Origin of the sequence: Kitasatospora sp. NPDC058048 (assembly GCF_042885555.1) — a bacterium.
Classification (GTDB): Bacteria; Actinomycetota; Actinomycetes; order Streptomycetales; family Streptomycetaceae; genus Kitasatospora; species Kitasatospora lactacystinica.
Window position 1 is genome coordinate 11,889 of sequence record NZ_JBHVRT010000038.1, and the last position, 57,671, is coordinate 69,559.

The following is a 57,671-nucleotide window of genomic DNA, read 5'->3' on the forward strand; positions in this document are numbered from 1 at the left end:
TCCTCACCCCCTGACGCCGCGGCGGGGGCCCGCCCCCCCCCCCGGGGGCCCCCCCGGGGGGGGGGGGACCCGCGCCCCCCGCCGTTCCCCCCCCCCCGGGCGAGCGGCCGGGGGCCGCGGCGTTCTCGGACACGGGTGTCGCCCGGGCGTTGGCCCGAGGGGTGCGGGGTGCGAGCCCGGTTGCGGACCGCGCCGCCCGGGCTGCGCTGACCAGTGCGCCCTCGGGCGGTGCGGTCCCGGTTGCGGACGCGGGGCGCGGAAAGGGGTCCTGGTTGCTTCCCGCACCGGCCGGTCCGCCGGCAGTTGGCCGCGGGGCGACCTCGGTGGCCGGGCTCCGGGGTCTCGTCCCGACTCCTCCCCAGCGGACCGCATCCGAAACCGGATGGAACCTTGCGTTTTGTCCGGTTCGTCGGCATGGGAGGTTCGAGTCGAACGGGCCCGCGGCCGGACTGGCCGCGCCCTCGCCGGGTAGCGTCATCCCTGACGGCCGCGGCGGGACCCGCGGCGTACCGCCGGGCACGGCGGGTTCGGCAGTGGAGCGGTGGTAGCGAGGATGGCGCGGGGCGGAAAGGCCTTCAAGGCCGTGGCCAAGGGCATGGCCGTGGTGGCGAGCGCGGCCGCCGTGATCGAACGGCGCCGGCGGGCCGCGATGGCGGCCGACCCGCACGAGCCGGCCCTTCCGGGGCCGGCCGCCGGGAACGTTCCGGCGCTCGTGGACGGGCACGTCCCGGCACTTGTCCCGGCACTCGCCGAGGTGCCCGGACCGGTCCCGGTCCCGCGGGCCGACCCGGCCCCGGCGGCCGAGGCGGTCCCGCCGTCCGCCGCGGCGGCCCCGGTCACCGCGCCCGCGCCGGTCGCGCACACCGGGTTCGGGCGGGAGTACCACCCCGGCCGCCCGGCCACCCCCGCCGAGGCGGTGCCGTGGGGGCTGCGGGTGGCCGCGGAGTCGACCTGGCGGCTGCTGCTGCTCGGAGCCGCGCTCTACGTCGTCTTCTACGTGGTCGACATGCTGCGGCTGGTCGCCTTCTCGGTGCTGGCCTCGCTGCTGATCACCGCGCTGCTGGAGCCCTCGGTCTCCTGGCTGCGCCGGCGCGGGGTGCCGCGCTCGCTGGCGGCGGGCGGGGTGTTCCTCAGCGGTCTCGCCGGCATCGGACTGGTCGGCTGGTTCGTGGTCTGGCAGGTGTCGACCAACCTCTCGGACGTCACCACCCAGGTGAAGACCGGCGTCAACCAGATGCGGGACTGGCTGGTCACCGGGCCGCTGCACCTGACCCAGCAGCAGATCACCGACTTCGCCAACCAGATCACCAAGGCCATCACCACCAACACCGATCAGCTCACCTCGGCCTCGATCACCGGCGCGCAGATCGCCGTCGAGGTGCTGACCGCACTGCTGATGACCTTCTTCACCACCTTCTTCTTCCTCTACGACGGGGCGAAGATCTGGAACTGGGCGCTGCGCGGGCTGCCGCGGCACTCCCGCTTCGCGATGGCCGGGGCCGGCCCGAAGGCGTGGGCGACGCTCACCGCCTATGTGCGCGGCACGGTCTGCGTGGCCTTCATCGACGCGCTCTGCATCGGCATCGGCGTCGATCTGCTGGGCGTGCCGCTGGCCCTGCCGCTGGCCGTGATCATCTTCCTGGGCGCCTTCGTCCCGCTGGTCGGCGCACTGGTCACCGGCACCGTCGCGGTGCTGATCGCGCTGGTCACCCAGGGGCCGTGGACGGCGCTGATGGTGCTGGTGGTGCTGGTGGTGGTGATGCAGGTGGAGAGTCACATCCTCCAGCCGCTGATCCTCGGCCGGGCCGTGAGGGTCCACCCGCTCGGCGTGGTGCTCGGCGTCGCGGCCGGCGGCATCATCGGGGGCATCGGCGGCGCGGTGGTCGCCGTCCCGCTGATCGCCGTCACCAACACCGTGGTCACCCACCTGCGTCGGCGCAACGAGGCCGGCCAGGCCGTCTTCACCGCGCTCGAAGCCGCTCGCGAGGCCGCCGAACGGACGGCCGGACAGGCCGCCGGGCGCAGCGCCGGGCGCACCGGCGAGCGCACCGCGGCCACCGGTTCCGCCGCGCCGGCCGCACCCGCCGCCGACTGACCCTCCGCCGTGCCGGACTTCCGGTGCGGAGAACGACGACGGGCCCTCCCGGACATGGTGTCCGGGAGGGCCCGTCGGGGTGCCGGGTGCGTCAGGCGGTGACGGCGGCGAGGGCGGCCTCGGAGTCGAGGACGCCGGCCACGGCCTGGAGGACGGCGGCGATCTTCATCGAGGCCTGGACGACCTCGCGCTCGACGCCGGCCTTGCGCAGCACGGCCTCGTGCGAGTCGAGGCACTGGCCGCAGCCGTTGATGGCGGAGACCGCGAAGCACCAGAGCTCGAAGTCGACCTTCTCGACGCCCGGGGTGCCGATGATGTTCATCCGCAGACCGGCCCGCATCGTGCTGTACTCCTTGTCGGAGAGCAGGTGCAGCGTCCGGTAGTAGACGTTGTTCATCCCCATGATCGCGGCCGCGCCCTTGGCGGCGTTGTACGCCTCCGGGGACAGGTTGGCCTTGGCCTCGGGCTCCAGCTCGCGCAGCAGGCCGGGGCTGCGGGTGGCCATCGCGCAGGACAGCACGGTGCCCCAGAGCTGCTGGGCGGGGAGGTCGGAGTTGCCGATGACCGAGCCCAGGTTGAGCTTGAGGTCCTTGGCGTAGTCCGGGAGGGCGGCCTTCAGGTCGTCGAGAGCCATGGGTCAGCCCGCCAGCAGGGCCTGGGCGTCGAGGGTGTCCTCGCCCTTGTTCCAGTTGCACGGGCACAGCTCGTCGGTCTGCAGGGCGTCCAGCACCCGCAGGACCTCCTTGGGGTTACGGCCGACGGAGCCGGCGGTGACCATGACGAACTGGATCTCGTTGTTCGGGTCGACGATGAAGACGGCGCGCTGGGCGGTGCCGTCCTCGCCCTCGACGCCGCAGGCGCGCATCAGGTCGTGCTTGATGTCGGCCAGCATCGGGAAGGGCAGGTCGCGCAGGTCCTTGTGGTCCTTGCGCCAGGCGTGGTGCACGAACTCGGAGTCGCCGGAGACGCCGAGAACCTGGGCGTCGCGGTCGGCGAACTCGTCGTTCAGCTTGCCGAACGCGGCGATCTCGGTCGGGCAGACGAAGGTGAAGTCCATCGGCCAGAAGAAGACGATCTTCCACTTGCCCTCGTAGGACTTGTGGTTGATATCGGCGAAGGCGCTCGCGGCGTCCAGGTCGACACAGGCCTTGAGGTCGAACTCGGGGAACTTGTCACCGATCGTGAGCACGTTCGCTTCTCCTGAAGTGAGATGAGGGGAGCTTGTCCGGAATCCGGACACCACTCACAGTTCCACATCGTGGACTGATCAGGGAAATAGCTACACTGGATGTGTCTGATCGGAGATTGTTATCAGTACTGAATCCCCCACGTCGCGGCCGGGTTCCCGCCGCAGCGGCGGCACCAAGGGCGACCCGACTGTGGCGAGCGCCACAGCCCGGAGCCCGCGCACCCCGACCGTCGCCCAGTTGCGCGCCTTCGTCGCGGTGGCCGAGCACCGGCACTTCCGGGAGGCCGCCGCCGCCACCGGGACCAGCCAGCCCGCGCTGTCCGGGGCGGTCGCGGCGCTGGAGGAGTCGCTGGGCGCACAGCTGGTCGAGCGTACGACGCGCAAGGTGATCGTCACCCCACTGGGGGAGCGTGTGCACCAGCACGCGCGCCGGGTGCTCGCCTCGCTGCAGGCCCTCACCGAGGAGGTCGAGGCCGCCCGCCGTCCGTTCACCGGGCCGCTGCACCTGGGCGTCATCCCGACCGTCGCGCCCTATCTGCTGCCCACCGTGCTGCGGCTGGTCCGCGACGGCTTCCCGGACCTGGAACTGCACGTCCACGAGGAGCGCACCCCCTCGCTGCTGGAGGGCCTGGCCGCCGGGCGGCTGGACGTCCTGCTGCTCGCGCTGCCGGCCGGCGGGGCCTCGCCGACCAAGGACATCCCGCTGTTCGACGAGGACTTCGTCCTGCTCACCCCGCCCGGCCACCCGCTCGCCGGGCGGATCGACGTCCCGCGCGACGTGCTGCTCGACCTGGACGTGCTGCTCCTGGAGGAGGGCCACTGCCTGCGCGACCAGGCGCTGGACATCTGCCGCGAGGTCGGCGCCGACCCGGCGGGCTCGACCACCCGCGCGGCCGGCCTGTCCACCCTGGTCCAGCTGGTCGCCGGCGGCCTCGGGGTGACCCTGCTGCCCGCCACCGCGCTGGACGTCGAGGCCGGGCGCACCGACCGGCTGGCCGCCGTCCGCTTCGCCGCACCGCAGCCCGGCCGCAGGATCGGGCTGGCCGTCCGGCCGGGCTCGGCCCGCAACGCCGAGTACGAGCGCTTCGCGGCCGCGCTGCGCGAGGTGCTGGTCGAGCTGCCGGTCCGGATCGTGTCCTAGGGCCTGTCTTCAAACCCCCGCCTGCGGGGGTTTGAAGACAGGCCCTAGCCCAGGGTGTCCCGGCCCCCGTGCCGGCCCGGCTCGGGGCGGGCGGCCGGGGTGCCCAGGCAGAGTCCGACCGTCGTCGCGACGAGGAGCTCCAGCGCCTCCAGGGTGTCCTGGTCGGGCCGGTCGCCGGGCCGGCGCAGGGTGAGGTGGCGGGCCGTCAGGCCGTCGAAGCCGCCGAGGAAGTGGACGGCGATCCGGCGGGCGGGCAGCGCCAGGCTCAGGCCGTGGGCGGCCGCGAGGGCGTCGAGCATCTCGGTGGCGGTGCCCTCGATGTCGTGCTGGAGCCCGAGCATGATCTCCTGCATGTCCGGGTCGCGCATGGCCAGCGCCCCGAACTCGCTCAGCAGCACGCAGCGTCCGTGCTCGCCGGTGGCGGCCTCCCAGAGCGCGAGCACCAGGGTGCGGACCTGCTCGCCGAACGCGCCGTCGCCGGGGGAGGCGGCGCGCACCTCGCCGACGAAGTCGGACTTCAGCTGCTGGACGACCGCTCGGTAGAGGTCCTTCTTGGTGCCGAAGGTGTAGTGCACCGTCGCCTGTGCCACGCCCAGCTCGGCCGCGATCGCGCGGGTGCTGCCGGCGGCGATTCCCTCCCTGGTCATCAGGTCGATCGCGGCCTGGACCAGTTGCGGTCGGCGTTCGGAGGCGGGGACGTGGGCCATCCAGTCAGGGTAGCGCCACGGGCGGGCAACTGTGTCGTGCGATCTTGTCGTCCAACTTTGTCACCCGACAAAGTTCGGTCTACGGTGGGACGCGACCTGCCCTGACCGACCCGAGGGACCGCCGATGGCCACGTACCTGTACCGACTGGGCCGATACTGCTTCCGGCGGCGACGGGCCGTCGCCGCCGTCTGGATCGCCCTGCTCCTCGCCGTCGGCGGGGTCGCGGGCGCCTTCGCCGGCAAGACCACCGACGAGTTCAAGGTCCCGGGCACCGAGGCGCAGGCCACCCTGGACCGGATCAAGGACACCTTCCCGGCGCAGGGCCACGGCTCCGCGCAGGTCGTCTTCGCCGCCGGCGCGCCCGGCGGCATCGGGACGCCCGAGGCGGTCAGGGCGGTCGGCGAGTCCGTCGCCCGGATCGCCCAGGTGCCGGGCGTGGCCGCGGTGCCGGACCCGTACGCCACCGGCGCGCTCTCGCCGGACGGGAAGGTCGCGCTCGCGCTGGTCTCCTTCGACCACAAGCTCGCCGACGTCACCGACCAGCAGCGCGACGCGGTGAAGGCCGCCGCCGAGCCGGCCCGCGCGGCCGGGCTGGACGTGGCCTTCGGCGGCGACGCGTACAACACGATGGCCCGGATCGAGGGCGGCAGCGAGGCGATCGGCCTGGTGGTGGCCGGGCTGGTGCTGGTGGTCACCCTCGGCACGCTGGTCGCCGCCGGGCTGCCGCTGCTGACCGCGCTGGTCGGCGTCGGCGTGACGATGGCCGGCCTGCTGGCGCTCACCGGCTCCTTCGAGATCATCACCACCGCGCCGGTGCTGGCCCTGATGGTCGGCCTCGCGGTCGGCATCGACTACGCGCTGTTCATCCTCTTCCGGTACCGCCGCCACCTGGACGAGGGCCTGGAGCCGGAGGAGGCCGCCGCCCGGGCCACCGCGACCGCCGGCAGCGCCGTCGTCTTCGCCGGCCTGACCGTGGTCGTCGCGCTCGCCGGACTCGCCGTCGCGGGCGTGCCCTTCCTCACCGTGATGGGTCTGGCCGCCTCCGGGGCCGTCGTGGTGGCCGTCCTGGTCGCGATCACGCTGCTGCCCGCCGTGCTCGGTTTCACCGGCCGGGCCATCGACCGGCTGCCGATCTGGAAGCGGGCCCTGACCGCCAACGGCCGCACCACCATGGGCGAGCGCTGGGGCCGCTTCGTGGTCCGCCGCCCACTGCCCGTCCTGCTGGTCGCCCTGGCCGGGCTGGGCGCCCTGGCGGTGCCCGCCGCGAGCCTGAACCTCGGTTTGCCGAGCGGCGGTTCGCAGGCCGCCGGGACGGACGCGCGCAAGGCGTACGACCTGGTCGGCGAGAGCTTCGGGCCGGGCTTCAACGCTCCGCTGGTGGTCGTGGTGGACGCCCACGGCGCCCCGCAGCCCGAGCAGGCGGTGCGGGAGGTGGCCGCGAAGCTCCAGACCCTCAAGGGCGTCGGGACGCTGCTGCCGCCGACCGTCGACCAGGAGAGCCGCACCGCGCTGGTGACCGTCATCCCGCAGACCGGTCCGGACCACGCGGACACCGAGGCGCTGGTCAACGAGATCCGCGACCGGAAGGCGGAGTTGAAGGCGGAGACCGGCGCGGACATCGCCGTCACCGGCACCACGGCCGCCAACATCGACGTCTCCACCAAGCTCGGCCAGGCGCTGCCGCCCTTCCTCGCGGTGATCGTCGGGATCGCGGTGGTGCTGCTGGCGCTGGCGTTCCGCTCGGTGCTCGTCCCGCTCAAGGCGGTGGCCGGCTTCCTGCTCAGCGTCACCGCCTCGCTCGGCGCGGTGGTCGCGGTCTACCAGTGGGGCTGGCTGGACGGGCTGATCGACGTGCCCAAGGTCGGGCCGGTGGTGAGCTTCGTGCCGATCCTGCTGATCGGCGTGCTGTTCGGGCTGGCGATGGACTACGAGCTGTTCCTGGTCTCCGGGATGAAGGAGCAGCACGTCCACGGCGCGGCGCCGCGCGAGGCCGTGGTGGCCGGGGTGCGGAACGGGGCCCGGGTGGTCACGGCGGCCGCGCTGATCATGGTGGCGGTGTTCGGCTCGTTCGTCTTCGGCCACGACCCGGTCGTCCAGCCGATCGGCTTCGCCCTCGCGGTGGGCGTGCTGGTGGACGCCTTCGTGGTGCGGATGGCGCTGGTGCCGGCCGCGATGGCGCTGTTCGGCAAGGCCGCCTGGTGGTTCCCGAAGCGGCTGGAGAAGGTCGTGCCGCGGGTGGACATGGAGGGCGAGCAGCTGATGGCCCGGCTCGCGCGACGGCCGGCCGGGGACGGGACGCGGGAGCCGGCCGAGCAGCCGGCCGTGGAGCCGACCCGGATCTGACGGCCCCGGCCCCGGAAGCCCCGGCGCCCGGTGGGATCCGTTCCCGCCGGGCGCCCCCGCGTTCGCGCCCCCGCGTTGGAGGGGGCGCGGTCACATCCCCGCGGGCAGCCGCTGCTCGAACCAGACCACCTTGCCGGTGCCCAGCCTGGTCGCACCCCAGCGGTCCGCGCACCGGGCCACTATCTGCAGCCCGCGCCCGCGTTCGTCCTCCGGCCCGGTGCGGCGCGGGCGCGGCAGCAGCGGGCTGTCGTCACCGACCTCGCAGCGCAGCCGGGCGGTGCGCACCAGGCTCAGGGTGACCGGCCGGGTCGCGTGCTGGACGGCGTTGGTGACCAGCTCGCTGACCATCAGCTCGGTCGCCTCGCTCAGCTCGTCCAGCCCCCAGCGGCGCAGCGTGTGCGCGGCCAGTCGGCGGGCCCGGCCCGGAGTCTCGTTGCGCGGCTGGAGGTACCAGTGCGCGACGTCCCCGGCCGGGATGCCGTCGAAGCAGGCGCCGAGCAGGGCGATGTCGTCGCCGCGGTCGCCGGGCGGCAGGATCCGCAGCGCCTCCTGGCACAGCTGCTCCGGGGACTGCCAGCGGGCGGCGGCGATCCGGGCGCGCAGCATCTCCAGGCCGTCGCTGATCGGGCGGGTGCGGGTCTCCACCAGGCCGTCGGTGAACAGCAGCAGGGCCGAGCCGGGCGGTGCGGGCAGTTCGACGGAGTTGAAGTCCACTCCGCCGACGCCGATCGGTGCTCCGGAGTCCAGTTCGACCAGTTCGGCGATGCCGTCCGGGCGGACCAGCACCGGTGGGACGTGTCCGGCGTTGGCCATCACCACCCGGTTGGCGATCGGGTCGTACACCGCGTAGACGCAGGTGGCCAGGTGCTGTTCCCGGCCGAGCCGCTGGGCCTGTTCGTCCAGGTGGTAGAGCACCTCGTGCGGCGGCAGGTCGAGGGCGGCCAGGGTCTGGGCGCTGGTGCGCAGCTGGCCCATGATGGCGGCCGAGGTGAGCGAGTGGCCCATCACGTCGCCGACGATCAGGGCGACCCGGTTGCCGGGCAGCGGGACGGCGTCGTACCAGTCCCCGCCGACCTGTGCGCCGCGCTCGCCGGGCAGGTAGCGCTGGGCGATCCGGACACCGTGCGACTGCGGCAGGCGCAGCGGCAGCATGCTGCGCTGGAGTTCGTTGGCGATCTCCCACTCGCGGGCGTAGCGCAGTGCGGTGTCCACGGCCAGCCCGGCCTGGGTGGCGAGGTGCGCCGCGGTCGCGGTGTCCGCGGCGTCGAAGACCGGGCGGCCGGTGCGTTCGGGAGGGCGGCGGATCAGTATCAGCAGCCCGAGCACGGCCTTGCGCCCGCGCAGCGGCAGGGCGAGGACGGAGGTCCCGGCGGCCAGCCGGGCCACCCCGCGGGTGCCGTACAGCTCGCGCAGCAGCGTCTCGGCGCGTTCGGCGGCGGGGGTGCCGAGGACGGCGGCCTCGGCGGGGCGGCGGCTCAGCAGGGCGTGGGCGAGCGCCCCGCCGCGGGTCACCGGGGTGGCCGGGCCGCCGTCGGCGGTCGAGCGGGCGCCGTAGCGGGAGCGGCGCCGGTCGTCCAGACCGCTCGGGCGGCCGCGGCGGCCGATCCGGGTGCCGGTGCTGTGGTGTATCCGCAGCTCCTCCGGGAAGCCGGGTTCGCGTTCGACGTTGGGCAGCGGGTCGCGCAGGTGGACGACGGCGGCGTCGGCGAGCGTCGGGACCAGCACCCGGCCGATGTTGCGCAGAGTCGCGGCGAGGTCGAGGGCGCTGTTGATCCGCCGGGTCGCCGAGTCGAGGTACGCCAGGCGGTCCGCCATCTCGGTGCGTTCCGGCCGTGCGCCCGCCCGTCGTACCGGGGCTGCCGGCGGGGCCGTCGCCGGGGCCGGTGTCGCGGCCGGGACCTGGCGGCGCTGGCCCGGGACGGCGGGCGGCTGCTCCGCCTCGGTCTTGAGCTGGTCGCGCACGGCTGCCTGTCCTGGATTCGGTGTGGTCGGTGAGCTGTTCTGTTGCACCGGCCGCGGGTGCGGCCGGGCCTGTCCCGGTTCGATCAGCCGACGCGTCGACAGCGCAGGAACAGCTGTTCCTCCGGCGGCAGCGAGGTACTGGCCGGCGCGTACGGATGCCCCGAGCACTCCTCGACGGCGAAGCCGGCCGTGACCAGAACCCGCTCCAGATCCTCCCTCAGATACCCACTGATCCGCAGCTCTCTGCCAAGGAACGGAAGCGGAACGTGATCCAGGTCCGCCTCGACCATACCGAGCGCCAGCAGTCCGCCCGGCCGCAGGAGTTCGCGCAGCTGCCGCAGCACGGTCGGGATCTCGTCCTGCGGCAGCAGGATCAGCGAGAAGAACGCGGTGACGGCGGCGAAGCGGCCCCGGCCGTCCGGCCCCAGTTCGGGGGCGTTCCAGACCCGGTCCGCACGCTCGGTGGCCAGATCGTACAGGTCGATCCGATGGAACACCGGCGCGAAAACGCCTGGGAAGGCGGTCCGCCGGGCCAGCGTGAGCATGCCGTCGGAGAGGTCCGCGCCGGTCACCCGCAGGCCGTCGGCGACCAGCTGGCGGACGGTCGGTTCGCCGGTGCCGCAGCCCACGTCCAGCACCCGGGCGCCGGGTTCGAGCTCGGCGAGCAGCCGCCGGCCGCAGGCCAGCTGTCCGTCCTTGGCGGGGAACGCCTCGCCGTACTCCGTGCCGATGGTGTCGAAGGCGACCGCCTGCAGTGCCCGGGCCGCCCGCCGCCGCCGTACCTCGGGTTCGTCGTCGCCGGCGTCCTCGTCGACGGGGAACGGGTCCGATATCTGTCCGGTCGTCACGTTGCGAGGCACCCTTCCACCCGTGGCCTCCGGTGGCTCCTCCGCGGCCCCGCGGGCCGCTGCCGGTGGCGGTACGTCACGCTCTGCGCACCACGCGGACGGACTGCACCCCGATGCGTTTCCGAGCAGACACTCGTGTGCGTACTGGCATCTGAGAATATGCGTGATCACTGTGCCGTGGGGTCCCTTTCCGGCCAACTCGCCGCGCTTGGGTGGTTGTGGCCGGGGTTGCGGAAGCACGGGGGTGCGGGCGGGGTTGTGCGCGCGGCCGCGCACGCCGGACAGCGCGCCAGGGGAACGTCGATGACCTGCGGTTTTGCCGATCCGCAGGCTGACTATCGGACGTTTATCGAACGTCAATCGGTCCGGTGCACAGTGGAGTCCAGCGCCGGGGAAGCGTTGAGGGCGCTCCCGCAGCCGGGGGGCTGCGGGGGCGCCGACGCGCGGAACGGGGGAGGTTCTCCGCGGGGGAGCGGAAGCCTTACGGCGCGGGGGGAGAGAGGGGCTCGGTGTGCTGCTGGGAGATGAGGTCCGCCACGGGGGAGGCCTCAGGCACACCGAGCCGCGTGAAGATCGCATGGGCCTCCTGGAGGCAGGCGAGTCCGCGAGCCGGCTGGGCGAGCGCCAACAGGGCCTCGCCCAGTGCGGCGTTCGCCAGGCCCTGGCAGTACGCGGAGCCCAGCTCCTGGCCGATCGCAAGCGACTCGCCGGCCGCCGAGGCCGCCTCGGCGGGCTGCTCGGCGACCAGCAGGGCCGAGGCGAGCCTGGCCAGGGTGTAGCCCTCCCACAGGGGGTTCTGCTGCGACTGGTAGAGCCGGTGCGCCTCCCGCAGGTGCGGAACGGCGTCGCCGCCGGAGAGCACCACACCCAGCTGGTAGAGAGTCTGGGCGAGCAGCGGGCCGTTCTTGGACTCCCGGGCGGCGGCGACACCGTCACCGGCGGACCGGACCGCCGTCTCGGTCATCCCGAGCCGGTGCTGTGCCCGGGCCATGTTGCTGACGATGCGGGCCTCGGCGGTCGGCGCGCCCACCGCCTGGCTGGTGGCCCGGGCCTGTTCCATGAACGGCAGGGCCTCGGCCGGGCGGTTGCCCAGGCTCAGGATCACTCCCAGGATGTTGGCGGTGGCCAGCAGCTGGACGGTCGGGACGTCCGGTGACTGGTGGTCCAGACTGCGGCGCAGCGAGTGCTCGGCGCCCTGGAAGTCACTGGTGACGTAGTTCAGGGCCCCGAGGACGAAGTGCACCCGGGCGAGTGCGGCGGAGTCGTCGCGGAGCTCCGCCTCGCGTCCGAGGGCTTCCAGGACCGGCCGTACCTGGGGGCCGTGGGTCGGGTCCGGATCGAGGCCGTACAGCAGGATCAACAGGTCGATCGCCGCGTGCTGCGAGGAGCGGGGCCCGTTCGCCGCCGCCGCCGTGGAGTTGAGCAGGAGGGCGCTCTCGCTCCGGAGCCAGGACTGGGCGGAACCGCTGGTCGGCAGGCCGATCCCGGGCGAGGACGGCGTGGTGAGCAGCTCGGGCTCGGGGTCGTCCGGTTCGAGGGTCCGGGCCGCGTTGCGGACGGTCGGGATCAGCAGGTCGAGCAGCCGCAGGACGGCCCGTTCCTGCTCCCCGCCGTCGCCCGACCGGTCGTTCTGCCGCTGGGCGTAGAGGCGGAGCAGATCGTGGTAGCGGTAGCGGCCGGGGGTGAAGCACTCCAGCATGTTCGCTTCCACCAGGGCCTCGACGAGCTCCTCGGCGGTGTCCTCGTCCACGCCGAGGAGTGCCGCGGCGGCCGCGAGCGGGATGTCGGGGGAGTCGATCAGCGCGAGCAGTCGAAAGGCGCGGGCCTCGGCGGTGGACAGCTGTCCGTAGCCGAGCCCGATGGTGGTCTCCACGGCGAGGTTGCCGAGTTGGAGCTCGTCCAGGCGGTGACGTTGGTCGGCTAACCGACGGGCCAGGTCGGAGACGCTCCACCGCGGCCGGCTGGCCAGCCGGGCGGCGGCGATGCGGACCGCCAGCGGCAGGAAGCCGCACGCGGTGACCACCGCCATGGCCGCCTCCGGCTCCGCGGCGACCCGCTGCTCCCCGACGATGGCCGAGAACAGCGCCAGGGCCTCCCGCGGAGTCAGCTCCTCGACGTCGAACAGCTGCGCGCCGGGGATGCCGGCGAGCCGGGAACGGCTGGTGGCGAGCACCGCGCAGCCGGAGACGCCCGGGATCAGCGGCCGGATCTGGTCGGCGTCCCGTGCGTTGTCCAGCAGGATGAGCATCCGCCGGTTGGCGAGCAGCGAGCGGTAGAGCGCCGCGCGCTGCTCCATCGACTCCGGGTTCTCGGTGACACCGAGGGCGTGGAGGAAGTCGCCGAGGACGACGACCGGGTCGGCCGGCGAGGCGCCGGCGCCGCGCAGGTCGACGTACAGCTGTCCGTCCGGGAACTCGGCCCGGACCCGGTGGGCGACGTGGACCGCGAGGGTGGTCTTCCCGACGCCGCCGATGCCGGCCAGCGAAGTGACCACCACGGCCTGGCCGGTGGCGTTCATCAGGACCGTCGAGAGGTCGCTCACCAGCTCGGTGCGGCCGCTGAAGTCCAGGACATCGGCCGGGAGTTGGGCCGGTGCCGGGGCGGTGGGCCGGTCCTTCGCCGCCGCTTCGGGCACGGCCGGGAGGGCGAGCGCGGGGTCGGCCGCGAGGATGCGGGTGTGCATCGTGGACAGGCCGACGCCCGGTTCCACCCCGAGTTCCTCGATGAGCAGTTTGCGGGTGTCGGTGTAGACGCCGAGGGCCTCGGCCTGGCGGCCGCAGCGGTACAGCGCCAGCATCAGGAGTTCGCGCAGCCGTTCGCGCAGCGGATGTTCCGTCGTCAGGTTGTTGAGCTCTCCGACGATTTCCGCGTGCTGCCCGATGGTGAGGGCGGCGGCGCACAGGTCCTCGGCGGCGGCCACCTGGCGCTCGGCCAGTCGGAGCCGCTGGGTGTCGGCGTAGGGGCCGGGGATGCCGGTGAGCGGGCGGCCGCTGAACAGGCCCAGTGCCTCGGTGAGCAGCCGGTGCGCGTCCTGCTTGTCGCCGTTCGTCCGGGCGGCCGCGGCCTCGGCGCAGAGCCGTTCGAAGACCGTCAGGTCGAGGGCCTCGCCCGGGATGCGCAGGGCGTAGCCGTCGGCGACCGAGACCAGCAGTTCGGCGGGTGCGCGGACCTCGCGGCGCGGCTCGATGACCGAGCGCAGCCGGGAGACGTAGGTCCGCAGGGCGGCGACCGCCTGGGCCGGCGGGCGATCGCCCCACAGGGCGTCGACCAGGTCCTGGGTGGTGACCGGGCGGCCGGCGTGCAGCAGGAGGGCGCTCAGGACCGCCTGTTGCTGGGGGGAGCCGAGGGAGACGGGCTTCCCGTCGAGCCAGGCCTGGACCGGGCCGAGGACCTGGAAGCGCAGCGCGGGCGAGGGCGGCGTCTCCTGAAACTCCATGAAGTCCCCCGATGGCCTGTGGTGTCGATTTCGTGAAAGGGCGCTCGGCGGTCCGCCGCGGTGCTTCAGCTTAGGCGGACGCCCGACTCTGCCGGACGGTCCCGCAAGTCGCACGATGTTTATCGGACATTTAATCAACCCTACGATACTGTGCCCGCGCCCGCGCCAAGCCGGTCGGGCCGACGACATTTGATGACCGAAAGGCGGCCGCCAATGGCCAACGACCAGAGCGAGACCCCGGTGCCGTCGACGCCCGAGAACCAGGCGCAGACCCCGGCCCCGGACTCCGCTGTGGAGGCCGGCCAGGCTGTCGAGGGCGCGGTCGCCGCGACCTCGAACCCGACCGAGTACACCGAGCCGAGTGCCGACCGGAAGAACGCGATCGAGAACGGGATCTTCGGCGACGAGGCCGACCACCTGCTGGAGCCGGCCAAGCCGGACACCGGCAAGCCGGGCGAGAAGTACGAGCCGGAGAGCATCGTCTTCGGCCACGCGTGAGCCGTGCCGGTCGAGTGCCCCCGTCGCCCCCGTCCGGGCGCGGGGGCACCGGTGGTTATGGGCACGCCAATTCCCCATAGGTGTCAACCGGGTGGCCGAAACATGCCCGCGGTGCACTCATGGTGACCGGCGATATCCGTAACGTGCCCGACGGCGGGTGCGGGACGTTCCGGAATTCCGGATTCACCCGGGGGTATTGCGGTGGTCGGAATGCCGCCGTTTGCCCGCGTTCTGCCGAAATTGCCGAGGAAGATCGTATTCGGCTGAATCGCCCGCCCCGGGGGCGGGGGCGACCTGGTGGGGGTCGGCCGTCCATTCCCGGCCGCCGGGCTCGGGGCGCAGGTAGTGCTCGCCGCCGATGGTGTCCATGTAGATGCCGGTGCGTCCGGTCCTCCGGTCGAGGACGAGTTCACCCACGTGGGGCCGGTAGGCCGGGGTGTTTCGCTGTCGGGTGCTCACCGTGCTGCTCCTCGCTCTGGTCGGCGACTGGCCAGCATCTCTAGAGAAGCTAATATCTCTAGAGATGTCAACGGTCGTATCTCCTTACCGGCGACCGCGGGCACGCCTACGATTTGTCCGAGGCAGAGGGAGCGGCGATGACCGGCAGCAATGGCGACAAGCAGCCCAAGTACCAGCGGATCGCCGAAGCGCTGAAAGCGGCCATCGACAGCGGCCGGTACCGCGCGGGCGACCGCCTGCCCGGCGAGAACGACCTCATGGACGAGTACGGCGTGGCCCGGATGACCGCCCGCCAGGCGCTGGGCGTGCTGCAGAGCGAGGGCATCGCCGAGGCGCGCCGCGGCGCCGGGGTGTTCGTCCGGGACTTCCGGCCGCTGCGCCGGCGCGGCATCCAGCGGCTGGCGCAGGGGCAGTGGGGGTCCGGCCGGTCGATATGGTCGGCGGACATCGACAACCGCAGCCTGGTGGTCGACCAGGTGTCCGTCACCGAGCAGGGCGCGCCCGAGCACGTGGCCCGGATGCTCGGGGCCGCCCCGGGCGCCCCGATGTGCGTGCGGCACCGCCGCTTCGTCCTCGACGGCAAGCCGGTGCTGCTGTCGACCTCCTACCTGCCCGCCGTCCTGGTCGCGGGCACCGCGATCACCCGCGAGGACACCGGCCCCGGCGGCACCTACGCCCGGCTCGCCGAGATCGGCGCCAAGCCCGTGCACTTCCGCGAGGAGGTCCGCTCCCGGATGCCCGGCGCCGAGGAGGCCGCCCGCCTGGAGCTGTCCGCCGGCACCCCCGTCATCCTGATCTGCCGCACCGCCTTCGCCGACGAGGGCCAGGTCGTCGAGCTCAACGAGATGATCCTGGACGCCGCCTCCTACGTCCTGGAGTACGACTTCGACGCCTGAGCGCCGGACGGGGCCCACCGGACGGGGCCCACCGGACGAGGCCGGCTGCCGTCCGCCGCGCGGGAACACCGCCGCCCCGGCCGCAGGGGCGACCGGGGCGGGGCGGGGGCGTGCGGGACTACTCCTTGGAGCGGACGCGCAGGTTGGTGATCAGCGGGCCCTCGGTGGTCTCGCGGAAGAAGTCGTTGCCCTTGTCGTCGACGACGATGAAGGCCGGGAAGTCCTCGACCTCGATGCGCCAGACCGCCTCCATGCCGAGCTCGGCGTACTCCAGCACCTCGACCTTCTTGATGCAGTCCTGGGCGAGGCGGGCGGCCGGGCCGCCGATCGAGCCGAGGTAGAAGCCGCCGTGCGCGGCGCAGGCGTCGGTGACCTGCTTGCTGCGGTTGCCCTTGGCGAGCATGACCATCGAGCCGCCGGCGGCCTGGAACTGGTCGACGTAGGAGTCCATCCGGCCGGCCGTGGTCGGGCCGAAGGAGCCGGAGGCGTAGCCCTCGGGGGTCTTGGCCGGGCCCGCGTAGTAGACCGGGTGGTCCTGGAGGTACTTGGGCATGCCCTCGCCGGCGTCCAGGCGCTCCTTGATCTTGGCGTGGGCGATGTCGCGGGCGACGACCAGGGTGCCGGTGAGCGAGAGCCGGGTCTTCACCGGGTACTTGGACAGCTCGGCGCGGATCGCGGACATCGGCTGGTCGAGGTCGACGCGCACCACGTCGTCGTCCAGGTGCTCGTCGGTGGTGTCCGGCAGGTACTTCGCCGGGTCGGTCTCCAGCTGCTCCAGGAACACGCCCTCGGCGGTGATCTTGCCGAGCGCCTGGCGGTCGGCGGAGCAGGAGACGGCCATCGCGACCGGGAGCGAGGCACCGTGCCGCGGCAGGCGCACCACGCGCACGTCGTGGCAGAAGTACTTGCCGCCGAACTGGGCGCCGATGCCGATCTTCTGGGTCAGCTCGGTGACCTTGGCCTCCAGCTCCAGGTCACGGAAGCCGTGGCCGGTCCTGGCGTCGCCCGAGGTCGGCAGGTTGTCCAGGTAGTGCGCCGAGGCGTACTTGGCGGTCTTCAGCGCGAACTCGGCGCTGGTGCCGCCGATCACGATGGCCAGGTGGTACGGCGGGCAGGCCGCGGTGCCCAGCGAGCGGATCTTCTGCTCCAGGAACGAGAGCATGCTCGCCTCGTTCAGGATGGCCTTGGTCTCCTGGTACAGGTACGACTTGTTGGCGGAGCCGCCGCCCTTGGCCATGAACAGGAACTTGTACGCGTCGCCGTCGGTGGCGTACAGCTCGATCTGGGCCGGCAGGTTGTTGCCGGTGTTCTTCTCGTCCCACATGGTCACCGGGGCCATCTGGGAGTAGCGCAGGTTGAGCCTGGTGTACGCGTCGTAGACGCCCCGCGCGATGGCGGACTCGTCGCCGCCCTCGGTGAGCACGTTCTGGCCGCGCTTGCCCATGACGATCGCGGTGCCGGTGTCCTGGCACATCGGGAGGATGCCGCCGGCCGAGATGTTGACGTTCTTCAGCAGGTCGAGCGCCACGAAGCGGTCGTTGGGGCTGGCCTCCGGGTCGTCCAGGATGCGGCGCAGCTGGGCGAGGTGGGCGGGGCGCAGGTAGTGCGAGATGTCGTGCATCGCCTCGGCCGTCAGCAGCCGCAGCGCCTCGGGCTCGACCTGGAGGAAGGTGCGGCCGCCGGCCTCGAAGGTGGAGACACCCTCGGAGGTGATCTTGCGGTAGGGGGTCGGGTCAGCGCCCAGGGGGAGCAGGTCGCTGTACTCGAAGTCTGGCGTGGGAGCCATGGGGGCGGTCCTTAGCTGTCCAGTTGGTCCGGCTGCGTCGGCGAAGCATCATCCAGGGTAGGACCCGGTGGAAGTCGGCATGCGGACAGGGCAGCCTTGCGTGACCGGGCTCACTCGCGCAGGAGTGCGAGCGACTAGGCTGACCCCGTGGACAACTCGCCGTCGCACGACGATTCGGGGCAGCCGCCGGTGCCGGCGCCCGTACCGATGACCAAGCCCGAACCCAAGCCGGAACTCAAGCCCGAGACCAGGGCGGAGGCCGCGCCGCGGCCGCACGCGCCGGTCGCGGAGGCGGACCTGCGGGTCTCCGACGCCGACCGCGAGAAGGTCGCGGAACTGCTGCGGGACGCCTACGCCGAGGGCCGCCTGGACGCCGACGAGCACGCGGAGCGGATCGAGGCCGCGTACGCCGCGAAGACCTTCGGCGACCTCGTGCCGCTGACCCGGGACCTGCCGGCCCGCCCGCTGTCCTTCGAGAAGCAGCCGCTGAGCGCCCCGCAGGGTCCGCCGCCGCAGCCGCCCGCGCGCCAGGAGTCGCCGACGGTGGTGGCGGTCTTCGGCGGCGCGGCCCGCAAGGGCCGCTGGCGGGTGGGCTCGTACCTGAGCGCCTTCGCCGCGTTCGGCGGGGTGGAGATCGACCTGACCGACGCCGTGTTCGAGTCCCCCGAGGTGGAGATCACGGTGACGGCGATCTTCGGCGGGGTCCAGGTCAGGGTCCCGGAGAACGTGAGCCTGCAGGGATCCGGCATCGGCATCTTCGGCGGCTTCGACGTCCGGGAGACGACCGCGGCGGACCCGTACGCTCCGGTTGTCCGGATCAAGGGCCTTGCGCTGTTCGGTGGTTGCGAGGCGAAGCCGCGCCGCGGCAAGAAGCTGAAGGAATGGGTGCGGCGCCAACTCGGCACCGACTGACCGCCGTTGACCTGCACAGCGCCCGATCGGGGATCAACTCCCGGTCGGGCGCTCGGCGTTGTGGCCGGTGCTCTGCGTAGTCGATTGCGTGCAGTGTGCATGAATCGCGGCCGGGCGGGGTAGTTCCTTCCGCACATCGCTTCTTGGACGGCTGCGCACCGGAGGCGGCCGAGCGGCCGTGCCCGGGCTGGACAGCGGGGGCTCGCGGCCGGCGGGGGAGCGAGGGGTCCCCGTGTCCGAGAGCCTCGTCAGGAGTACGGCCGTGCTGCATCCGATCGAGTCCCGCACCACCTCGCCAGTCGCCGCTGCGCAGGTCCTGGAGCGCCGTTCCGGCGTCCGTCCGCAGCCGCAGCCGCAGGGCGGCCCGGCGGGTTCCCCCGCGGGCGAGGACAACCCCTGGCACACCGGCGCCGCGTGTCGGCGGGACGAGGTGGGGCTGTTCTTCGCGCCCTCCAAGGAGCCGACGGCGGCGCGGCTGGCGCGCGAGGAGCAGGCCAAGCAGGTGTGCGCCCGCTGCCCGGTGCTGCTGGAGTGCCGCGAGCACGCGCTGGCCCAGCCGGAGCCGTACGGGGTCTGGGGCGGGCTGACGGCCGCCGAGCGGCGGGTGGTGCTGGCCCGGCGGCGGCGCCGGGACACGGAGCTGCGCGAGGCGGCCCTGGTGACGGCGGCCGCGCGGCGCCGGATAGCCGGGTGACGACGGGCCCGGGAGCGGGACGGCGACGCACCGCGGCCCCGGCGGAGGGGGATTCCGCCGGGGCCGCGAAGCGCGCTCGGGTGGGGCTCAGTTGGCGCGGTCGAAGTCGATCGCGCTGTACGCCCGCAGCTTCGAGAGCTTGTGGGTGGAGTTGATCTCGCGGATGGTGCCGCTCTTGGAGCGCATCACCAGCGAGCTGGTGGTGGCGGTCTCCGAGCGGTAGTGCACGCCGCGCAGCAGCTCGCCGTCGGTGATGCCGGTGGCGACGAAGAACACGTTCTCGCCGCTGACCAGGTCGTCCGTGGTGAGGACCCGGTCCAGGTCGTGGCCGGCGTCCAGGGCCTTCTGCCGCTCGGCGTCGTCCTTGGGCCACAGCCGGCCCTGGATCACGCCGCCCATGCACTTCATCGCGCAGGCCGCGATGATGCCCTCCGGGGTGCCGCCGATGCCCATCAGCAGGTCGACGCCGGTGCCCTCGCGGGCGGCCATGATCGCGCCGGCCACGTCGCCGTCCGAGATGAACTTGATCCGGGCGCCCGCTTCGCGGATCTCCCGGACCAGGCCGTCGTGGCGCGGGCGGTCGAGCACGACGACGGTGACGTCCTCGACGGCGCTGCCCTTGGCCTTGGCGACCCGGCGGATGTTGACCGCCGCCGGGGCGGTGATGTCGACGAACTCGGCGGCCTCCGGGCCGGCCACCAGCTTGTCCATGTAGAACACGGCGCTGGGGTCGAACATGGTGCCGCGGTCGGCGACGGCCAGTACGGCCACCGCGTTGTTCATGCCCTTGGCGGTCAGCGTGGTGCCGTCGACCGGGTCGACCGCGACGTCGCACTCGGCGCCGGTGCCGTCGCCGACCCGCTCGCCGTTGTAGAGCATCGGGGCTTCGTCCTTCTCGCCCTCGCCGATGACGACGACGCCGTTCATCGACACGGTCGAGACGAGGGTGCGCATCGCCTTCACGGCGGCACCGTCCGCGCCGTTCTTGTCGCCACGTCCGACCCACCGGCCGGCGGCCATCGCGGCCGCCTCGGTGACCCGGACGAGTTCGAGCGCGAGGTTCCGGTCCGGAGCCTCGGGCGCGACCTCCAGGGCACTGGGAAGGTGGTGCGGGTACTGCGTGGTCATCGTCGTTACCTCTCTGTACGCGACGGCCAGTGAGCGCCCGACTACTGCCAGGTCGAACGCCGTGGTGAGGGTATTGCGATCGTATCTGCCCACGAGATGACTGTCTGTGGCGCAGGTCGCTGCTCTGTGGCGGAAACCACCGATTCGCCCGGTATCACCCGTCCGTGGACACCCCTGGTGACCGCCCGGGGATGTGGATGAGTCACCATGTGGGGGTGGCAGCAGACAGCAAGGGCATGAGGGGCCGGCAGACCGTACGGGACATGGTCCTGTCGATGCTGGCCGTCGGTTTCGTCGTCGGGATCGGGTACCTGTTCCTCCCGCACGGATCCGGCGGCGACCCGGTGCGCGTGGTCGGGTACCGGGTGGAGGCGGCCTCCGCCAAGCGCGCCGCGCCGTACCCGCTGCTCTCCCCGGAGGGGCTGTCGGACAAGTGGCGGGCCACCTCGGTCGGTTACCGGCCGGCCGACCAGAACAACGGCAAGGGCAACGCCTGGCACCTGGGCTTCGTGACCCCCTCGGGCCGGTACGCGGCGATCGAGCAGAGCGACGTGCCGCGCGACTCCCTGCTGGCCGACCACGTCAAGGGCGCCGCGTCGGACGGCACTTCCGAGGTGGCCGGCCGCACCTGGGACCGGGTGCAGGGCGAGAAGGACCGCGCGCTGGCCGTCCAGACCGGCCCCGGGACCACCCTGCTCACCGGCACCGCCTCCTACGAGGAGCTGGCCGAGCTGGCGCAGGCGCTCAAGTAGCCCCGCTTCCGCCCGCCTTCCGGGCACGCCGAAGGGCCCCGCGCCGGACGAACCGGTGCGGGGCCCTTCGGCGTGCGCGGGGCGGATCAGGCCGTGGTGACGACCTCGTCGTAGGCCAGGCGCGGCGAACGCGGGAACCAGGCGTCCTCGCCCGGGCGGCCGATGTTGACCACGGCCAGCACCGAGTGCTCGCCGTCGCCGAAGAACTCCTTGTTGATGCCCTCGGCGTCGTAGCCGGTCATCGGGCCGGCGGCCAGGCCGGCGGCGCGCACGCCGATGATGAAGTAGGCGGCCTGCAGGGCGCCGTTCATCGTGGCGGACTGCTCACGGACGGTGCGCTCCGAGAAGAACATGTCCTTGGCCTGGGGGAAGTGCGGGAGCTGGGTCGGCAGCTCCTCGTGGAACTCGTTGTCCACGGCCAGGATGGCGACCAGCGGGGCGGCGGCGGTCTTGGCCTTGTTGCCGTCCGCCATCTGCCGGACGAGGCGCTCGCGGCCCTCGGCCGAGCGGACCAGGACGACGCGCAGCGGCTGCTGGTTGAAGGCGGTCGGGCCGTACTTGACCAGCTCGTAGATGGCCTGGACCTGCTCGTCGGAGACCTGCTCGTCGGTGAAGGTGTTGGCGGTGCGGGCCTCGCGGAACAGGAGGTCCTGAGCGGCAGCGTCGAGTACCAGGGCGTCGGTGGTCATGCTTCTGCACCTCATGCGGAAAAGGGGTTCGTCGGGGTGATCGGCCGTGGCCGTTCACTTCCTCCAACATAGGTGAAGATTCAACGATTCCCCAAGCGGATGTGATCCGCCTCACTCCCCGCCGGGGGTCGCGCCCTCCTCGGCGGCCAGCGCGGCGTCCAGCCGGGCCCGGGCGCCGTCCAGCCAGCGCTGGCACACCTTCGCCAGCTGCTCGCCGCGCTCCCACAGGGCCAGCGACTCCTCCAGCGAGGTCCCGCCGGTCTCCAGCTGCCGGACGACGTCCAGCAGCGCGTCCCGGGCGTGCTCGTAGCCCAGCGCGTCGTCCGGGTTCGGCGCCGCGTCCTGCTGCTCCTGCTGCTCTGCCATGGGTGCCAGCGTAGGGGCTCGGGCCGACACTCCCCAGCCCCGGCCCGCGGTGGCGGGCGACTACCCGGGAGTCGCGGTGACGTCGAAGCCGCCGCCCGCCACCCGCGCGCGCAGCCCCTCGCCGGGCGCGACCTGCGCCGGGTCGGTCACCACCGTGCCGTCCGTGCGCTGGAGCACCGCGTAGCCGCGCTCCAGGGTGGCCGCCGGGGAGAGCGCCACCACCCGGGCCAGGGTGTGTCCGAGGTCGCTCTGCGCGTGGTCCAGCCGGTGCCGCAGGGTGCGCCGGGCCCGCTCCAGCAGGCCGTCCACCTCCTGCCCCCGACCGTCCAGCATCCGGTGCGGGGCGGCCAGCGACGGGCGGCTGCGCACCCCGTCCAGCCCGTGCTGCTCGCGCTCGACCCGGGACAGCACCTGCCGGCGGGCGCGGTCGCGCAGCTGGCGGACCTTGGCCAGCTCCTCACCGACGTCCGGAACCACCCGTTTGGCCGCGTCGGTCGGGGTGGAGGCGCGCAGGTCGGCCACGAAGTCCAGCAGCGGCTGGTCCGGCTCGTGCCCGATCGCGCTCACCACCGGCGTACGGGCGGCCGCGACCAGCCGCACCAGGCCCTCGTCCGAGAACGGCAGCAGGTCCTCCACGCTGCCGCCGCCGCGGGCCACGACGATCACGTCCACCTCGGGGTGCTCGTCCAGCTCCCGCACGGCCGCGCTCACCCGCTCCACCGCGCTGACCCCCTGCACCGGGACGTTGCGCACCTCGAAGCGCACGGCAGGCCAGCGCCGCCGGGCGTTCTCCAGGACGTCCCGCTCGGCCGCCGAGCCGCGCCCGGTGACCAGCCCGACGCACTGCGGCAGGAACGGCAGTGGCTTCTTGCGCTCCGCCGCGAACAGGCCCTCCCCGGCGAGCCGCCGCTTCAGCTGCTCCAGCCGGGCCAGCAGCTCGCCGAGGCCCACCGGGCGGATCTCCGAGGCGCGCAGGGACAGCTGCCCGCGCGCCGCGTACCACTCCGGCTTGGCGTGCACGACGACCCGCGCGCCCTCCTGCACCACGTCCGCGACCTGGTCGAACACCGAGCGGAAGCAGGTCACCGTGAGCGACACGTCGGCCTGCGGGTCGCGCAGGGTCAGGAACACCACGCCCGCGCCGGGGCGGCGGCTGAGCTGGGTGATCTGCCCCTCCACCCAGACCGCGCCGAGCCGGTCGATCCAGCCGCCGATCAGCGCGGAGACCTTGCCGACCGGGAGCGGCGCTTCGGGGGAGCTGGTGTTGGCCATGCGTACGAGGCTAGCGGCGTCCGCCGACACGGCCGAGGCCGCCGCGGGTGCCGCCCCGGCCGGTGGAGCCCTGGACGGCGAGCACCACCAGGCCGACCACCAGCCAGACCAGCCCGACGAGCTGCGCCGTGCCCGAGGCCTCGTACACGACCGCCACGATCACCGCGATCCCCAGCACCGGCACGACCACGTGCGGGAGCCACCGCCGCGAGCCGTGCCGCACCACGTACCAGCCGATCACCGAGGCGTGCAGCAGGGCGAAGGCGGTCAGCGCGCCCACGTTCACCACCGAGGTGAGCCGGTCCAGGCCGTCGTCCCGGTTGGCCGCCCAGACCGCCGCCGCCATCGTGATCACCGCGGCCGCCAGCAGCGCCCGGCGCGGCACCGCGCTGGCCGGGTCGACCGAACCGAGCGCCCGCGGCAGCCGGCCGTCCCGGGCCATCGCGAAGAGCAGCCGCCCGGCCGCGGCCTGCCCGGCCAGGGCCGCGAAGGCCGCGCCGATCGCCTTGCTGGCCGCCACCAGGACGTGCAGCCAGTGCCCGACGCCGCTCTCCACGGTGTCGTAGAAGGCCGAGCCCTGCGCCGCCGGGTCGGCGGCCAGCTGCCGCGGTCCGGTCGGCTCCAGCAGGGCCGCCAGGTAGGTCTGGGCGACGAACAGCACCCCGGCCAGCGCCAGGCACCAGAGCACCGCCCGGGCCACCGCCGCCGAGGCGCCGACCGCCTCCTCCACGAAGGTGGCGATCGCGTCGAAGCCCAGGTAGGAGAGCACCGCGACGGACACCGCCGAGATCACCGCGGTCAGCGAGAAGTCCCCGACGGCGGTGAACGGGGTGTCCCAGCCGCGCCGGGCGCCGTCCTGGGCCAGCGCCACCACGGCGGCGGCCATGAACACCACCAGCACCGCGATCTCCATCGCGAGCACCGCGAAGCCGATCGCCGCCGCCGTCCGCACCCCGGCCAGGTTGAGCGCGGTGGTCACCACCACCGCGAGCGCCGTCCAGACCCAGCGCGAGACGTCCGGCACCAGGGAGTTCAGCGCGATCCCGGAGAACAGGTAGGCCACCGCGGGGATCAGCAGGTAGTCGAGCATCGCCATCCACCCGGCGATGAAGCCCGGGCCCTCGCCCAGCCCGGCCCGCGCGTAGGCGAACACCGAGCCGGTCTGCGGCACGGCGCGCACCATCTGGGCGTACGAGGAGGCGGTGAAGGCCATCGCCACCGTCGCGGCGAGGTACACGGTGGCGACGGCTCCGTGGCTCTTGGCGTCCAGCACGCCGAACACGCCGACCGGGGCCATCGGGGCGATGAACAGCAGTCCGTAGACCATCAGATCGCGCACGCCCAGGCTGCGGCGCAGGCCGCTCGGCGTCGCCTGCTCGCTCACAGAGCTCATGGACACCATATTTGGGTGCTGTTGACCGGGTCTGCACGGAAAGTGTCCGCCATTGGTGGGGCGGCCCGGCGGGAGGCCGGGAGGACGAGCGCGGGTCGCGGCCGCCCGTACGATGGAGCCATGTCCAAGACCGCGCAGCGCCGTGTCCTGCTCGCCGCCCCCCGGGGCTACTGCGCGGGAGTCGACCGCGCCGTGATCGCCGTGGAGAAGGCCCTGGAGCAGTACGGGGCGCCCATCTACGTCCGCAAGCAGATCGTCCACAACAAGTACGTGGTGCAGACCCTGGAGAAGAAGGGCGCGATCTTCGTCGACGAGACGGAGGAGGTGCCGGAGGGCTCGATCGTCGTCTTCTCCGCGCACGGCGTCGCCCCGTCCGTCCACGACGAGGCGCGGGCCGGGAAGCTCGCCACCGTCGACGCGACCTGCCCGCTGGTCACCAAGGTGCACAAGGAGGCCGTCCGCTTCGCCGACGAGGGCTTCGACATCCTGCTGGTGGGCCACGAGGGCCACGAGGAGGTCATCGGCACCATGGGCGAGGCCCCGGACCGGATCCACCTGGTGGACGGTGCCGAGGACGTCGCCAACGTGCAGGTCCGGGACGAGTCCAAGGTCGTCTGGCTGTCCCAGACCACCCTGTCCGTGGACGAGACCATGGCCACCGTCGGCGAGCTGAAGAACCGCTTCCCGCAGCTGGTCAGCCCGCCCAGCGACGACATCTGCTACGCCACCCAGAACCGCCAGGTCGCGGTCAAGCAGCTGGCCCCGGAGACCGACCTGCTGATCGTGGTCGGCTCCAAGAACTCCTCCAACTCCGTGCGCCTGGTCGAGGTCGGCCTGGAGTACGGCGCCAAGGCCGCCCACCTGGTGGACTTCGCCGAGGAGATCCGCGAGGAGTGGCTGGAGGGCGTCACCACGGTCGGCCTGACCAGCGGCGCCTCGGTGCCGGAGATCCTGGTCGACGGCGTGCTGGAGTTCCTGGCCGCACGCGGTTACGACACGGTCGAGACGGTCAAGACCGCCGAGGAGCACCTGGTCTTCTCGCTGCCCAAGGAACTGCGCCGCGACCTGCGCGCCGAGGCGGCGGGCAAGCTCTGACCCCACCCGGAAGGGCCGGTACCCCGCACGGGGTGCCGGCCCTTCCGCCGTGCGGCCCCGTGCCGCCCGGCTCGATGTGGTGCGGCTTCCTGCTGTGCGGGCCCCGGCGCACTCTCGTAGTTTTGTGCACAGGCTGTGGACAATCCACCGGCCGCGAACCGGCCCGGTCCGCGGCCGACGGCGGAGGGTGACGTGATGACGGCGGTATTCGGCGTGGACATCGGCGGCTCGGGGATCAAGGGCGCGCCCGTCGACCTCGCCCGGGGCGCGCTCGCCGAGGAGCGCCACAAGGTGCTCACTCCGCAGCCGTCCGCCCCCGGGGCCGTGGTCGATGCCGTCTGCGAGGTGGTCCGCCACTTCGGCCACCAGGGCCCGGTCGGGCTGACCTTCCCCGGCGTGGTCGTCGACGGCCGCACCAGGACGGCGGCCAATGTCGACAAGGGCTGGATCGGCCTGGACGCGGCGGGCCTCTTCCGCGAGGCGCTGGGCATGCCCGCGACCGTCCTGAACGACGCGGACGCGGCCGGGCTGGCCGAGCTGACCCACGGCGCCGGACGGGCCGAGCCGGGCGTCGTCCTGGTGCTCACCTTCGGCACCGGCATCGGCAGCGCCCTGTTCGTGGACGGCACGCTGGTGCCCAACACCGAGCTGGGCCACCTGGAGCTGCGCGGCAAGGACGCCGAGCGCCGGGCCTCCTCGGCGGCCAAGGAGCGGCACGGGCTGGACTGGGAGCAGTGGGCCGGGCGGGTCGACGAGTACCTGGACCTGGTGGAGGGGCTGTTCTCGCCGCGGCTGATCGTGATCGGCGGCGGGGTGAGCCGCAAGCACGAGAAGTTCCTGCCGCTGCTGAAGGACCGCGAGGCACGGGTGGTGCCGGCGGAGCTGCGCAACGACGCGGGCATCGTCGGCGCCGCCATGGCGGCGGCCCGGGCGGAGGGCTGACGGGCGGGCCCCCGGCCCCGGCGCCACGGCGACCGGTGGGGAGGGGCTCAGCGGGCGCGGTGGATCCGGCGCTGGGCGACGAACCGGGCGAGCACGATCAGCGTGGCCAGCCCGGTGCCGGAGAACAGCCAGCCGGCCCGCAGCGCCAGCCCGGTCGCCAGCGAGACCACCTGGGCGGTGACGCCGGGGGAGCTCACCGGTTCGAGCAGCAGCAGCGCGAGCGCGAAGGCGATCGGCCCGCTGATCGGCGCGGCCAGCAGATCGGCGTAGCGCACCCGGACGGCCAGCTGGAAGCAGACCACCAGGTAGCCGAGGCCGAACAGCCAGCCCAGGTCGTCGAAGAGCAGCCGGTCCAGGCCCGCCACCGCGAGCGCCGCCAGGACGGCGACCACCCCGGTGCCGACGGCCGTCAGCCGGGCCGGCCGGCCGGTGCGCCGCCGCCCGTACAGCTGGTCGTCGCCGCGCCCGCGCCCGCGCAGCGGCAGGCGCAGGCGCAGCCGGGAGCCAGCCGGGCGGGCGGCGGCGGACGGTCCGGCCGCCGGGCGCGGCCGGGAGGCGGGGGCGGGCCCGGAGGGGGCCGCGGCGGTCTCGGGAGCCCGGCCTGGACCGGGGACGGCGGGGGCGTTCGTGCGGGTCGGGGGACGGCGTCTGGGCCCTGGCGGCTGGGTACGGATGCTCTGCTCCACCCGTCCAACGTACGGTCCGATCATCGCCACACTGTGTAATGGACCGTTCAGGTCCCGGCCCGTGTCTTCGGACGGAGCAGTGATGTGATCGTCACTCAGGTCGCCTGACCTGCCCCGTCGGCTCGGCGCACCACGGTCACCGGATCCGCGCACGGGTCTCCTCGCCGGGGACGGCATGACCGATCTCACCTTCGAACGGCCCGTCCGCGTCCGGTGGGACGACGAGCTGTGAGGCGGGGCGGGGGCTGCCCGTAGACTTGGGGGTCGGCCCGTACGGTGCCGACCCAACTCCTCCAAGCCCCCGGGACTGCGCTTCATGTCGCTCACGATCGGAATCGTCGGCCTGCCGAACGTCGGCAAGTCGACCCTGTTCAACGCCCTGACCAAGAACGACGTGCTGGCGGCCAACTACCCGTTCGCCACCATCGAGCCGAACGTCGGCGTGGTGGGCGTCCCGGACGAGCGGCTGGCCAAGCTCGCCGAGATCTTCGGCTCCCAGCGCATCCTCCCGGCCACCGTCGACTTCGTCGACATCGCCGGCATCGTGCGCGGCGCCAGCGAGGGCGAGGGCCTGGGCAACAAGTTCCTCGCCAACATCCGCGAGTCCGACGCGATCTGCCAGGTCGTGCGCGCCTTCACCGACCCGGACGTGGTGCACGTGGACGGCAAGGTGTCGCCCAAGGACGACATCGAGACCATCCACACCGAGCTGATCCTGGCCGACCTCCAGACCATCGAGAAGGTCCTGCCGCGGCTCCAGAAGGAGGCGCGCCTCAAGAAGGAGACCGCCCCCGTGCTGGCCGCCGCCGAGGCCGCGCAGGCGATCCTGGAGACCGGCAAGACCCTCTTCGAGGCCGGTTTCGACACCGCCCCGATCCGTGAGCTCCACCTGCTGACCGCCAAGCCCTTCCTCTACGTCTTCAACGTGGACGAGGACGAGCTGGCCGACGAGGACTTCAAGGACGCCCAGCGCGAGCTGGTCGCCCCGGCCGAGGCGATCTTCCTGAACGCCAAGATCGAGTCCGAGCTGATCGAGCTGGACGACGCCGAGGCCCTGGAGCTCCTCCAGTCCATGGGCCAGGAGGAGCCCGGCCTCGCCACCCTCGCCCGGGTCGGCTTCGACACCCTCGGCCTGCAGACCTACCTGACGGCCGGCCCCAAGGAAACCCGCGCCTGGACCATCAAGAAGGGCGCCACCGCCCCCGAGGCCGCCGGAGTCATCCACACCGACTTCCAGAAGGGCTTCATCAAGGCCGAGGTGATCTCCTTCGCCGACCTGGTCGAGACCGGCTCCATCGCCGAGGCCCGCTCCAAGGGCAAGGCCCGCATCGAGGGCAAGGAGTACGTCATGCAGGACGGCGACGTGGTGGAGTTCCGCTTCAACGTCTGATCGACCCGCTCCCCGAGCCGACCGGATCCGCCACCTGCGCGGGTCCAACGGGGCCCGCCTCCCCCGAGGCGGGCCCCGTCCGTTTTCCCGTGACGGCCCGGTGCCGAGTTCCTCGGCCTGCCGGACCGCCTCCAGTGGTACGTTATGTGGTACCACTTGCGGAAAGGGGTAGGTCGATGTCAATCACTGCCAGCGAGGCGCGCAAGGCTCTCTTCCCGTTGATCAAGAAGGTCAATGACGATCACGAGGCCATCGAGATCGTCTCCAAGCACGGGAATGCCGTGCTGGTCTCGGCCGAGGACTACGCCGCCCTGCGCGAGGGCTCCTACCTGTTGCGCTCGCCGGTCAACGCCCGCCGCTTGCTCAAGGCCTACGAGAACGCCCTCGGCGGCACAGGGCTTTCCGAGCGGGGGCTCATCGACCCTGATGCGACGGATTCCGAGAAGGGCGTCGTGTCCCGAGGCTCGTATTCGAGGAGGGTGGCTGGGAGGACTACACGTCCTGGCTCAAGAGCGACCGCAAGATGCTCGCCCGGATCAACAAGCTCATCGAGGACGTCCTGCGTGACCCGTTCACCGGGATCGGCAAGCCCGAGCCGCTGAAGTACCACTTGCCCGGCGCCTGGTCGCGGCGGATCGACGACGAGCACCGTCTCGTCTACCTGGTCACGGATCGGGAGATTGTCATCCTGGCTGCCCGCTACCACTACTGATCGGCAGGTTCGGGTCGGCGTCACCGTGCGGATGTTCCGCTTCAACGTCTGATCGACCCGCTCCCCGAGCCGACCGGATCCGCCACCTGTGCGGGTCCAACGGGGCCCGCCTCCCCTGAGGCGGGCCCCGTTCTCTTTCCCGTACCGGCCCGGTGCTGTGCGGGCCCCGGGGTCAGCCGATGGTGACGGTGAGCAGGCCGTCGGGGGCGGCCGAGACGGTGACGGTGGCGAGCGTGTCGGCGTGGGCGTCCGGGTGGTGGGGGAGGGCGCGCGGGCCGATGCCGATGACGCGGGTGCCGGCGGCCCTGGCGGCGGCGATGCCGGCGCCGGAGTCCTCGAAGGCGAGGCAGTCGGCGGGGGCGAAGCCGACGGCGGCGGCACCCTTGAGGAAGCCCTCGGGGTCGGGCTTGCTGGCGCCGACGGACTCGGCGGTGACCAGGACGGGCGGCAGCGGCAGGTCGGCGGCGGCCATCCGGACCCGGGCGAGCGGCTGGTCGGCGGAGGTGACCAGGGCGTGCGGGAGGCCGGCCAGCGAGGCGAGGAAGGCGGCGGCGCCGGGCACCGGGACGACGCCCTCGGTGTCGGCGCGCTCCTCGGCGAGCATCCGCTCGTTGTCGGCCAGGTTGAGTTCGACCGGGCGTTCGGGCAGCAGGGCGGCCATGGTCGCGTGGCCCTGGCGGCCGTGCGCGACGGCGAGCACCTCGGCGGGGTCCAGGCCGTGCCGCTCGGCCCAGCGGCTCCAGCAGCGCTCGACCACGGCGTCGGAGTTGACCAGGGTGCCGTCCATGTCCAGGAGGAGGGCGCGGGCGGTCAGCCGGACGGGAGTAGCGGGCATGGGGCGGCTCCTCGGGGGGTGCGACGACAGCAGAGCCGGAGAATGCGAGCTCTTTGTTTCTCGATGATACAAAAGATCACCCGAGCAGGTGGGCGTTGACCGCGCGGGCCTCCGCGGCCAGCTCCGGCAGCTCCACCACCTCGATGCCGGCCGCCGTCAGCAGTGCGGTGCCCTGGCAGTCGGTGACGAACAGGTCCGGCTCGCGCCAGGCGACCACCACGCGCGGCACGCCCGCCGCGACGAGCAGCCGGGCGCACGGCATCGGCCGCGAGGCGCGCTGCCCGCAGGGCTCCAGCGAGCTGTAGACGGTCGCCCCGCGCAGCCGGGGGTCGCCCGCCGGGAGCTTGGCCAGTGCCGCCTCCTCCGCGTGGTCGTGCGGGGCGGTCTCCCGGCTGTAGCCCTCCGCCAGCACCGTGCCGTCGGCGCCGACGATCACCGCGCCGACCGAGAAGGCCGTCCCGGACGGCGGGCAGCGGCGGGAGAGCTCGACGGCCCGGCGCAGGTGGTCGAGGTCGGTGGACGCGGACAGGGTCACGGCGCGGGCTCCTTCGGGGCGTACCTGAGCAGGACGACGTCGCCCACGGTACGTGCCTCCAGCAGCCGCATCCGCCGGGCCGGCCCGCCCGGGAACGCGGAGGGGCGGACGAACCGGGGCGCCTCGGCCTGGCCGACCAGCAGCGGGGCGACGGCCAGCTGGAGTTCGTCCGCCAGCCCCTGGGCCAGGAACTGGGTGTGCACGCCCCCGCCGCCCTCGACCATCAGCCGGCGAACCCCGCGGGCGCCCAGGTCGTCCAGCACCGCGCCGAGGTCCACCGCGTCGCCGAGTGCGACCACCTCGGCCAGCCCGTCCAGCCGGGGGTGCAGCACCGCCGCCCCGGCGTCCGTGGTGTAGGCGAGGCGGGCGCCGCCGGTGTGCCAGAAGCGCAGCCCGGCGTCGAGCGCTCCGCTCGCACTGAGCGTCACCTTCAGCGGGTACTCAGGCCGGCCGGCCGCCAGCCGGGCGGCCCGGCGGGCGGGGTCGTTGACCAGCAGTCGGGGGTTGTCGGCGCGCAGGGTGTTGCCGCCGACCAGGATCGCGTCGGCGGCGGCGCGCTCCTCGTCGACCCGGTCGAAGTCGGCGGCGTTGGAGAGCAGCAGCCGGTCGGGGGAGGCGTCGTCGAGGTGGCCGTCGAGCGAGACGGCGGCGCTCAGCAGGACGTAGGGGCGCGGGCCGGGCATGGGCGGGGACCGTTCTGTCGGGGGCGCCTCCACGGTACGGCGGCCGGGTGCGGCCCGGGCCCGCGGTGACCGGCATTCGAGACGGATCTTCTCGGCATGCGGGATGCCGGGTAGCGTCGGGGGAGCCGCGGAGCCCCGCGGCCGACCGCATCCAGGGGGGACCTCATGACCGGACCGCAGCCCGCCGCCGTCTACACCCACGGCCACCAGGAGGCCGTGCTGCGCTCGCACCGCTCCCGCACCGCCGCCGACTCGGCCGGCTACCTGCTGCCCGAACTGCGGCCCGGGCAGGCCCTGCTGGACGTCGGCTGCGGGCCCGGCACGATCACCGCGGACCTGGCCGAACTGGTCGGCCCGCAGGGGCGGGTGGTCGCGGTGGACGCCTCCGCCGAGGTGCTGGAGCAGGCCGCCGGGCACATCGCCGGCCGGGGCCTGTCCAACGTCGCCCTCGCCTGCGCCGACGTGCACCGACTGCCGTACCCGGACGGTGAGTTCGACGTGGTGCACGCCCACCAGGTGCTGCAGCACGTGGCCGACCCGGTGGCCGCGCTGCGCGAGCTGCGGCGGGTGGCGGCGCCGGGCGGCGTGGTCGCGGTCCGCGACGTCGACTACGCCTCGATGACCTGGTTCCCGGAGGTGCCCGCGCTGGACCGGTGGCTGGAGCTGTACCGGCGGACCGCCCGCGCCAACGGCGGCGAGCCGGACGCCGGCCGGCGGCTGCTGTCCTGGGCCCGCGCGGCCGGCTTCACCGAGGTCACCGCGAGCGCCGGCACCTGGACGTACGCGACGCCCGAGCAGCGCGCCTGGTGGGGCGGGCTGTGGGCGGACCGGGTGACGGGCACCGCGCTGGGCCGGACGGCGGTCGAGCGGGGCTTCGCGGACCAGGACGAGCTGGGCCGGATCGCGGACGGCTGGCGGGAGTGGAGCGCCGCGGGGGACGGCTGGTTCTCGATGCTCCACGGCGAGATCCTGGCCCGCGGCTGAGCCGACGCGGCCGAGCCGACGCGGGGCGGGCCGGGCGGTCCGGGCAGGGCGGGCAGGGGCGGGCAGGCGTTCGGAAAGATCGGGTAAAGTCGCGCGACCGTTCAGATCGGGCCCGTTCGGGTCCGAGCCATGGTGCCGAGTGCCGGGCCGATGCCCGTTCCGGTGGGTTGGGGGAGTCCACGTGTCCAAGCCTGAGTCCGAGCCGCCCGTTCCGGGGCCGGAGTCGCCCGCGGCCACGGGGGCCGACACGGACACGGACACCCGTCCGGGGGCGGGCGCGGAGGCCGGCGCGGGCGCGGACGCCGGCGCGGGGACGGACACCGGTACAGGGACAGGCACGGACCCGGACCCGGACCCGGCGCAAGCGCCGACGGCCGGTCAGGATCCCCGGGTGGACTTCCGCAAGGACACCGCGGGGCCCGCGAGCCCGGTCGAGCCCGAGCAGGACCAGGCCCGGCCCGCCGCGTCCGAGCAGGACCGGGCCGGGTCGGAGCCCGCCCCGCCCGCCGTCGACCCCTGGGCCCCGCCCGCCGCCGTCGACCCCTGGGCCGCGCCCGACCTCTCCGCCGGCCCGCCCGCGGGTCCGTCCGTCGCCCCGGCCCCGCAGGCCGTCCCGCCGTCGGCCGCCCCGCCCCAGCCGCCGTACCCGCTGCCCGCCGGTGGCTGGGCCTCCGTCACTCCCCCCGCCGGGTCGGGCTTCCCGCCCGGCCACCCGTACGCCCAGGCCCCCGGTCCGGGGCAGGCCGCCCCCGGGCCCGGGTTCCTCCCCGGCCCCGGCCCCGGGCCCGCCCCCACCAACGGCTTCGCCGTCGGCTCCCTGGTCACCGGCCTGCTCCTGGTGTCCCCGGTGGCCCTGGTCTTCGGCATCCTCGCGCTGGTGCAGATCAACCGCCGCAAGGAGCGCGGCTCCGGCATGGCGGTGACCGGCCTGGTGCTCGGCACGATCGGCACGGTCCTGCTGGCCCTCGCGCTCGGCGCGGCCGACTTCAGCTCGGCGCGGGCCGGCCGCTTCGGCCAGGCCCCGAAGGCGCCGGCCGGCTCGGTGCACTGGTCCGAGCTCAAGGCCGGCGACTGCTACGACTCCCCCCAGGGCGGTTCGACGACGCAGGGGAACGGCGACGAGACGGTGTACTGGGTGCACCGGGTGGCCTGCACCGAGCCGCACCACGGCGAGGTGGCGGGCACCGCCGAGCTCCCGAGCGGCAACGGCCTCTACCCGGGCGAGAGCGCGGCCCGCGAGTCGGCCGGCCGGCTGTGCCGCGCGGTGCTGAACGGCTACGCGCTCGACCAGTGGACCGTCCCGGACGGCATGGACGACGTCTACCTCTACCCGACGGCGAGGAACTGGGCGTCCGGCTCACGGTACGTCACCTGCGCCTACGAGGACCGCGAGGACCGGCACCGGGGAACGGTCCGCACCGACCGGAGCCGCCTGACCGCGCCCCAGCTGGCCTACCTGGAGGCCGCCCGGAGCTTCAACGACGTCTACCTGGACCCGCCGGACGCGGACGTGGCCGAGGCCGAGGCCGACCACCGGGCGTGGGCCCGCCGGATGGCGGTGGCCTCGCGGACCCAGGCGGCGGTGCTGGGCGGGCCGTCGGTGCCGTGGCCGGCCGACGTCCAGCCGAAGATCGCCAAGCTGGTCGAGGCCAAGTCGCAGGCGGCCGCCGCCTGGGACGCCGCGGCCTCCGGCGGCGACCTGGCGGGCGACCTCCGCCGGGCCAGGGCGACGGAGGCCAGGATGGCGCCGACGATCCTGGACATCCGCCGCGGGCTGGGCCTGTCCACCGGCGAGCAGGCGCCCGACCTGCGGGTCTGAGGCGCCCGCGCCCCTGGTTACCGGCCGTTGACCGGGCCCGTACCTGCCGGTAACCCACCGGCCGTACCGTCGTGGGCGCGTCCCCGGCCCGACCCCCACGCGAGCCGGGGACGGGCCCGCCCCACGTGAGTGGAAACGGGTCCGGCCCGGAGCGGGACGCCCGGCGGGAGGCCCCGGGTACCCTCCCGCCATGGGCACCTACCGGGTCATGCGGCAGGACGACAACGGCAATCGCTTCCTGGTCGCCAAGGGTCTCGACCGGGCCGAGGCCCGGCGGCTGGCCGACGGCTTCGAGGCCCGCGGCCACAAGCAGATGTACTGGGTCGAGGCGGACGGGGAGGCCCGGCCGGAAGCGGCGGACGGGACGGTCCGCAACGCCTGAACCCGTAGGGTCGGCCGCATGGACGCCACGACGGACACCCCCGAGACCCCCGACCCCCGCGCGACCCCGGCCGCTCCCCGGATCGTGGTCGGCGGCGCGCTGGTCCGCGGCGGCCGGGTGCTCGCCGCCCGGCGCAGCGCGCCCGAGTCGGTGGCCGGCCGGTGGGAGTTCCCCGGCGGGAAGGCCGAGCCCGGGGAGACGGAGGCGCAGGCGCTGGAGCGCGAGCTGCTGGAGGAGCTCGGCGTCCGGGCGCGCGCGCTGACCCGGCTGCCGGGCGCGTGGGCCGTGCGCCCCGGCCTGGAGCTGCGCTTCTGGGCCGCCGAATTGCTGGCGGGCGAGCCGCGCGCGCTGGAGGACCACGACGCGCTGCGCTGGCTGGGCCCGGACGAGCTGGACGCCGTGGACTGGATCGACCACGACCGTGACGTGCTGCCGCACGTCGCCCGGCTGCTCACGGAGGGCGGGACGGCGGGGGCGGGCGGCGTCCCGACCGGGGGCGACGCGCCGTCCGCCGGGTAGGTCAATCGGACAAGACGACCCAGGCGCCGGGATAGCCTGGAGGCTGCTGGGTATGTCACTTTTCGGCACTATTCGTCACCATCGGTGAGCCGTCCCCAGCCGGCGACGCCGATCCCGACCAGAGCCGGAGGCCCCGTCGGTGTCGACTACCGGGAACGGCGCCGGGGGAGAGCGGCGGGCAGGCTCCGCGGGGAGCGCCGCCGCCCGCGCCCGACTGCGCCGCGCCGCCCGTCCGGCCGCTCCCCGGCCACCGGCCGGCCGTCGCCGCGGCGGCACCGGCGGGGCCCCCGGCGCCGCGGGTCCCGACCAGCCGGCGCCGACCCCGGTGGCCGGCCCCGGCGCCCGGTCCGATCTGCGCGGCCGTCCCGGCCGGCCGTTCCCCGGCGGGCCCGCCGACGCCCCGGGCGGTCCGGGCGCCCCGGGCGGTCCCGGTGGTCCGGGCACGCCCGCCGAGGGCAGCCTGCTGGACATGCTCAGGGTCGCCATCGCGATCCTGGACACCGCGGGCCGGGTGGTGCTCTGGAGCCCGGCCGCCGAGGAACTGCTCGGCTGGCCGAACGAGCTGCTGGTCGGCCGCCGGATCGACGAGCTGATCCCCGACCGGGAGCAGGTCGCCCGGATCCGGCGCGCGATCCAGGACACCCTGCGGCACGGCCGCTGGGCCGGCCCCGCCGAGCTGCGCGACCGGGACGGCTCCCCGATCGCCGTGGACGCCCGGATCTCCCTCCTGGTGGACGGCGACGGCACCCCGTTCCTCCAGGTCAACATGGCCGAGGCGGCCGCCGTCCGGGCCGTCGAGCGGGACCTCGCGGTGCGCGACGCGCTGTTCGAGCAGTCCCCGCTGGGCATCGCCATCATGGACACCGACCTGCGCTACACCGCCGTCAACCAGACCCTCGCCGAGATGAACGGCGTCGCCCTGGACGACCACGTCGGCCGCACCACCGGCGAGACCCTGCCGGAGCGGGCCGCCGACGAGATCACCGCCATCCAGCGCCAGGTGCTGGCCACCGGCGAGCCGGTCATCGACGTCACCCTGGCCTCCCCGGTCACCACCCGGGCCGGCTACCGCTCGATCTCCTACAGCCGGATGACCGACCGTTCCGGCCGGGTGCTCGGCATCTCCGGCACCGTGATGGACGTGACCGAGCGCTACCGGGCGGTTGCCAAGGTCGAGCACGCCCGGCGCCGGCTCTCGCTGCTCAACGAGTTCGGCTCCCGGGTCGGCGACCTCCTGGACGCCTCCCGGATCGCCCAGGAGCTGGCCGGCTCGGTCGTCCCCCGGCTGGCCGACCACTCCGCGGTGATCCTGCTCCAGGCCGTCGCGCACGGCGACGACCTGCCCCGGCACGGCCACGACCGGCGCACCTCGCTGCTCCAGCTCGGCACCGCCTCCGTCCAGGACGGCCCCGAGGTGGACGTGATGCTGCGCCGCGGCGCCCGGATCACCTTCGCCGAGGACTCCGTCTGCGGCCGGGTGCTGCGCACCGGCGTGCCCGAGCCGCTGTCCGGCGCCGACCAGCTGGACGAGTTGACCTACCCCGGCGACCCGAAGACGCAGGCCGCCCGGGACCTCGGCGTGCACTCGATGCTGGTCGTGCCGCTGCGCGCCCGGGGCATCGTGATCGGCCTGCTGCTGGTCAGCCGGTCCGGCTACCGCGAGGGCTTCGACCGGGACGACCTGGCCTTCACCGTCGAGCTGGCCGACCGGGCCGGCAGCTCGCTGGACAACGCCCGCCTCTACGCCCGCGAACGCACCGCCGCGCTCACCCTCCAGCGGACCCTGCTCCCGCAGCAGGTCCCGCAGCCCACCGGCGTCGAGGTCGCCTACCGGTACGTGCCCGGCAGCAGCGGCACCGAGGTCGGCGGCGACTGGTTCGACGTCATCCCGCTGCCCGGCGACCGCACCGCGCTGGTGGTCGGCGACGTGATGGGCCACGGCCTGCGGGCCGCCGCCACCATGGGACGGCTGCGCACCGCCGTCCGGGTGCTGGCCGCCCTCGACCTGCCGCCGGACGTCCTGCTGCGGCACGTCCACGAGCTGGCCGACGACCTCGCCCAGGGCCCGGACGAGGCGCTGCTGGCGACCTGCGTCTACGCGGTCTTCGACCCGACGACGGCCCGGCTCACCGTGGCCAAGGCGGGGCACATCCCGCCGGTGCTGGTGGTGCCCGGCGAGGCCGCCCCGGAGCCGACCCGCAACGGCGGCCCGCTGCGCGGCGGCGCCGGCCGCATCCTCGACCTGCCCTCCGGCGCCCCGCTCGGAGTGGGCGGAGTTCCGTTCGAATCGGTCGAACTGAAGATCCCCGAGGGCAGCCTGCTGGCGCTGTGCACCGACGGCCTGGTCGAGTCCCGGGACAAGGACCTGGACGTCGGCCTCGGCCGGCTGATCACGGTGCTCCAGGAGCCGCACGCCTCCATCCAGGCCGCCTGCGAGGCGGTGCTGGACACCATGGAGCAGGGCCGGGAGCCGGACGACGTCGCGCTGCTGCTGGCCCGGCTCGGCCACGGCCAGGCCGGCACCCCGACGGCGGGCTGGACCCTGCCCGCCGAGCCCACCGCCGTCTCCCGGGCGCGCCGGTTGGTCCGCGCCACGCTCGCCGAGTGGGGCGTCGAGGAGCTCACCGACATCGCCGAGCTGCTGGTCAGCGAGCTGGTGACGAACGCCGTCCGGTACGCCAGCGCCCCCATCGGGGTGCGGCTGACGCTCGGCGAGACGCTGCTGGTCGAGATCTCCGATCCGCTGCCCGACCCGCCCCAGGAGCGGCACGCCGCCGAGGCCGACGAGGGCGGGCGCGGTCTGGAGCTGGTCCACCGGCTGGCGCTGCACTGGGGCGCCCGGGCCGAGGGGATCGGCAAGGTGGTCTGGTTCGAGCAGGCGCTGCCGGGTAATGAGCCGGACGGATCGTGAGCGGAGCGAACAGCGAGGAGGGGGTGTCGCCAGTGTCATCGGGCGCTCAGGGGGAGCGCGCGCTCCGGAAGGGGGCGCGGGCGTGGCATTGTGGTTGCGCGGGCGGTAGGACAAAAACCTTCGCCCGATCTGATGTTGTGATGTTGAGGGCGTGTGAACGTACCCCTCGATGATGAATACTCGGTCTTCTCGACATCCGGACGGTCGCGGGTTGGAGGGGTCGGTCCGTTGAACAGCACTCCGGCGCGGAGCGTGTCGCCGAGGAGCAGCGGTCATGCCGCTGTACCCGGGCAGGCCGGCTCCTCGCACCTGCCCGTACCGGACGGCGCGCCCGCCGGCCGCGGCCACCACCCCGTCGCCGAGGACCGGCCCTGGGGCGCGGGCGACCCCGGCTCGATCTACGACTACATCCGGGTCGCCACCTTCGCGATCGGCCCCGACGGGCGGATCAGCCAGTGGAGCGAGCGCGCCGCCGAGTTCTTCGGGGTCCCGGCCGCCGAGGCCGTCGGCGCCGACCCGATCTCCACCTTCGTCCCCCGCGAGCTCTGGCAGCGCGGCCGGGCCCGGCTGGAGCGCACCCTGGCGGGCGAGGAATGGGTCGGCACCACCCCGTACCGGGACGCCGACGGCGGCGAGGGCCTCGCCGAGCTCTACCTGATGCCCGACAGCTCCCTGCCCACGGCGGGCGCCACCTGCCTGGCTGTCGACCTCGGACGGCTGCGCCGGATCGAGACCGACCTGGCCGCCTCCGAGGCCGTCTTCGGGCAGACCCCCACCGGCTTCGTGCTGTTCGACGACCGGCTGCGGCTGCAGCGGGTCAACGACGCCTTCGCCTCCGGCATGGGCCTGGTCCCCACCGACCTGGAGGGCCTCACCCCGCACGACCTCTTCCCGTCGTCCGAGGCCGACCGGCTCTCCGCCGCCCTGCGCAAGGTCCTGGCCACCGGCGAGCCCGTCTTCGACCTGCGCTTCCACGGCGCCGTCCCGACCCGCGAGGGCAACCGGCTCTGGGCTGTCTCGCTGTACCGCCTGAACGGTTCCGCCGGGCAGACCATGGGCGTCGCCGGGCAGGTCTCCGACGTCACCAGCCGGCACGTCGCCGAGCGCGAGGCCGACGGCGTGCGCCGCAACCTGGCCCTGCTCAACGAGGCCAGCGCGCACATCGGCTCCACGCTCGACCTGGAGACCACCGCCAAGGAACTGCTGGACGTCGTCGTCCCGCCGTTCTGCGACCTCGCCACCGTCGACCTCTACACCGCGCTGCTCTCCGGCGAGACCGTGCCCAGCGCCGGCCGGCTCGGCGACACCGTGCTCACCGACGGCAGCGGCGAACTGCGCCGGGTCGCCGTCTCCAGCGTGGTCGGCGGCGCCTCCTCGGTGCTCGGCTCGGTGACCGGCCTGCCGATCGCCGAGGCCGGCGGCACCCTCTGTTACCCCCGCCGCTCCCCGCACGCCCGGGCGCTGCGCACCGGCCGCAGCGTCGTCCCCGAGCCCGGGCGCGACCCGCTGCTGCGCTCCACCCTGATCGTCCCGCTGGTCGCCCGCGACCAGGTGCTCGGCCTCGTCCAGCTCTCCCGGGCGATCGGCAGCGAGCCCTTCGACGCCCGCGACGTCGCGATCGCCGAGGAACTCGTCGCCCGCGCCGCCGTCTGCATCGACAACGCCCGGCTCTACCGGCGCGAGCACGAGCGGGCGCTGATCCTCCAGCGCAGCCTGCTGCCCCCGGGCAACCCGGCCGCCAGCGGCCTGGAGATCGCCTGCCGCTACCTGCCCAGCAACAACAACACCGAGGTCGGCGGCGACTGGTTCGACGTCATCCCGCTGCCCGGCAACCGCACCGCGCTGGTCATCGGCGACGTGATGGGCCGCGGCCTGCGCGCCGCCGTCGCCATGGGCCAACTGCGCACCGCCGTCCGCACCCTGGCCATGCTCGACCTGGAGCCGGGCGAGGTGCTCACCGCCCTGGACGAGATCGCCCGCGGCCTCGGCGACGACTCGGTGCCGGTCGGCCCGCCCACCCCGTACGGCCGGCTCACCTCGACCGCCGACGAGGAGGCCCGCGAGGTCTACCTGGCGACCTGCGTCTACGCGGTCTTCGACGCCGTCAGCCGGCGCTGCTGGATCGCCAACGCCGGCCACCTGCCGCCCGTCCTGCTCAGCCCCGGCGAGGGCGCCCGGATGCTCGACGTACCGCCCGGCCTGCCGCTCGGCGTCGGCGGCGAGCCCTTCGAGGAGGTCGAGATCGACCTCCCGGACGGCGCCGTCTTCGGCCTCTACACCGACGGCCTGGTGGAGAGCCGCAAGCACCAGCTGGACGAGGGCCTGCGGGCCTTCCGCGCCGCGCTCTCCGACGAGGGCAAGGGCCTGGAGGACCTCTGCGACCACGTGCTCGGGGAGCTCAACCCGCACCACGGCGAGGACGACATCGCCCTCCTGATGGCCAAGGTGCACGCCTTCCCCGACGACGCCGTCGGCAACTGGTACCTGCCGCCCGAGCCCACCTCGGTGGCCAAGGCCCGGGAGCTGGCGTGCAGCTGGCTGCTCGCCCGGGGGCTGGAGGAGCTGGTCGACACCACCGAGCTGCTGGTCAGCGAGCTGGTCACCAACGCGCTCAAGCACGGTCGGGGCGAGATCCGGCTGCGGCTGCTGCGCGAGCGCAGCCTGGTCTGCGAGGTCTGGGACGACGGCTACGCGCAGCCCCGGCAGCGGCGCGCGCAGGAGACCGACGAGGGCGGGCGCGGCCTGCAACTGGTCAGCCTGCTGGCCGAGCGCTGGGGCAGCCGGCGCACGCCCAAGGGCAAGATCGTCTGGTTCGAGCTGGCCCTCTAGCCGCCGCAACGGTGGGCCGGACGGGTGCAGTCGCCCGGCGGCCCGCCGTGTCGGCACGGGCCGGGCGGCCGCGGCGGCGTTCGATGGCCGCCATGCGCGTCCGCCAGCTCACCGCCGCAGCCGCCGCGCTGCTGCTCTCCGCCGGTCTCGGCGGCTGTTCCGACGACCCGGGCCCCCGTGCCCCCGCCCCCGTGCCCGCCCCGGCCGATCCCACCGCCACCACCGGGGACGTCGGGCCCGCCGACCGCACCGCCGTCCGGGACGGCGGCACGCTGCGCTGGGCGGTGGACGGCGTCCCGGCCACGCTGAACGTCTACCAGGGCGCGGCGACCGCCGACTCGGCGCTGCTCGCCCACGCGCTGTACCCCTCGCTGTTCCGGCCCGACGAGCACGGCCGGCTCGTCCCCGACCCCGACTACCTGGCGGGCTTCGACTCCACCCCGCCCGGGCAGCAGCCACAGGTGGTGACCTACCGGCTCAACCCGCGCGCCGTCTGGAGCGACGGCACCCCGATCTCGGCCGCCGACCTCGACGCCCAGCGGACCGCGCTGTCCGGCCCGGACCCGGCCCGCCGGAGCGGGAAGGCGGCCGGGTACGACGCCATCGAGTCGGTCGCCCAGGGCGCCGACCCGTACGAGGTGCGGGTGACCTTCCGGCGGCCGTACGCGGAGTGGCGCGCACTGTTCGGCCCGCTCTACCCGGCCGCCGAGACGGCCGGCCCGGCCGCCGCCACCCGGCCGCCGACCGAGGGAGGCCGGCCGAGCGCCGGCCCGTACACCCTCTCCCGGTACGACGCCGAGGGCGGGACGGTCACCGTGGTGCGCAGCCCGTTCTGGTGGGGCGATCCGCCGAAGGCCGACCGGATCGACTTCCTCGCCGTGCGGCCCGAGCAGCGGCTGGACGCGCTGGACCAGGACCGGCTGGACATCGCCCCGCTCACCGCGGCGGTGGACCGGGCGGCGCCGGCCGCCCCTCCCGAGCCCTCCGCCTCCGCGTCAGCCTCCGTCTCCGCGTCAGCCTCCGCCGCGCCGCCGCCCGCGGCCGCGCCCGAGGCCGCGGCACTGGCGCTGCGGCGGGCCGAATCGCTGCCGGGCGTCACCGTGCACCGGGCCGCCGCGGCCTCGCTCACCCAGCTCACCCTCAACGCGGCGCGCGGCCCGCTGACCGACCCGCTGGTGCGCCGGGCCCTCACCCGGGCCGTCGACCGGCGGCGGATCGCCGACGCCGCGCTCACCCCGCTCGGCCTGCCCGCCGCCCCGCTGGGCAGCCACCTGTTCGCGGGCGACCAGCAGGGCTACCGGGACAACAGCGACGCGGCCGGTCCGGCGGACCCGGGCCTGCTGCTGGACGAGGCGGGCTGGATGCGGCCCGCCGGCGGGGGCACCCGGGCCAAGGGCGGCAAGCCGCTCGCCCTCTCGCTGCTCGTCCCGGCCGGTTCGGCGACCGCCGAGCGCACCGCCGACGCGCTCATCGCAGAGCTCGGGGAGTCCGGGATCGCGGTGCGGCGGGTGCCCGCGCCCGCCGAGTCCTTCGTCGGGGAGCACCTGGCGGCCGGGGACTACGACCTCGCGCTCCTCTCCTGGCCGGCCGGCCCCAGCCCGGCGGTCGAACAGCGCTCCGTCTACGCCAAGCCCCGGCCGGACCTGGACGGCGTGCCCGAGCCGGGCGGCAACTTCGGCCGCAGCGGCACGGAGGAGATCGACCGGCTGTTCGACCGGGCGGCCGCCGAACCGGACCCGGCGGCCCGGCTGGGCCTGCTCCAGGAGGCGGACGTGCGGATCTGGCAGCTCGGCCACTCGGTGCCGCTCTACCAGCGGCCGGAGCTGGTCGGCGTCCGGACCGGGGTGGCCGGCGCGGGCACGTACGGCTACGGGTGGCCGCGCTTCCAGGACGTGGGCCTGCTCAGCTAGAGCTCCCGGGTGCCGGGCACCAGGACGATCGGGACACTCACCGGGCCGCCTCCACCGGCTCCAGCATGCGTTCGACATCGGCGATCCGGGCCAGTTCGGGGCACTCCCGGCGGGCCCGGGCGAGCGCCTCGCGGGCCTCCTCCGGACGCCCGGCCGCGATGAGGGCGGCGGCGAGGGAGCAGCAGGCCAGGGACCGGTGGAAGCGGGAGCCGACCGTGTTCGACAGACGGCGGGCCGTGCGGACGGCGGCCCGCGGATCGTTCCGGAACCGGGCGAGCTCGGCCGCCGGGAGGAAGTCGCGGGCGAGCGTCCGGTCGTGGACGCCCAGTCGGACGAGATACGGCTCCAGCAGTGCTCCGGCCCGCGCGGGGGAGTGCTCCCCGGCGTCGACGCGGCCCACGAAGGTCATGGCGGCGATGAAGGCCACGGCCGGGTCGGCGAGTGTGTGTCCCCGCTCGAAGGCCTCGTCGGTGAGCCGCTCGGCCTCCTCGTAGTGGCCCTCGGCCAGCGCGATCCCGGCAGCGGTGAGGACCATGGGTGTGCCCTTGTCCAGCTCGCGGCGCGCCTCGGAGATCCGGCCCCGGACCAGGAACCGCTCGGCCTCGACGGCGCTCGGCGACTCGGCGTCTATCGTCACGGATCCCGGCCGGAAGGGCATGACGAACACGGCCCAGAGGGAGTTGACCGGGCTCGTCGCGGAGGTCACCGCGGTCATGGCGAGGGAGAACAGCAGCCCGAGGCCGATGCCCCGGGGCAGCTCCGTGGCGGAGGCCGCCAGCCAGGCCCCGAGCCCCGCGTGGACTCCGAACCGTGCGACCGAGACGAGCCACAGCCGCAGCCGGGGCGCGCGGACCGGCAGCAGGCCCCAGGGGAACAGGAATCCGCTCGTCGGCCGCAGCCCCAGTTCGACCGGCACCCCGGCGACCGAGCCGCTCCACAGTTTCCGGCCCCTGCCGTACGAGGCGCTGTACAGCGAGCCGCCGCAGAGCCGGTGGGTGAGCAGGAACCAGAGGTCGGACAGCGGCTCCTGGCCCACCAGGAAGCCGATCGCGCAGCCGAGAGCGGTCGGGCCCGGCAGGTCGTGGAGGACCGCCAGGTACAGGAGCACGGCGCCGACGGCGCGGAACAGCCAGGGCAGCGAGGCACGGAGGTGTTGGATCACGACCGGAAGAGTGTCGGAGGCGGGCCGCGGGGTGAAGGGTGTGTGACCCACCTGTGATCTTGATCCCGTGCGACCTGCCCGTTTCTGCTCACCTGGACGCTTCCCCGTACGATAGGAGGAAGCCGAGGCATGTCGATATGCCCGGCGGGTGGACCGGTAGTAGCAGGCGGAACGGGTGGCAGCGACCGAAGGGGTCGCAAGTGCGCGTCTCGCGGCCGGGCGCCGTAACCCACGATTCCGGGAGAATCCGCTAGGCATGCCCACGCGCAACGACATCCGTAACGTCGCCATCGTCGCCCACGTCGACCACGGCAAGACCACGCTGGTCGACGCCATGCTCAAGCAGGCCGGCGCCTTCGCCGCGCACCAGCACCTCGATGACCGGATGATGGACTCGAACGACCTGGAGCGCGAGAAGGGCATCACCATTCTCGCGAAGAACACCGCGGTCAAGTACCACCCCAAGGATGGTGGCGCGCCGATCACCATCAACATCATCGACACCCCGGGCCACGCCGACTTCGGTGGCGAGGTCGAGCGCGGTCTGTCGATGGTGGACGCGGTCGTCCTGCTGGTCGACGCCTCCGAAGGCCCGCTGCCGCAGACCCGCTTCGTGCTCCGCAAGGCGCTCACGGCCCGCCTGCCCGTCATCCTCTGCATCAACAAGACGGACCGTCCGGACTCCCGGATCGACGAGGTCATCAACGAGACCTACGACCTGTTCCTGGACCTGGACGCGGACGAGGACCAGATCGAGTTCCCGATCGTCTACGCCTGCGCCCGTGACGGCGTCGCCTCGCTGACCAAGCCGGAGAACGGCACCGTCCCGGCCGACAGCACCAGCCTGGAGCCGTTCTTCTCCACCCTGCTGGAGCACGTCCCGGCCCCCAGCTACGACGAGGCCGCGCCGCTCCAGGCCCACGTCACCAACCTGGACGCCGACAACTTCCTCGGCCGCATCGCGCTGCTCCGCGTCGAGCAGGGCGAGCTGCGCAAGGGCCAGACCGTGGCCTGGATCAAGCGCGACGGCTCGATCCAGAACGTCCGCATCTCCGAGCTGCTGATGACCGAGGCGCTCACCCGCAAGCCGGCTGAGGTGGCGGGCCCCGGTGACATCTGCGCCGTCGCCGGCATCGGCGAGATCATGATCGGCGAGACCCTGGCCGACCCGGAGAACCCGATCGCGCTGCCGCTGATCACGGTGGACGAGCCGGCCATCTCGATGACCATCGGCACCAACACCTCCCCGCTGGTCGGCCGTGGCGGCAGCGGCAAGGGCGCGGACGCCAAGGCCGCCGGCAAGGTGGACCGCAAGGTCACCGCCCGCCAGGTGAAGGACCGCCTGGACCGCGAGCTGATCGGTAACGTCTCGCTGCGCGTCCTGGACACCGAGCGCCCGGACGCCTGGGAGGTGCAGGGCCGCGGTGAGCTGGCGCTGGCCATCCTGATCGAGACCATGCGTCGCGAGGGCTTCGAGCTGACCGTCGGCAAGCCGCAGGTGGTCACCAAGGAGGTCAACGGCAAGACCCACGAGCCGGTCGAGCGCCTCACGGTGGACGTGCCCGAGGAGCACATGGGCGCGGTCACGCAGCTCATGGGCATCCGCAAGGGCCGGATGGACAACATGTCCAACCACGGTTCGGGCTGGGTCCGGATGGAGTTCGTCGTGCCGTCCCGCGGCCTGATCGGCTTCCGTACCGAGTTCCTCACCAACACCCGCGGCACCGGCATCGCCCACTCGATCCACGAGGGTCACGAGCCGTGGTTCGGCAACCTGACCACCCGCAACAACGGCTCGCTGGTCGCCGACCGGGCCGGCGTGGTCACCGCCTTCGCGATGACCAACCTGCAGGAGCGCGGCGTGCTCTTCTGCGAGCCGGGCACCGAGGTGTACGAGGGCATGATCGTCGGTGAGAACTCGCGTGCCGACGACATGGACGTGAACATCACCAAGGAGAAGAAGCTCACCAACATGCGCTCGGCGAACGCCGACGTGGCCGAGTCGATCGTCCCGCCGCGCAAGCTCTCGCTGGAGCAGTCGCTGGAGTTCTGCCGCGAGGACGAGTGCATCGAGGTGACCCCGGAGACGGTTCGCATCCGTAAGGTCGTCCTTGACCAGAAGGACCGCGGACGCACTGCCTCGCGCGCCAAGAAGGCGTGATCCGGACGCACTGAACGGCCATTGGCCGGAATGATTCGCCCCCCTTTCCCATGGAGAGGGGGGCGAACTTTTTCAACTACTCCAAGTTGTCGGGGCCGCTATTCACGGAATAGCGCTCATCACAGCCGAGTGTCCGCTGAGCGGACGTGACAGTTCGTCATCCGTGACGACTGTCCGTTTGGTGCCTGTCTGGCTATGTCTCAAATGTCCGGTTTTCGAAACTTACCGACTGTTCATGTGACCTAATTGAGATCGTCACTGGTCACTTTCGTGTCCGTGCGTGACGGATAGTGGGTGCAGTCAGGCTCGGGTCAAGGGTGAACGCGCAGGGGTGCGCGCCGAAACCACGAGCGCGGACGGCACAGCGGGTCCGGTGATCACCGTTCCGCAGTGCCCTCCTCGTTGCAACGTCGAATTCAGGAGGCACACCGATGCGCGGTGCGAGCCAGGCCAAGTGGGTTGTCGCAGCTGTTGCTGTCGCCCTCGCTGCGACTGCGTGCAGCAGCAGCGACTCCTCCGGGGGTAGCTCCGACAGCGCTGCGGTCGACCCCGGGGCCAGCTTCAGCTACCAGAGCGCGGAGCCGCAGCGCCCGCTCCAGCCGGCGAACGCCATGGAGAACCAGGGCGGCCGTATCGTCAAGCAGCTCTTCAAGGGCCTCGTCGACTACGACCCCGCGACCGGTGCCCTGCGCAACCAGGTGGCCGACAAGATCGAGACCACGGACGCCAAGAACTACACCGTCACGCTGAAGTCCGGCTGGACCTTCCACGACGGCACCGCGGTCACCGCCAAGTCCTTCGTCAGCTCCTGGAACTGGTCGGCCAACCCGAAGAACAACCAGATCAACTCGGACTGGTTCTCGGACATCGTCGGCTACGACGCCGTGCACCCGGAGAAGGGTGACCCGACCGCCACCGAGATGTCCGGTCTGAAGGTCGTCGACGACACCCACTTCACGATCGAACTGACCAGCCCGGTCTCGTACTTCACGTACAAGCTCGGCTACTCGGCCTTCTTCCCGCTGCCCGACGGCTTCTTCGCCGACCCGGCCGGCTACGGCCAGAAGCCGGTCGGCAACGGCCCCTACAAGTTCGTCTCGTGGGAGCACAACAAGGCCATCACCCTGGCCGCGTTCGACAAGTACACGGGCATCGACAAGCCGAAGAACGGCGGTGTCGTCTTCCGCAACTACACCGCCGGCGAGGCCGCGTACAAGGACCTGATGTCCGACACGCTGGATGTGCTGGACCAGGTCGACCCGACCGACCTGCCGAAGTACAAGGACGACCTGGGCAAGCGCGCGGTCGACCAGCCGCAGGGCGCCATCCAGAACATCGGCTTCGCGCTGTACCAGGGCGGCTGGAGCGAGCAGGGCAAGGAGAAGGTCCGTCAGGGCCTCTCGATGGCGATCGACCGCGAGACGATCACCAAGACCGTGCTCAACGGCAACCGCCTGCCCGCCGACTCGTTCGTGGCGCCCGGCGTCATGGGCTACAAGGCCGGCACCTGCGGCGACGCCTGCAAGTACAACCCGGAGAAGGCCAAGCAGCTGATCACCGAGGGCGGCGGCGTCCCCGGCGGCAAGGTCCTCATCCAGTACAACTCCGACGGTGGCCACAAGGAGTGGGTGGACGCGGTCTGCAACTCGATCCGCCAGGCGACCGGCGTCGAGTGCCTCGGTGACCCGAAGCCGGACTTCAAGACCTCGCGCGACATCATCACCAACAAGCAGGTCCAGAGCATGATGCGGACCGGCTGGGTGCAGGACTACCCGCTGAACGCGAACTTCCTGCGTGACGTCTACGGCACCGGTGCCGCGGCCAACGACGGTGGCTACTCGAGCCCCGAGTTCGACAAGCTGTCGAAGGAGGCGGACGCCGCCACCACGGTCGAGAAGACCGCCGAGCTCTACCAGCAGGCCGAGGCCGTTCTGGCCAAGGACATGCCGGCCATCCCGCTCTGGTACTACAAGACCAGCTCCGGCTACTCCAAGAACGTCCAGAACGTGAAGTTCAACTCCTTCGGCGACCCGGTCTACACCGACGTCGAGGTCAAGAAGAAGAAGTAATCGGTCGGCACCGCCTGACCCGGTGACAACGGCCGGTGCCCGTCCATCCCCACAAGGGCGAGGACTGGCACCGGCCGTTGGCACGCCGACTTTTCTCTTGCCGAGTTGACGGGCTCGGCAGGGCCATACATGGAGGCACGATGGGGCGCTTTGTCGCAAGGCGACTGCTCCAGATGATCCCGGTGTTCCTCGGAACGACCGCACTCATCTTTTTCATGGTGCACTTGCTGCCCGGTGACCCGGTGGCGGCACTGTGGGGCGACAAGGCACCGGACCCGGTGCAGCTCGCCGCTCTCAAGCACCAGCAGGGCTTCGACAAGCCGCTGATCCAGCAGTACTTCGACTACATGGGCAAGCTGCTCACCGGTGACTTCGGCACCGGTCTGGACCAGCGCCCGGTCATCGACAAGATCAGCGAGGCACTGCCGGTCACGGTCCGGCTGGCGCTGTTCGCGTTCGTGATCGAGATCGTGCTGGGCATCGGCATCGGCCTGTACTCCGGTCTGCGTCGCGGCAAGCTGTTCGACCGGGGCACCCTGGTCCTCACCCTGCTGCTGATCTCGATCCCGGTCCCGGTGCTGGGCTTCATCTTCCAGACGGTCTTCGGGCAGAACCTGAAGTGGGTCACCCCGACCGTCCAGGACAGCAACGACATCACCCAGCTGGTGCTGCCGGCCGTGGTGCTCGGCTCGCTCTCGCTGGCCTTCGTCGCGCGCCTCACCCGTACTTCCATAGCCGAGAACATCAAGGCCGACTACGTCCGCACCGCGGTGGCCAAGGGCCTGCCGCGGCGCAAGGTGATCGGCACCCACCTGCTCCGCAACTCGATGATCCCGGTCGTCACCTTCCTCGGTACCGACCTCGGTGCCCTGATGGGCGGCGCGATCGTGACCGAGGGCATCTTCAACGTCCAGGGCGTGGGCCACGCGCTCTACCAAGCGATCAACATGAAGGAGGGCGCGACGGTCTCCGGCTTCGTGGCCTTCCTCGTGATCGTCTACCTGGCCGCCGGCCTGATCGTCGACCTGCTTTACGCGGTCCTGGACCCGAGGATCCGTTATGCCTGACCTGACCGAGAAGAAGACCGCCGGGGACATCCCGGCCCAGCGCGCGGCGGACGCCCCGGCGCCGAAGCAGGAGAAGGCCCGCAGCCTCGGCTCGGACGCCTGGCACGACCTGCGCCGCAAGCCGATCTTCGTGATCTCCGCGCTGCTGATCCTGCTGCTGATCGTCATCGCCATCGCCCCCGGGCTGTTCACCTCGGTGGACCCGCGGGCCGGCGACCTGCGCAACCACTACCTGTCGAAGCCGAACTACAGCCACTTCTTCCAGGCTGACTGGTTCGGTTACGACCTCCAGGGCCGCAGCATCTACGCCCGCATCGTCTACGGCGCCCGTGCCTCGGTCGTGGTCGGCATCTGCGTCACCCTGGGCGTGACCATCCTCGGCGGCCTCGCCGGCATGGTGGCCGGCTACTTCGGTGGCTGGGTCGACACGATCATCTCCCGCATCACCGACATCTTCTTCGGCATCCCGCTGCTGCTCGGCTCGCTGGTGGTCCTGAACGCCTTCACCTCGCGCACCGTCTGGAGCGTGGTCTTCGCGCTGGTCGCCCTGGGCTGGACCCAGATGACCCGTGTCATGCGCGGCTCGGTGATCACGGTCAAGCAGGCCGACTTCGTGACGGCGGCCAAGGCGCTCGGCGCCGGCACCGGCCGGATCATGTTCAAGCACATCCTGCCGAACGCGATCGCCCCGGTGATCGTCGTCGCCACCATCGCGCTCGGCGGCTACATCGCCACCGAGGCGACGCTGAGCTTCCTCGGTATCGGTCTCCAGGACCCGACCATCTCCTGGGGCATCGACATCAGCTCGGCCCAGAAGGTGATCCGTACGGCTCCCTTCGCCCTGTTCTTCCCCGCCGGAATGCTGAGCCTTACCGTGCTGGCGTTCATCATGCTCGGCGACGCGGTGCGCGACGCCCTCGACCCGAAGCTCCGCTGAGAGAAGAGGTGACGACCCGATGACCACCGTGATCGAGAACAACCAGAAGAACGAACGTCTTGAAGTTGGCACCCCTCTCCTGGAGGTGAAGGACCTCCACGTGGAGTTCCACACCCGGGACGGCGTGGCCAAGGCAGTGAACGGCGTCAACTACTCCGTCGCGGCCGGCGAGACCCTCGCCGTCCTCGGCGAGTCCGGCTCCGGCAAGTCCGTGACGGCGCAGACCATCATGGGCATCCTGGACATGCCTCCGGGCAAGGTGACCCAGGGCCAGATCCTGTACCGCGGCCAGGACATGCTCACGATGAGCGGCGAGGAGCGGCGGCGGATCCGCGGCCGGAAGATCGCGATGATCTTCCAGGACGCGCTCTCCTCGCTGAACCCGGTGCTCAGCGTCGGCTACCAGCTCGGCGAGATGTTCCGCGTGCACCAGGGCGCCTCCAAGAAGGAGGCGAAGGAGAAGGCCATCGAGCTGATGGACCGGGTGCGCATTCCGGCCGCCCGCCAGCGGGTGAACGACTACCCGCACCAGTTCTCCGGCGGTATGCGCCAGCGCATCATGATCGCGATGGCGCTCTCCCTGGAGCCGGACCTGATCATCGCGGACGAGCCCACCACCGCCCTGGACGTCACCGTCCAGGCCCAGGTGATGGACCTGCTGGCCGAGCTCCAGGCCGAGTACAACATGGGCCTGATCCTGATCACCCACGACCTCGGCGTGGTCGCCGACGTCGCGGACAAGATCGCCGTGATGTACGCGGGCCGGATCGTGGAGACCGCCCCGGTGCACGACCTGTACGCGAACCCCGCGCACCCGTACACCAAGGGCCTGCTCCGCTCCATCCCGCGCCTGGACCAGAAGGGCCAGGAGCTGTACGCGATCAAGGGCCTGCCCCCGAACCTGCTCAAGGTTCCGGCCGGCTGCGCGTTCAACCCCCGCTGCGACGTCGCCACCGACCAGTGCCGCACCGAGATCCCGGCGCTGCACCACGTGACGGACAAGGACGGCAAGGAGCTCACCGGCCGCCGCAGCGCGTGCCACCTCTGGAAGGAGACCCTCCATGGCTGAGAACATCCTGGAGGTCAAGGACCTGGTCAAGCACTACCCGCTGACCCAGGGCATCCTCTTGAAGAAGCAGGTCGGCGCGGTCAAGGCGGTCGACGGCATCTCCTTCGAGCTGAAGAAGGGCGAGACGCTCGGGATCGTCGGCGAGTCCGGCTGTGGCAAGTCCACGCTGGCCAAGGTGCTGATGAACCTGGAGCGGGCCACCTCCGGCCAGGTGCTCTTCAAGGGCGAGGACATCTCCACGCTCCAGGGGGCGGCCCTCAAGGCCGTCCGCCGGAACATCCAGATGGTGTTCCAGGACCCGTACACCTCGCTCAACCCGCGCATGACGGTCGGCGACATCATCGGTGAGCCGTTCGAGATCCACCCCGAGGTGGCGCCCAAGGGCGACCGCCGCAAGGCCGTCCAGGACCTGCTGGACGTCGTGGGTCTGAACCCGGAGTACATCAACCGGTACCCGCACCAGTTCTCCGGCGGCCAGCGCCAGCGCATCGGCATCGCCCGCGGTCTCGCGCTCAAGCCCGAGATCATCATCTGCGACGAGCCGGTCTCCGCGCTGGACGTGTCCGTCCAGGCGCAGGTGATCAACCTGCTGGAGCAGCTGCAGGGCGAGTTCGGCCTCTCCTACATGTTCATCGCGCACGACCTCTCCATCGTCCGGCACATCTCCGACCGCGTCGGCGTGATGTACCTGGGCAAGATGGTCGAGATCGGCTCGGACGAGGAGATCTACGAGAACGCCACCCACCCGTACACCCAGGCGCTGCTCTCCGCGGTGCCGGTGCCGGACCCGGCGGCGCGCGAGACCCGCGACCGGATCGTGCTCAGCGGGGACATCCCCTCGCCGGCCAACCCGCCGTCCGGCTGCCGCTTCCGCACCCGCTGCTGGAAGGCGGAGGAGCGGTGCTCCGAGGAGGTCCCGCTGCTCGCGGTCCCCTCGCTGCTGAAGGGCCCGGCCGCGCACGAGTCGGCCTGCCACTTCCCCGAGGTCCGGGAGCAGGCCGCGGCCTGATTCCCCCGTTGGTCCCAGGAAGGGCCCGTGGCGTTCGCGCCGCGGGCCCTTCCGGCATCTGTGGACCCGGCGCCGCGGCGATCGGGCACCGCGTGGAGCCGGTGCTGCGGCGATCCGGCGCCGCGTCAACTCGGCAGGGGGTCACGGCACCCGTCCGGGTGCACCTGACTCGCGCCGTCGCCGGGGCGCGCTTCTCATGGGGTGTGATGCGACACACACCCTGAGGAGGGACCTCCATGCCCGAAGCCGCCCGTGCTCGTTGGGTCCTCGCCGTTGCGACGTCCGTGGTCCTGGTGGCCACCGGGTGCAGTGGCAGCAACGGCGGAGGAGGCAGCGGCTCGTCGGACGCCAGCAAGACCTTCAGCTACCAGAGCAACGAGCCGCAGAACCCTTTGCAGCCCGCCAACGCGAACGAGGTCGGCGGAGGTCGCATCATCCAGAACCTCTTCAAGGGGCTGGTCGACTACGACCCCACCAACGCCAAGATCCGGATGCAGGTCGCCGACACGATCGACACCAGTGACTCGCTGACCTTCACCGTCACCCTGAAGGACGGCTGGAAGTTCCACGACGGCACCCCGGTGCACGCCCAGAACTTCGTCGACGCCTGGAACTGGGGCGCCAACCCCGCCAACAACCAGATCAACAGCTCCTGGTTCTCCGACATCGAGGGCTACCAGGACGTCCACCCGGCCTCCGGCCAGCCGACCGCGGACAAGATGTCCGGACTGACCGTCACCGACGACCTGCACTTCACCGTCAAGCTGAACCACAAGGTCTCGTACTTCGAGTACAAGCTCGGCTACATCGCCTTCTCGCCGCTGCCCGAGGGCTTCTTCAAGGACCCGGCCGGGTACGGGCAGAAGCCGGTGGGCAACGGCCCGTACCAGTTCGTCAGCTGGGCGCACAACAGCCAGGTGGTCACCAAGAACTTCCCGGACTACCAGGGCGTGGACAAGCCGAAGAACGGCGGCGTCGTCTTCAAGATGTACACCACGTCCGAGGCCGCCTACGCCGACCTCCAGTCCAACAACCTGGACGTGATGGACCAGGTGCCGCCGTCCGCGCTGGCCACGTACAAGAGCGACCTCGGCGACCGCGCGGTGGACGCGCCGCAGGGCGCCATCCAGAACATCGGCTTCACCCTCTACCAGGCCGACTGGGCCGCCCCGGAGAAGGCCCAGGTGCGCCAGGGCCTGTCGATGGCGATCGACCGCGCGACCATCACCAAGACGGTGCTGCAGGGCTCCCGCGCGCCGGCCAGCGCCTGGGTGGCGGAGGGCGTCCAGGGCTACAAGGCCGGCACCTGCGGGGACTTCTGCAACTTCGACCCCGCCAAGGCCAAGCAGCTGATCCAGCAGGGCGGCGGCGTCCCCGGCAACAAGGTGCTGATCACCTACAACGCGGACGGCGGCCACAAGGAGTGGGTCGACGCGGTCTGCAACTCGATCCGGCAGAACACCGGCGTCGACTGCCTCGGCGACCCGAAGCCCGACTTCAAGACCGCCCGCCAGGCCATCACCGCGCACCAGCTCAACGGCGCCTTCCGCACCGGCTGGGTGCAGGACTACCCGCTGAACGCCAACTTCCTGGCCGACGTGTACCGCACCGGTGCCGCGTCCAACGACACCGGGTACAGCAGCCCGCAGTTCGACCAGGCGGCGACCCAGGCCGACGAGGCCGCCAGCGTCGCCGACACGGTGACCGGCTACCAGCAGGCCGAGGCGGTGCTGCAGAGCGGCATGCCGGCCGTCCCGCTCTGGTACTACCGCACCAACTCGGGCTACTCGACCAAGGTGCAGAACGTGAAGTTCGACTCCTTCGGCAACCCGGCCTGGACGCAGGTCGAGGTCAAGGGCTGATCCCCGGGCCCTGGTCCCCGGACCCTGATCCCCGCGCACCGGCCCCGCCCTCCCCGCACGGAGGGCGGGGCGCGGTCTCCCGGCCGACCGGCCCGGCCCGGTCGGCCACACAGGAAGGAGGCTCGGATGGGCAGTTACGTGCTGCGGCGGGTGCTGCAGATGATCCCGGTGTTCTTCGGCACCACGCTGCTGATCTTCGTGATGGTCTACACGCTGCCGGGCGACCCGGTGGTCGCGCTGTTCGGCGAGAAGGCCGCGGACCCGTCGGTGGTCGCGAGCATCAAGCACACGTACTACCTGGACCAGCCGCTCTGGAAGCAGTACCTGCACTACATGGGGAACCTCTTCCAGGGGGACTTCGGAACCAGCTTCACCGGCCGCCCGGTCTCCGACATCATGGCGGACGCCTTCCCGGTCACCATCCGGCTGGCGCTGATGGCCTTTCTCTTCGAGATGATCGTGGGCCTCGCCCTCGGCGTGCTCTCCGGGCTGAAGCGCGGCAGCGTCGCGGACACCCTGGTGCTCATCCTGACCCTGGTGGTGATCTCGATCCCGGTCTTCGTGCTGGCCTACATCGCGCAGACCGTGTTCGCCACCAACCTGGGCTGGGTCACGCCGACGGTGCAGGACAGCTACGACCTCTCCCAGCTGATCCTGCCGGCGGTCGTCCTCGGCTCGCTCTCGCTCGCGTTCGTCGCCCGGCTCACGCGGACCTCCATCGGCGAGAACCTGCGGGCCGACTACATCCGGACCGCGACCGCGAAGGGCCTGCCCCGGCGGACCATCATCTCCCGCCACCTGCTGCGCAACTCGCTCATCCCGGTGGTCACCTTCCTCGGCACCGACCTCGGCGCGCTGATGGGCGGGGCGATCGTCACCGAGGGCATCTTCAACGTGCAGGGCATCGGCAACGTCCTGTACCGGGCGATCAACCAGAAGGAAGGCCCGACCGTGGTCGGCATCGTGACCGTCCTGGTGATCATCTATCTGGTCGCCAGCCTGCTCGTCGACCTGCTCTACGCGGTCCTGGACCCGAGGATCCGCTATGTCTGACATCCACGACGAGGACTCCTACGAACCGCACCCCAAGCCTGGTGTCTCCCGTCTCGACTACGCGGGGGAGCAGGGCATGGCGGTTGAGCAGGAGACCCTGGTCGAATCCGACGTGGAGAAGCGGGAGGAGGCCCGCAGTCTCTGGGGCGACGCCTGGCGGGACCTGCGCCGACGGCCGATCTTCCTGCTCTCGGTCGTGCTGATCGTGCTGCTGGTGCTCGTCGCGATCTTCCCCTGGGCCTTCACCGACGCCAACCCGCGCAGGGCCGACCTGGTGCACGACTACCTCCGGCGGCCGGACTGGACGGACTTCTTCGGCGCCGGCTGGTTCGGCTACGACGCCCAGGGCCGGTCCATCTACGCCCGGGTGGTCTACGGCGCCCGGGCCTCGATCACCGTCGGCATCTTCGTGACCGCCGCGGTCACCCTGCTCGGCGGGCTGACCGGCATGGTCGCCGGGTACTACGGCGGGGTCGTCGACGCGGTGGTCTCCCGGATCGTCGACATCTTCTTCGGGATCCCGCTGCTGCTCGGCGCCCTGGTGCTGCTGAACGCGTTCACCGTCCGCACGGTGTGGACCGTGGTGGTCGCCCTGGCCGTCCTCGGCTGGACCCAGATCGCCCGCGTCATGCGCGGCGCGGTGCTGACCGTCAAGCAGTCCGACTTCGTGACGGCGGGCCGGGCCCTCGGGGCCGGGACCGGACGGCTGATGCTCCGGCACATCCTGCCGAACGCGGTCGCGCCGGTGATCGTGGTGGCGACCATCGCGCTCGGCGGCTACATCGCGACCGAGGCGACGCTGAGCTTCCTCGGCATCGGCCTGCAGGAGCCGACCATCTCCTGGGGCATCGACATCTCCTCCGCCCAGAAGGTGATCCGGACCGCGCCGTACGTGATGTTCTTCCCGGCCGCGGCGCTCTCCATCACCGTGCTGGCCTTCATCATGATGGGCGACGCGGTCCGCGACGCCCTCGATCCGAAGCTTCGCTGAGCGAGGGAGCGCATCGTGAGTACAGCGGTGGACACCACCGGGCGCGAGCAGGAGGCGCCGTACCAGGGGCCGCTGCTCGACGTGCGGGACCTGCACGTCGAGTTCGTCACCCGGGACGGCGTCGCCAGGGCCGTCAACGGCGTCAACTACTCCGTCGCGGCGGGGGAGACGCTGGCGGTGCTGGGGGAGTCCGGCTCGGGCAAGTCGGTGACGGCGCAGGCGATCATGGGCATCCTGGACATGCCGCCGGCCAGGATCCCGCGCGGCGAGATCCTCTACCGGGGCCAGGACATGCTCAGGATGAGCAAGGAGGAGCGGCGGCGGATCCGCGGCCAGAAGATCGCGATGATCTTCCAGGACGCGCTCTCGGCGCTGAATCCGGTGCTCAGCGTCGGCTACCAGCTGGGGGAGATGTTCCGGGCGCACCGGAAGGTCTCCCGCAAGGAGGCCCGGGACCGGGCCGTGGAGCTGATGGACCGGGTGCGCATCCCGGCCGCCGGGCAGCGGGTGAACGACTATCCGCACCAGTTCTCCGGCGGTATGCGCCAGCGCATCATGATCGCGATGGCGCTGGCGCTGGAGCCGGACCTGATCATCGCGGACGAGCCGACCACCGCGCTGGACGTGACGGTGCAGGCGCAGGTGATGGACCTGCTGGCCGAGCTGCAGGCCGAGTACAACATGGGATTGATCCTGATCACCCACGACCTCGGTGTGGTCGCGGACGTCGCGGACAAGATCGCCGTGATGTACGCGGGCCGGATCGTCGAGACGGCCCCGGTGCACGAGCTGTACGCCCGGCCCGCGCACCCGTACACCCGGGGACTGCTGGACTCCATCCCCCGGCTCGACCAGAAGGGCCAGGAGCTCTACGCGATCAAGGGCCTGCCGCCCAACCTCCTGCGCATCCCCGAGGGCTGCGCCTTCAACCCCCGCTGCCCGCGTGCCCAGGACCGCTGCCGGACCGAGGTGCCGGAGCTGTTCCCGGTGAGCGAGGAGGACGGGACGCCGCTGGAGGGGCGCGGCAGTGCCTGCTTCTTCTGGAAGGAGACCCTCCATGACCGTTAACGGGTCCAGCGCACTGGGCGCGGCGATGCCGGAGGAGGTCGCCTTCGAGCAGGAGGTGCCGCGCGGCCGGCCGATCCTCGAAGTCCGGGACCTGGTCAAGCACTTCCCGCTCACCAAGGGCGTCCTGTTCAAGAAGCAGGTCGGCGCGGTGAAAGCGGTCGACGGGGTCACCTTCGACCTGATGCAGGGCGAGACGCTCGGGATCGTCGGCGAGTCCGGCTGCGGCAAGTCCACGCTGGCCAAGGTGCTGATGAACCTGGAGCCGGCCACCTCGGGATCGGTCCGCTACAAGGGGGAGGAGATCTCCCGGCTCTCCGGGGCCGGGCTGAAGGCCGTCCGCCGGAACATCCAGATGGTGTTCCAGGACCCGTACACCTCGCTCAACCCGCGCATGACGGTCGGCGACATCATCGGTGAGCCGTTC

45 protein-coding genes and 3 pseudogenes (1 of these 48 only partly in view) are annotated in these 57,671 nt (G+C 72.6%); 31 read left to right on the plus strand and 17 right to left on the minus strand.

All coding sequences use genetic code 11. The annotated features are described in order from the left end of the window. Positions 1-553 precede the first annotated feature (553 nt). Complete coding sequence (locus ACFVVA_RS31645) at positions 554-2,095, plus strand: AI-2E family transporter (RefSeq protein ID WP_387694193.1); 1,542 nt, start codon at positions 554-556, stop codon at positions 2,093-2,095. A gap of 91 nt (positions 2,096-2,186) precedes the next feature. Here ACFVVA_RS31645 and ACFVVA_RS31650 read toward each other — a convergent pair whose 3' ends face one another. Together ACFVVA_RS31650 and ACFVVA_RS31655 are read right to left on the minus strand one after the other, a co-directional pair. Then, positions 2,187-2,729, minus strand: coding sequence for an alkyl hydroperoxide reductase (locus ACFVVA_RS31650; RefSeq protein ID WP_359899503.1), 543 nt, complete (start codon positions 2,727-2,729; stop codon positions 2,187-2,189). A 3-nt stretch (positions 2,730-2,732) separates the two neighbouring features. Then, positions 2,733-3,284, minus strand: coding sequence for a peroxiredoxin (locus ACFVVA_RS31655; protein WP_359899505.1), 552 nt, complete (start codon positions 3,282-3,284; stop codon positions 2,733-2,735). 190 nt (positions 3,285-3,474) lie between these two features. Between ACFVVA_RS31655 and ACFVVA_RS31660 the strand changes: the two genes are divergently transcribed. Beyond that, positions 3,475-4,425: a LysR substrate-binding domain-containing protein gene (locus ACFVVA_RS31660; RefSeq protein ID WP_387694194.1), complete on the plus strand. Its 951-nt coding sequence runs from the start codon at positions 3,475-3,477 to the stop codon at positions 4,423-4,425. A gap of 44 nt (positions 4,426-4,469) precedes the next feature. On the opposite strand, the gene ACFVVA_RS31665 is transcribed toward ACFVVA_RS31660, so the two are convergent. Continuing rightward, positions 4,470-5,132, minus strand: a complete 663-nt coding sequence (locus tag ACFVVA_RS31665) for a TetR/AcrR family transcriptional regulator (protein WP_387694195.1) — start codon at positions 5,130-5,132, stop codon at positions 4,470-4,472. A 124-nt stretch (positions 5,133-5,256) separates the two neighbouring features. Between ACFVVA_RS31665 and ACFVVA_RS31670 the strand changes: the two genes are divergently transcribed. Then, positions 5,257-7,476, plus strand: coding sequence for an MMPL family transporter (locus tag ACFVVA_RS31670; RefSeq protein WP_387694196.1), 2,220 nt, complete (start codon positions 5,257-5,259; stop codon positions 7,474-7,476). 90 nt (positions 7,477-7,566) lie between these two features. Here the strand turns inward: ACFVVA_RS31670 and ACFVVA_RS31675 are convergent, their stop codons facing one another. The 3 genes from ACFVVA_RS31675 to ACFVVA_RS31685 all read right to left on the minus strand — a co-directional run bounded on the left by ACFVVA_RS31675 (position 7,567) and on the right by ACFVVA_RS31685 (position 13,722). Further along, positions 7,567-9,438 (minus strand): SpoIIE family protein phosphatase, encoded by a 1,872-nt coding sequence (locus ACFVVA_RS31675; protein ID WP_387694197.1) that lies wholly within the window; start codon positions 9,436-9,438, stop codon positions 7,567-7,569. 83 nt (positions 9,439-9,521) lie between these two features. Further along, positions 9,522-10,193 carry a class I SAM-dependent methyltransferase gene (locus ACFVVA_RS31680; RefSeq protein WP_387694249.1) on the minus strand — a complete coding sequence of 224 codons (672 nt, stop codon included), beginning with the start codon at positions 10,191-10,193 and terminating at the stop codon, positions 9,522-9,524. A gap of 574 nt (positions 10,194-10,767) precedes the next feature. Continuing rightward, positions 10,768-13,722 (minus strand): BTAD domain-containing putative transcriptional regulator, encoded by a 2,955-nt coding sequence (locus tag ACFVVA_RS31685; protein WP_387694198.1) that lies wholly within the window; start codon positions 13,720-13,722, stop codon positions 10,768-10,770. A 213-nt stretch (positions 13,723-13,935) separates the two neighbouring features. Between ACFVVA_RS31685 and ACFVVA_RS31690 the strand changes: the two genes are divergently transcribed. Further along, positions 13,936-14,220 (plus strand): hypothetical protein, encoded by a 285-nt coding sequence (locus tag ACFVVA_RS31690; protein ID WP_387694199.1) that lies wholly within the window; start codon positions 13,936-13,938, stop codon positions 14,218-14,220. Positions 14,221-14,403: 183 nt separating this feature from the next. On the opposite strand, the gene ACFVVA_RS31695 is transcribed toward ACFVVA_RS31690, so the two are convergent. Next, a complete protein-coding gene (locus ACFVVA_RS31695) occupies positions 14,404-14,679 on the minus strand; it encodes a hypothetical protein (protein WP_359899518.1) in 276 nt (91 codons plus the stop codon). A gap of 137 nt (positions 14,680-14,816) precedes the next feature. Between ACFVVA_RS31695 and ACFVVA_RS31700 the strand changes: the two genes are divergently transcribed. Then, positions 14,817-15,575, plus strand: coding sequence for a GntR family transcriptional regulator (locus ACFVVA_RS31700; RefSeq protein ID WP_387694200.1), 759 nt, complete (start codon positions 14,817-14,819; stop codon positions 15,573-15,575). 118 nt (positions 15,576-15,693) lie between these two features. Here ACFVVA_RS31700 and ACFVVA_RS31705 read toward each other — a convergent pair whose 3' ends face one another. After that, positions 15,694-17,361: a fumarate hydratase gene (locus ACFVVA_RS31705; RefSeq protein ID WP_387694201.1), complete on the minus strand. Its 1,668-nt coding sequence runs from the start codon at positions 17,359-17,361 to the stop codon at positions 15,694-15,696. A gap of 207 nt (positions 17,362-17,568) precedes the next feature. Between ACFVVA_RS31705 and ACFVVA_RS31710 the strand changes: the two genes are divergently transcribed. Next, positions 17,569-18,273 carry a DUF1707 domain-containing protein gene (locus ACFVVA_RS31710; protein WP_387694250.1) on the plus strand — a complete coding sequence of 235 codons (705 nt, stop codon included), beginning with the start codon at positions 17,569-17,571 and terminating at the stop codon, positions 18,271-18,273. A 316-nt stretch (positions 18,274-18,589) separates the two neighbouring features. Then, a complete protein-coding gene (locus ACFVVA_RS31715) occupies positions 18,590-18,967 on the plus strand; it encodes a WhiB family transcriptional regulator (RefSeq protein ID WP_387694251.1) in 378 nt (125 codons plus the stop codon). Positions 18,968-19,054: 87 nt separating this feature from the next. Here the strand turns inward: ACFVVA_RS31715 and glpX are convergent, their stop codons facing one another. Continuing rightward, the gene (glpX, locus tag ACFVVA_RS31720; protein WP_030055344.1) at positions 19,055-20,095 is read right to left on the minus strand and encodes a class II fructose-bisphosphatase; all 1,041 of its coding nucleotides are present in this window, start codon (positions 20,093-20,095) and stop codon (positions 19,055-19,057) included. A 215-nt stretch (positions 20,096-20,310) separates the two neighbouring features. On the opposite strand from glpX, the gene ACFVVA_RS31725 reads away from it, so the two are divergent. Next, positions 20,311-20,847: a DUF4245 domain-containing protein gene (locus ACFVVA_RS31725; protein WP_359899524.1), complete on the plus strand. Its 537-nt coding sequence runs from the start codon at positions 20,311-20,313 to the stop codon at positions 20,845-20,847. Between the two features lie 86 nt (positions 20,848-20,933). On the opposite strand, the gene ACFVVA_RS31730 is transcribed toward ACFVVA_RS31725, so the two are convergent. The 4 genes from ACFVVA_RS31730 to ACFVVA_RS31745 form a co-directional block, all read right to left on the minus strand. Continuing rightward, entirely contained in the window at positions 20,934-21,536 is a 603-nt protein-coding gene (locus ACFVVA_RS31730; protein WP_387694202.1) for a malonic semialdehyde reductase, read from the minus strand. A 111-nt stretch (positions 21,537-21,647) separates the two neighbouring features. After that, positions 21,648-21,902 carry an exodeoxyribonuclease VII small subunit gene (locus ACFVVA_RS31735; protein ID WP_387694203.1) on the minus strand — a complete coding sequence of 85 codons (255 nt, stop codon included), beginning with the start codon at positions 21,900-21,902 and terminating at the stop codon, positions 21,648-21,650. Between the two features lie 60 nt (positions 21,903-21,962). Then, positions 21,963-23,174: an exodeoxyribonuclease VII large subunit gene (gene xseA, locus ACFVVA_RS31740; RefSeq protein WP_387694204.1), complete on the minus strand. Its 1,212-nt coding sequence runs from the start codon at positions 23,172-23,174 to the stop codon at positions 21,963-21,965. A 10-nt stretch (positions 23,175-23,184) separates the two neighbouring features. Next, positions 23,185-24,567, minus strand: a complete 1,383-nt coding sequence (locus ACFVVA_RS31745; protein WP_387694205.1) for an APC family permease — start codon at positions 24,565-24,567, stop codon at positions 23,185-23,187. Between the two features lie 120 nt (positions 24,568-24,687). Between ACFVVA_RS31745 and ACFVVA_RS31750 the strand changes: the two genes are divergently transcribed. Continuing rightward, complete coding sequence (locus tag ACFVVA_RS31750; protein ID WP_359899533.1) at positions 24,688-25,662, plus strand: 4-hydroxy-3-methylbut-2-enyl diphosphate reductase; 975 nt, start codon at positions 24,688-24,690, stop codon at positions 25,660-25,662. A gap of 195 nt (positions 25,663-25,857) precedes the next feature. Continuing rightward, complete coding sequence (gene ppgK, locus ACFVVA_RS31755; RefSeq protein WP_387694206.1) at positions 25,858-26,604, plus strand: polyphosphate--glucose phosphotransferase; 747 nt, start codon at positions 25,858-25,860, stop codon at positions 26,602-26,604. Between the two features lie 47 nt (positions 26,605-26,651). Here the strand turns inward: ppgK and ACFVVA_RS31760 are convergent, their stop codons facing one another. Next, positions 26,652-27,290, minus strand: a complete 639-nt coding sequence (locus tag ACFVVA_RS31760) for a DUF6542 domain-containing protein (RefSeq protein ID WP_387694207.1) — start codon at positions 27,288-27,290, stop codon at positions 26,652-26,654. Positions 27,291-27,606: 316 nt separating this feature from the next. Here ACFVVA_RS31760 and ychF point away from each other — a divergent pair, with 316 nt between their 5' ends. The 3 genes and pseudogenes from ychF to ACFVVA_RS31775 form a co-directional block, all read left to right on the plus strand. Further along, complete coding sequence (gene ychF / locus ACFVVA_RS31765) at positions 27,607-28,680, plus strand: redox-regulated ATPase YchF (protein WP_387694208.1); 1,074 nt, start codon at positions 27,607-27,609, stop codon at positions 28,678-28,680. Positions 28,681-28,856: 176 nt separating this feature from the next. Beyond that, positions 28,857-29,111: pseudogene (locus ACFVVA_RS31770) on the plus strand (type II toxin-antitoxin system Phd/YefM family antitoxin); the annotation flags it as partial. Positions 29,112-29,140: 29 nt separating this feature from the next. Then, a pseudogene (locus ACFVVA_RS31775) lies at positions 29,141-29,392 on the plus strand (Txe/YoeB family addiction module toxin); the annotation flags it as partial. 172 nt (positions 29,393-29,564) lie between these two features. Here the strand turns inward: ACFVVA_RS31775 and ACFVVA_RS31780 are convergent. Together ACFVVA_RS31780 and ACFVVA_RS31785 are read right to left on the minus strand one after the other, a co-directional pair. Then, a complete protein-coding gene (locus ACFVVA_RS31780) occupies positions 29,565-30,227 on the minus strand; it encodes an HAD-IA family hydrolase (RefSeq protein ID WP_387694209.1) in 663 nt (220 codons plus the stop codon). Between the two features lie 76 nt (positions 30,228-30,303). Next, positions 30,304-31,445, minus strand: a pseudogene (locus ACFVVA_RS31785) (dihydrofolate reductase family protein). Positions 31,446-31,610: 165 nt separating this feature from the next. Here ACFVVA_RS31785 and ACFVVA_RS31790 point away from each other — a divergent pair. From ACFVVA_RS31790 to ACFVVA_RS31820, 7 genes are all read left to right on the plus strand, one after another. Then, positions 31,611-32,429: a methyltransferase domain-containing protein gene (locus tag ACFVVA_RS31790; protein ID WP_387694210.1), complete on the plus strand. Its 819-nt coding sequence runs from the start codon at positions 31,611-31,613 to the stop codon at positions 32,427-32,429. 391 nt (positions 32,430-32,820) lie between these two features. Next, positions 32,821-34,248: a DUF4190 domain-containing protein gene (locus tag ACFVVA_RS31795; RefSeq protein WP_387694211.1), complete on the plus strand. Its 1,428-nt coding sequence runs from the start codon at positions 32,821-32,823 to the stop codon at positions 34,246-34,248. 190 nt (positions 34,249-34,438) lie between these two features. Further along, positions 34,439-34,630 (plus strand): SPOR domain-containing protein, encoded by a 192-nt coding sequence (locus tag ACFVVA_RS31800; protein WP_387694212.1) that lies wholly within the window; start codon positions 34,439-34,441, stop codon positions 34,628-34,630. Between the two features lie 18 nt (positions 34,631-34,648). Next, complete coding sequence (locus ACFVVA_RS31805; RefSeq protein ID WP_387694213.1) at positions 34,649-35,149, plus strand: NUDIX domain-containing protein; 501 nt, start codon at positions 34,649-34,651, stop codon at positions 35,147-35,149. 469 nt (positions 35,150-35,618) lie between these two features. Next, on the plus strand, positions 35,619-38,060 hold the full coding sequence (locus tag ACFVVA_RS31810) for a SpoIIE family protein phosphatase (RefSeq protein WP_387694214.1): 2,442 nt from the start codon (positions 35,619-35,621) through the stop codon (positions 38,058-38,060). A gap of 228 nt (positions 38,061-38,288) precedes the next feature. Next, positions 38,289-40,889, plus strand: a complete 2,601-nt coding sequence (locus ACFVVA_RS31815) for a SpoIIE family protein phosphatase (protein WP_387694215.1) — start codon at positions 38,289-38,291, stop codon at positions 40,887-40,889. 92 nt (positions 40,890-40,981) lie between these two features. Continuing rightward, the gene (locus ACFVVA_RS31820) at positions 40,982-42,799 is read left to right on the plus strand and encodes an ABC transporter family substrate-binding protein (RefSeq protein ID WP_387694216.1); all 1,818 of its coding nucleotides are present in this window, start codon (positions 40,982-40,984) and stop codon (positions 42,797-42,799) included. A gap of 37 nt (positions 42,800-42,836) precedes the next feature. Here ACFVVA_RS31820 and ACFVVA_RS31825 read toward each other — a convergent pair whose 3' ends face one another. Then, positions 42,837-43,961 carry a hypothetical protein gene (locus ACFVVA_RS31825; protein WP_387694217.1) on the minus strand — a complete coding sequence of 375 codons (1,125 nt, stop codon included), beginning with the start codon at positions 43,959-43,961 and terminating at the stop codon, positions 42,837-42,839. A 256-nt stretch (positions 43,962-44,217) separates the two neighbouring features. Here ACFVVA_RS31825 and typA point away from each other — a divergent pair, with 256 nt between their 5' ends. From typA to ACFVVA_RS31880, 11 genes are all read left to right on the plus strand, one after another. Next, positions 44,218-46,122, plus strand: coding sequence for a translational GTPase TypA (gene typA, locus ACFVVA_RS31830; protein ID WP_359899557.1), 1,905 nt, complete (start codon positions 44,218-44,220; stop codon positions 46,120-46,122). Positions 46,123-46,553: 431 nt separating this feature from the next. Further along, positions 46,554-48,191, plus strand: coding sequence for an ABC transporter substrate-binding protein (locus tag ACFVVA_RS31835; RefSeq protein WP_387694218.1), 1,638 nt, complete (start codon positions 46,554-46,556; stop codon positions 48,189-48,191). Between the two features lie 140 nt (positions 48,192-48,331). Further along, positions 48,332-49,258, plus strand: a complete 927-nt coding sequence (locus ACFVVA_RS31840; RefSeq protein ID WP_387694219.1) for an ABC transporter permease — start codon at positions 48,332-48,334, stop codon at positions 49,256-49,258. Beyond that, complete coding sequence (locus ACFVVA_RS31845) at positions 49,251-50,195, plus strand: ABC transporter permease (protein WP_387694220.1); 945 nt, start codon at positions 49,251-49,253, stop codon at positions 50,193-50,195. Before ACFVVA_RS31840 ends, ACFVVA_RS31845 begins: the two co-directional genes overlap by 8 nt. A gap of 19 nt (positions 50,196-50,214) precedes the next feature. Beyond that, complete coding sequence (locus tag ACFVVA_RS31850) at positions 50,215-51,264, plus strand: ABC transporter ATP-binding protein (protein ID WP_387694221.1); 1,050 nt, start codon at positions 50,215-50,217, stop codon at positions 51,262-51,264. Continuing rightward, entirely contained in the window at positions 51,257-52,273 is a 1,017-nt protein-coding gene (locus ACFVVA_RS31855; RefSeq protein WP_359899565.1) for a dipeptide ABC transporter ATP-binding protein, read from the plus strand. The genes ACFVVA_RS31850 and ACFVVA_RS31855 overlap by 8 nt, the downstream gene beginning before the upstream one ends. Positions 52,274-52,509: 236 nt before the next feature. After that, the gene (locus ACFVVA_RS31860) at positions 52,510-54,135 is read left to right on the plus strand and encodes an ABC transporter substrate-binding protein (protein WP_387694222.1); all 1,626 of its coding nucleotides are present in this window, start codon (positions 52,510-52,512) and stop codon (positions 54,133-54,135) included. Between the two features lie 126 nt (positions 54,136-54,261). Then, a complete protein-coding gene (locus tag ACFVVA_RS31865) occupies positions 54,262-55,188 on the plus strand; it encodes an ABC transporter permease (RefSeq protein ID WP_387694223.1) in 927 nt (308 codons plus the stop codon). A gap of 76 nt (positions 55,189-55,264) precedes the next feature. After that, the gene (locus ACFVVA_RS31870; RefSeq protein WP_359899595.1) at positions 55,265-56,179 is read left to right on the plus strand and encodes an ABC transporter permease; all 915 of its coding nucleotides are present in this window, start codon (positions 55,265-55,267) and stop codon (positions 56,177-56,179) included. Positions 56,180-56,194: 15 nt separating this feature from the next. Next, a complete protein-coding gene (locus ACFVVA_RS31875) occupies positions 56,195-57,247 on the plus strand; it encodes an ABC transporter ATP-binding protein (RefSeq protein ID WP_387694224.1) in 1,053 nt (350 codons plus the stop codon). Positions 57,248-57,272: 25 nt separating this feature from the next. Beyond that, positions 57,273-57,671, plus strand: partial view of an ABC transporter ATP-binding protein gene (locus ACFVVA_RS31880; protein ID WP_387694252.1) — the 5' portion only. Its footprint extends 660 nt past the window's final position; the window shows 399 of its 1,059 coding nt (coding positions 1-399); its start codon is at positions 57,273-57,275; its stop codon lies beyond the right edge, outside the window.

Coding starts and splice junctions, on each gene's coding strand:
- ACFVVA_RS31645 (WP_387694193.1), top strand. CDS start 554: ATGGCGCGGGGCGGAAAGGCCTTCAAGGCCGTGGCCAAGGGCATGGCC.
- ACFVVA_RS31650 (WP_359899503.1), bottom strand. CDS start 2,729: ATGGCTCTCGACGACCTGAAGGCCGCCCTCCCGGACTACGCCAAGGAC.
- ACFVVA_RS31665 (WP_387694195.1), bottom strand. CDS start 5,132: ATGGCCCACGTCCCCGCCTCCGAACGCCGACCGCAACTGGTCCAGGCC.
- ACFVVA_RS31670 (WP_387694196.1), top strand. CDS start 5,257: ATGGCCACGTACCTGTACCGACTGGGCCGATACTGCTTCCGGCGGCGA.
- ACFVVA_RS31685 (WP_387694198.1), bottom strand. CDS start 13,722: ATGGAGTTTCAGGAGACGCCGCCCTCGCCCGCGCTGCGCTTCCAGGTC.
- ACFVVA_RS31690 (WP_387694199.1), top strand. CDS start 13,936: ATGGCCAACGACCAGAGCGAGACCCCGGTGCCGTCGACGCCCGAGAAC.
- ACFVVA_RS31700 (WP_387694200.1), top strand. CDS start 14,817: ATGACCGGCAGCAATGGCGACAAGCAGCCCAAGTACCAGCGGATCGCC.
- ACFVVA_RS31705 (WP_387694201.1), bottom strand. CDS start 17,361: ATGGCTCCCACGCCAGACTTCGAGTACAGCGACCTGCTCCCCCTGGGC.
- ACFVVA_RS31710 (WP_387694250.1), top strand. CDS start 17,569: ATGACCAAGCCCGAACCCAAGCCGGAACTCAAGCCCGAGACCAGGGCG.
- glpX (WP_030055344.1), bottom strand. CDS start 20,095: ATGACCACGCAGTACCCGCACCACCTTCCCAGTGCCCTGGAGGTCGCG.
- ACFVVA_RS31730 (WP_387694202.1), bottom strand. CDS start 21,536: ATGACCACCGACGCCCTGGTACTCGACGCTGCCGCTCAGGACCTCCTG.
- ACFVVA_RS31735 (WP_387694203.1), bottom strand. CDS start 21,902: ATGGCAGAGCAGCAGGAGCAGCAGGACGCGGCGCCGAACCCGGACGAC.
- xseA (WP_387694204.1), bottom strand. CDS start 23,174: ATGGCCAACACCAGCTCCCCCGAAGCGCCGCTCCCGGTCGGCAAGGTC.
- ACFVVA_RS31745 (WP_387694205.1), bottom strand. CDS start 24,567: ATGAGCTCTGTGAGCGAGCAGGCGACGCCGAGCGGCCTGCGCCGCAGC.
- ACFVVA_RS31750 (WP_359899533.1), top strand. CDS start 24,688: ATGTCCAAGACCGCGCAGCGCCGTGTCCTGCTCGCCGCCCCCCGGGGC.
- ppgK (WP_387694206.1), top strand. CDS start 25,858: ATGACGGCGGTATTCGGCGTGGACATCGGCGGCTCGGGGATCAAGGGC.
- ychF (WP_387694208.1), top strand. CDS start 27,607: ATGTCGCTCACGATCGGAATCGTCGGCCTGCCGAACGTCGGCAAGTCG.
- ACFVVA_RS31780 (WP_387694209.1), bottom strand. CDS start 30,227: ATGCCCGCTACTCCCGTCCGGCTGACCGCCCGCGCCCTCCTCCTGGAC.
- ACFVVA_RS31790 (WP_387694210.1), top strand. CDS start 31,611: ATGACCGGACCGCAGCCCGCCGCCGTCTACACCCACGGCCACCAGGAG.
- ACFVVA_RS31800 (WP_387694212.1), top strand. CDS start 34,439: ATGGGCACCTACCGGGTCATGCGGCAGGACGACAACGGCAATCGCTTC.
- ACFVVA_RS31805 (WP_387694213.1), top strand. CDS start 34,649: ATGGACGCCACGACGGACACCCCCGAGACCCCCGACCCCCGCGCGACC.
- ACFVVA_RS31810 (WP_387694214.1), top strand. CDS start 35,619: ATGCTCAGGGTCGCCATCGCGATCCTGGACACCGCGGGCCGGGTGGTG.
- ACFVVA_RS31820 (WP_387694216.1), top strand. CDS start 40,982: ATGCGCGTCCGCCAGCTCACCGCCGCAGCCGCCGCGCTGCTGCTCTCC.
- typA (WP_359899557.1), top strand. CDS start 44,218: ATGCCCACGCGCAACGACATCCGTAACGTCGCCATCGTCGCCCACGTC.
- ACFVVA_RS31835 (WP_387694218.1), top strand. CDS start 46,554: ATGCGCGGTGCGAGCCAGGCCAAGTGGGTTGTCGCAGCTGTTGCTGTC.
- ACFVVA_RS31840 (WP_387694219.1), top strand. CDS start 48,332: ATGGGGCGCTTTGTCGCAAGGCGACTGCTCCAGATGATCCCGGTGTTC.
- ACFVVA_RS31845 (WP_387694220.1), top strand. CDS start 49,251: ATGCCTGACCTGACCGAGAAGAAGACCGCCGGGGACATCCCGGCCCAG.
- ACFVVA_RS31850 (WP_387694221.1), top strand. CDS start 50,215: ATGACCACCGTGATCGAGAACAACCAGAAGAACGAACGTCTTGAAGTT.
- ACFVVA_RS31855 (WP_359899565.1), top strand. CDS start 51,257: ATGGCTGAGAACATCCTGGAGGTCAAGGACCTGGTCAAGCACTACCCG.
- ACFVVA_RS31860 (WP_387694222.1), top strand. CDS start 52,510: ATGCCCGAAGCCGCCCGTGCTCGTTGGGTCCTCGCCGTTGCGACGTCC.
- ACFVVA_RS31865 (WP_387694223.1), top strand. CDS start 54,262: ATGGGCAGTTACGTGCTGCGGCGGGTGCTGCAGATGATCCCGGTGTTC.
- ACFVVA_RS31870 (WP_359899595.1), top strand. CDS start 55,265: ATGGCGGTTGAGCAGGAGACCCTGGTCGAATCCGACGTGGAGAAGCGG.